Annotated in this window: 52 protein-coding genes, 4 pseudogenes and 1 riboswitch (1 of these 57 running past the window's edge); of the genes and pseudogenes, 32 read left to right on the top strand and 24 right to left on the bottom strand. The window is 70.7% G+C overall.

The features are described from left to right. Positions 1-1,699, top strand: the 3' portion of a protein-coding gene (locus tag ABTZ94_RS08120) for a glycoside hydrolase family 15 protein (RefSeq protein WP_351198687.1). 101 nt of this gene lie to the left of the window's left edge; 1,699 of the gene's 1,800 nt are visible here — the last part of the coding sequence; its start codon lies off the left edge, out of view; its stop codon occupies positions 1,697-1,699. A 5-nt stretch (positions 1,700-1,704) separates the two neighbouring features. Then, on the top strand, positions 1,705-2,460 hold the full coding sequence (locus ABTZ94_RS08115; RefSeq protein WP_351198685.1) for an SDR family oxidoreductase: 756 nt from the start codon (positions 1,705-1,707) through the stop codon (positions 2,458-2,460). Positions 2,461-2,581: 121 nt separating this feature from the next. On the opposite strand, the gene amaP is transcribed toward ABTZ94_RS08115, so the two are convergent. Genes amaP through ABTZ94_RS08090 form a run of 5 tightly spaced genes read right to left on the bottom strand, consistent with a single transcriptional unit; the run spans position 2,582 to position 4,899 of the window. Beyond that, positions 2,582-3,160 carry an alkaline shock response membrane anchor protein AmaP gene (gene amaP / locus ABTZ94_RS08110; RefSeq protein WP_502967206.1) on the bottom strand — a complete coding sequence of 193 codons (579 nt, stop codon included), beginning with the start codon at positions 3,158-3,160 and terminating at the stop codon, positions 2,582-2,584. Between the two features lie 5 nt (positions 3,161-3,165). Continuing rightward, positions 3,166-3,852 carry a DUF6286 domain-containing protein gene (locus ABTZ94_RS08105; RefSeq protein WP_351198681.1) on the bottom strand — a complete coding sequence of 229 codons (687 nt, stop codon included), beginning with the start codon at positions 3,850-3,852 and terminating at the stop codon, positions 3,166-3,168. Further along, positions 3,849-4,202, bottom strand: coding sequence for an Asp23/Gls24 family envelope stress response protein (locus tag ABTZ94_RS08100; protein WP_351198709.1), 354 nt, complete (start codon positions 4,200-4,202; stop codon positions 3,849-3,851). The genes ABTZ94_RS08105 and ABTZ94_RS08100 overlap by 4 nt, the downstream gene beginning before the upstream one ends. Before the next feature lie 5 nt (positions 4,203-4,207). Beyond that, positions 4,208-4,399 carry a hypothetical protein gene (locus ABTZ94_RS08095; protein ID WP_351198679.1) on the bottom strand — a complete coding sequence of 64 codons (192 nt, stop codon included), beginning with the start codon at positions 4,397-4,399 and terminating at the stop codon, positions 4,208-4,210. 32 nt (positions 4,400-4,431) lie between these two features. Continuing rightward, positions 4,432-4,899 (bottom strand): Asp23/Gls24 family envelope stress response protein, encoded by a 468-nt coding sequence (locus tag ABTZ94_RS08090; RefSeq protein WP_351198677.1) that lies wholly within the window; start codon positions 4,897-4,899, stop codon positions 4,432-4,434. Positions 4,900-4,991: 92 nt separating this feature from the next. Here ABTZ94_RS08090 and ABTZ94_RS08085 point away from each other — a divergent pair, with 92 nt between their 5' ends. Beyond that, entirely contained in the window at positions 4,992-5,693 is a 702-nt protein-coding gene (locus tag ABTZ94_RS08085) for a hypothetical protein (RefSeq protein WP_351198675.1), read from the top strand. A 71-nt stretch (positions 5,694-5,764) separates the two neighbouring features. Here the strand turns inward: ABTZ94_RS08085 and ABTZ94_RS08080 are convergent, their stop codons facing one another. The 3 genes from ABTZ94_RS08080 to ABTZ94_RS08070 form a co-directional block, all read right to left on the bottom strand. After that, positions 5,765-6,556 (bottom strand): enoyl-CoA hydratase/isomerase family protein, encoded by a 792-nt coding sequence (locus ABTZ94_RS08080; protein ID WP_351198674.1) that lies wholly within the window; start codon positions 6,554-6,556, stop codon positions 5,765-5,767. A gap of 151 nt (positions 6,557-6,707) precedes the next feature. Next, complete coding sequence (locus tag ABTZ94_RS08075; RefSeq protein ID WP_018518904.1) at positions 6,708-6,929, bottom strand: helix-turn-helix domain-containing protein; 222 nt, start codon at positions 6,927-6,929, stop codon at positions 6,708-6,710. Positions 6,930-7,270: 341 nt separating this feature from the next. Next, the gene (locus ABTZ94_RS08070; protein ID WP_351198672.1) at positions 7,271-8,869 is read right to left on the bottom strand and encodes an ABC-F family ATP-binding cassette domain-containing protein; all 1,599 of its coding nucleotides are present in this window, start codon (positions 8,867-8,869) and stop codon (positions 7,271-7,273) included. 149 nt (positions 8,870-9,018) lie between these two features. Here ABTZ94_RS08070 and ABTZ94_RS08065 point away from each other — a divergent pair. Together ABTZ94_RS08065 and ABTZ94_RS08060 are read left to right on the top strand one after the other, a co-directional pair. Continuing rightward, a pseudogene (locus ABTZ94_RS08065) lies at positions 9,019-9,484 on the top strand (neutral zinc metallopeptidase); the annotation flags it as partial. A 118-nt stretch (positions 9,485-9,602) separates the two neighbouring features. Then, positions 9,603-10,016, top strand: a complete 414-nt coding sequence (locus ABTZ94_RS08060) for a VOC family protein (protein ID WP_351198670.1) — start codon at positions 9,603-9,605, stop codon at positions 10,014-10,016. A gap of 49 nt (positions 10,017-10,065) precedes the next feature. Here the strand turns inward: ABTZ94_RS08060 and ABTZ94_RS08055 are convergent, their stop codons facing one another. From ABTZ94_RS08055 to ABTZ94_RS08045, 3 genes are all read right to left on the bottom strand, one after another. Continuing rightward, positions 10,066-11,376: a hypothetical protein gene (locus tag ABTZ94_RS08055; RefSeq protein ID WP_351198707.1), complete on the bottom strand. Its 1,311-nt coding sequence runs from the start codon at positions 11,374-11,376 to the stop codon at positions 10,066-10,068. Positions 11,377-11,562: 186 nt separating this feature from the next. After that, entirely contained in the window at positions 11,563-12,690 is a 1,128-nt protein-coding gene (locus tag ABTZ94_RS08050; protein WP_351198668.1) for an alpha/beta hydrolase, read from the bottom strand. A gap of 125 nt (positions 12,691-12,815) precedes the next feature. Further along, complete coding sequence (locus ABTZ94_RS08045) at positions 12,816-13,475, bottom strand: class II aldolase/adducin family protein (protein WP_351198666.1); 660 nt, start codon at positions 13,473-13,475, stop codon at positions 12,816-12,818. Positions 13,476-13,804: 329 nt separating this feature from the next. Here ABTZ94_RS08045 and ABTZ94_RS08040 point away from each other — a divergent pair, with 329 nt between their 5' ends. From ABTZ94_RS08040 to cobI, 9 genes are all read left to right on the top strand, one after another. Further along, the gene (locus tag ABTZ94_RS08040) at positions 13,805-15,073 is read left to right on the top strand and encodes an inorganic phosphate transporter (RefSeq protein WP_351198664.1); all 1,269 of its coding nucleotides are present in this window, start codon (positions 13,805-13,807) and stop codon (positions 15,071-15,073) included. A gap of 35 nt (positions 15,074-15,108) precedes the next feature. Next, entirely contained in the window at positions 15,109-15,339 is a 231-nt protein-coding gene (locus ABTZ94_RS08035) for a hypothetical protein (RefSeq protein ID WP_351198662.1), read from the top strand. Between the two features lie 170 nt (positions 15,340-15,509). Beyond that, a riboswitch (cobalamin riboswitch) is annotated at positions 15,510-15,640 on the top strand. 144 nt (positions 15,641-15,784) lie between these two features. Next, positions 15,785-16,798 (top strand): cobalamin biosynthesis protein, encoded by a 1,014-nt coding sequence (locus ABTZ94_RS08030; RefSeq protein ID WP_351198660.1) that lies wholly within the window; start codon positions 15,785-15,787, stop codon positions 16,796-16,798. Beyond that, positions 16,795-18,354, top strand: coding sequence for a cobyric acid synthase (locus ABTZ94_RS08025; RefSeq protein WP_351198658.1), 1,560 nt, complete (start codon positions 16,795-16,797; stop codon positions 18,352-18,354). The genes ABTZ94_RS08030 and ABTZ94_RS08025 overlap by 4 nt, the downstream gene beginning before the upstream one ends. 8 nt (positions 18,355-18,362) lie before the next feature. Next, the gene (gene cobN / locus ABTZ94_RS08020; RefSeq protein WP_351198705.1) at positions 18,363-22,013 is read left to right on the top strand and encodes a cobaltochelatase subunit CobN; all 3,651 of its coding nucleotides are present in this window, start codon (positions 18,363-18,365) and stop codon (positions 22,011-22,013) included. A 169-nt stretch (positions 22,014-22,182) separates the two neighbouring features. Then, positions 22,183-24,201 carry a putative cobaltochelatase gene (locus tag ABTZ94_RS08015; RefSeq protein WP_351198656.1) on the top strand — a complete coding sequence of 673 codons (2,019 nt, stop codon included), beginning with the start codon at positions 22,183-22,185 and terminating at the stop codon, positions 24,199-24,201. Beyond that, entirely contained in the window at positions 24,201-24,800 is a 600-nt protein-coding gene (gene cobO, locus ABTZ94_RS08010; protein WP_351198654.1) for a cob(I)yrinic acid a,c-diamide adenosyltransferase, read from the top strand. The genes ABTZ94_RS08015 and cobO overlap by 1 nt, the downstream gene beginning before the upstream one ends. Then, positions 24,763-26,202, top strand: coding sequence for a cobyrinic acid a,c-diamide synthase CobB (locus tag ABTZ94_RS08005; protein WP_502967205.1), 1,440 nt, complete (start codon positions 24,763-24,765; stop codon positions 26,200-26,202). The genes cobO and ABTZ94_RS08005 overlap by 38 nt, the downstream gene beginning before the upstream one ends. Continuing rightward, the gene (gene cobI, locus ABTZ94_RS08000) at positions 26,199-26,945 is read left to right on the top strand and encodes a precorrin-2 C(20)-methyltransferase (RefSeq protein WP_351198650.1); all 747 of its coding nucleotides are present in this window, start codon (positions 26,199-26,201) and stop codon (positions 26,943-26,945) included. The genes ABTZ94_RS08005 and cobI overlap by 4 nt, the downstream gene beginning before the upstream one ends. A 49-nt stretch (positions 26,946-26,994) precedes the next feature. On the opposite strand, the pseudogene ABTZ94_RS07995 reads toward cobI, so the two are convergent. Then, a pseudogene (locus ABTZ94_RS07995) lies at positions 26,995-27,214 on the bottom strand (ZIP family metal transporter); the annotation flags it as partial. A 50-nt stretch (positions 27,215-27,264) separates the two neighbouring features. On the opposite strand from ABTZ94_RS07995, the gene cobM reads away from it, so the two are divergent. The 6 genes and pseudogenes from cobM to cobC all read left to right on the top strand — a co-directional run. After that, entirely contained in the window at positions 27,265-28,113 is an 849-nt protein-coding gene (gene cobM / locus ABTZ94_RS07990; RefSeq protein ID WP_351198648.1) for a precorrin-4 C(11)-methyltransferase, read from the top strand. Continuing rightward, positions 28,110-29,366: a precorrin-6y C5,15-methyltransferase (decarboxylating) subunit CbiE gene (gene cbiE, locus ABTZ94_RS07985; RefSeq protein WP_351198646.1), complete on the top strand. Its 1,257-nt coding sequence runs from the start codon at positions 28,110-28,112 to the stop codon at positions 29,364-29,366. The genes cobM and cbiE overlap by 4 nt, the downstream gene beginning before the upstream one ends. Beyond that, entirely contained in the window at positions 29,363-31,105 is a 1,743-nt protein-coding gene (gene cobJ, locus ABTZ94_RS07980; RefSeq protein WP_351198644.1) for a precorrin-3B C(17)-methyltransferase, read from the top strand. The genes cbiE and cobJ overlap by 4 nt, the downstream gene beginning before the upstream one ends. Next, entirely contained in the window at positions 31,102-31,710 is a 609-nt protein-coding gene (locus tag ABTZ94_RS07975) for a precorrin-8X methylmutase (protein WP_351198642.1), read from the top strand. Before cobJ ends, ABTZ94_RS07975 begins: the two co-directional genes overlap by 4 nt. After that, positions 31,707-32,615, top strand: a complete 909-nt coding sequence (locus ABTZ94_RS07970; protein ID WP_351198640.1) for a sirohydrochlorin chelatase — start codon at positions 31,707-31,709, stop codon at positions 32,613-32,615. The genes ABTZ94_RS07975 and ABTZ94_RS07970 overlap by 4 nt, the downstream gene beginning before the upstream one ends. Continuing rightward, positions 32,590-33,693: pseudogene (gene cobC, locus ABTZ94_RS07965) on the top strand (Rv2231c family histidinol phosphate aminotransferase CobC); the annotation flags it as partial. The gene ABTZ94_RS07970 and the pseudogene cobC, both read left to right, overlap by 26 nt. Positions 33,694-33,858: 165 nt before the next feature. Here cobC and ABTZ94_RS07960 read toward each other — a convergent pair. Both ABTZ94_RS07960 and ABTZ94_RS07955 read right to left on the bottom strand, forming a co-directional pair. Continuing rightward, positions 33,859-34,890, bottom strand: a complete 1,032-nt coding sequence (locus ABTZ94_RS07960; protein WP_351198638.1) for an SCO1860 family LAETG-anchored protein — start codon at positions 34,888-34,890, stop codon at positions 33,859-33,861. Positions 34,891-35,224: 334 nt separating this feature from the next. Further along, a complete protein-coding gene (locus ABTZ94_RS07955; RefSeq protein ID WP_351198703.1) occupies positions 35,225-36,301 on the bottom strand; it encodes an amidohydrolase family protein in 1,077 nt (358 codons plus the stop codon). 132 nt (positions 36,302-36,433) lie between these two features. On the opposite strand from ABTZ94_RS07955, the gene ABTZ94_RS07950 reads away from it, so the two are divergent. From ABTZ94_RS07950 to ABTZ94_RS07925, 6 genes are all read left to right on the top strand, one after another. Continuing rightward, the gene (locus ABTZ94_RS07950) at positions 36,434-37,540 is read left to right on the top strand and encodes a pyridoxal-phosphate-dependent aminotransferase family protein (protein ID WP_351198636.1); all 1,107 of its coding nucleotides are present in this window, start codon (positions 36,434-36,436) and stop codon (positions 37,538-37,540) included. A 329-nt stretch (positions 37,541-37,869) separates the two neighbouring features. Then, entirely contained in the window at positions 37,870-38,400 is a 531-nt protein-coding gene (ectA, locus tag ABTZ94_RS07945) for a diaminobutyrate acetyltransferase (RefSeq protein WP_351198634.1), read from the top strand. A 69-nt stretch (positions 38,401-38,469) separates the two neighbouring features. Continuing rightward, positions 38,470-39,738 carry a diaminobutyrate--2-oxoglutarate transaminase gene (gene ectB / locus ABTZ94_RS07940; protein WP_351198632.1) on the top strand — a complete coding sequence of 423 codons (1,269 nt, stop codon included), beginning with the start codon at positions 38,470-38,472 and terminating at the stop codon, positions 39,736-39,738. A 75-nt stretch (positions 39,739-39,813) separates the two neighbouring features. Beyond that, positions 39,814-40,212 (top strand): ectoine synthase, encoded by a 399-nt coding sequence (locus ABTZ94_RS07935; RefSeq protein WP_093539722.1) that lies wholly within the window; start codon positions 39,814-39,816, stop codon positions 40,210-40,212. Between the two features lie 3 nt (positions 40,213-40,215). After that, entirely contained in the window at positions 40,216-41,109 is an 894-nt protein-coding gene (thpD, locus tag ABTZ94_RS07930) for an ectoine hydroxylase (protein WP_351198630.1), read from the top strand. Positions 41,110-41,215: 106 nt separating this feature from the next. Beyond that, positions 41,216-42,241 carry a VOC family protein gene (locus tag ABTZ94_RS07925; protein ID WP_351198628.1) on the top strand — a complete coding sequence of 342 codons (1,026 nt, stop codon included), beginning with the start codon at positions 41,216-41,218 and terminating at the stop codon, positions 42,239-42,241. Between the two features lie 109 nt (positions 42,242-42,350). Here ABTZ94_RS07925 and ABTZ94_RS07920 read toward each other — a convergent pair whose 3' ends face one another. The 4 genes from ABTZ94_RS07920 to ABTZ94_RS07905 all read right to left on the bottom strand — a co-directional run bounded on the left by ABTZ94_RS07920 (position 42,351) and on the right by ABTZ94_RS07905 (position 46,201). Beyond that, positions 42,351-43,412 carry an aminotransferase class V-fold PLP-dependent enzyme gene (locus tag ABTZ94_RS07920; RefSeq protein WP_351198626.1) on the bottom strand — a complete coding sequence of 354 codons (1,062 nt, stop codon included), beginning with the start codon at positions 43,410-43,412 and terminating at the stop codon, positions 42,351-42,353. A 110-nt stretch (positions 43,413-43,522) separates the two neighbouring features. Beyond that, on the bottom strand, positions 43,523-44,242 hold the full coding sequence (locus ABTZ94_RS07915; protein ID WP_351198624.1) for a DsbA family oxidoreductase: 720 nt from the start codon (positions 44,240-44,242) through the stop codon (positions 43,523-43,525). 35 nt (positions 44,243-44,277) lie between these two features. Next, the gene (locus tag ABTZ94_RS07910) at positions 44,278-44,550 is read right to left on the bottom strand and encodes a hypothetical protein (protein WP_351198623.1); all 273 of its coding nucleotides are present in this window, start codon (positions 44,548-44,550) and stop codon (positions 44,278-44,280) included. A 61-nt stretch (positions 44,551-44,611) separates the two neighbouring features. Beyond that, positions 44,612-46,201 (bottom strand): ABC transporter substrate-binding protein, encoded by a 1,590-nt coding sequence (locus ABTZ94_RS07905; RefSeq protein WP_502967204.1) that lies wholly within the window; start codon positions 46,199-46,201, stop codon positions 44,612-44,614. Positions 46,202-46,630: 429 nt separating this feature from the next. On the opposite strand from ABTZ94_RS07905, the gene ABTZ94_RS07900 reads away from it, so the two are divergent. Together ABTZ94_RS07900 and ABTZ94_RS07890 are read left to right on the top strand one after the other, a co-directional pair. After that, the gene (locus tag ABTZ94_RS07900) at positions 46,631-46,792 is read left to right on the top strand and encodes a hypothetical protein (protein WP_351198619.1); all 162 of its coding nucleotides are present in this window, start codon (positions 46,631-46,633) and stop codon (positions 46,790-46,792) included. 1,013 nt (positions 46,793-47,805) lie between these two features. Then, complete coding sequence (locus ABTZ94_RS07890; protein WP_351198617.1) at positions 47,806-48,150, top strand: hypothetical protein; 345 nt, start codon at positions 47,806-47,808, stop codon at positions 48,148-48,150. Positions 48,151-48,324: 174 nt separating this feature from the next. On the opposite strand, the pseudogene ABTZ94_RS07885 reads toward ABTZ94_RS07890, so the two are convergent. The 3 genes and pseudogenes from ABTZ94_RS07885 to ABTZ94_RS07875 all read right to left on the bottom strand — a co-directional run. After that, positions 48,325-48,765, bottom strand: a pseudogene (locus tag ABTZ94_RS07885) (zinc ribbon domain-containing protein); the annotation flags it as partial. A gap of 30 nt (positions 48,766-48,795) precedes the next feature. Beyond that, positions 48,796-49,173 (bottom strand): hypothetical protein, encoded by a 378-nt coding sequence (locus ABTZ94_RS07880; RefSeq protein ID WP_351198615.1) that lies wholly within the window; start codon positions 49,171-49,173, stop codon positions 48,796-48,798. Between the two features lie 336 nt (positions 49,174-49,509). Next, complete coding sequence (locus ABTZ94_RS07875) at positions 49,510-49,965, bottom strand: ATP-binding protein (RefSeq protein ID WP_351198613.1); 456 nt, start codon at positions 49,963-49,965, stop codon at positions 49,510-49,512. Between the two features lie 155 nt (positions 49,966-50,120). Here ABTZ94_RS07875 and ABTZ94_RS07870 point away from each other — a divergent pair, with 155 nt between their 5' ends. Further along, positions 50,121-50,978, top strand: coding sequence for a helix-turn-helix domain-containing protein (locus ABTZ94_RS07870; protein WP_351198611.1), 858 nt, complete (start codon positions 50,121-50,123; stop codon positions 50,976-50,978). Then, entirely contained in the window at positions 50,975-51,175 is a 201-nt protein-coding gene (locus ABTZ94_RS07865; RefSeq protein ID WP_351198609.1) for a DUF397 domain-containing protein, read from the top strand. Before ABTZ94_RS07870 ends, ABTZ94_RS07865 begins: the two co-directional genes overlap by 4 nt. Before the next feature lie 18 nt (positions 51,176-51,193). Here the strand turns inward: ABTZ94_RS07865 and ABTZ94_RS07860 are convergent, their stop codons facing one another. From ABTZ94_RS07860 to ABTZ94_RS07850, 3 genes are all read right to left on the bottom strand, one after another. Beyond that, positions 51,194-51,394 (bottom strand): hypothetical protein, encoded by a 201-nt coding sequence (locus tag ABTZ94_RS07860; protein WP_351198607.1) that lies wholly within the window; start codon positions 51,392-51,394, stop codon positions 51,194-51,196. A 494-nt stretch (positions 51,395-51,888) separates the two neighbouring features. After that, positions 51,889-52,500 (bottom strand): DUF1349 domain-containing protein, encoded by a 612-nt coding sequence (locus tag ABTZ94_RS07855; RefSeq protein WP_351198605.1) that lies wholly within the window; start codon positions 52,498-52,500, stop codon positions 51,889-51,891. Next, positions 52,497-54,017, bottom strand: a complete 1,521-nt coding sequence (locus ABTZ94_RS07850; RefSeq protein WP_351198603.1) for an aldehyde dehydrogenase (NADP(+)) — start codon at positions 54,015-54,017, stop codon at positions 52,497-52,499. Before ABTZ94_RS07850 ends, ABTZ94_RS07855 begins: the two co-directional genes overlap by 4 nt. 154 nt (positions 54,018-54,171) lie before the next feature. Between ABTZ94_RS07850 and ABTZ94_RS07845 the strand changes: the two genes are divergently transcribed. Both ABTZ94_RS07845 and ABTZ94_RS07840 read left to right on the top strand, forming a co-directional pair. Further along, entirely contained in the window at positions 54,172-54,942 is a 771-nt protein-coding gene (locus ABTZ94_RS07845; RefSeq protein WP_351198601.1) for an IclR family transcriptional regulator, read from the top strand. 2 nt (positions 54,943-54,944) lie between these two features. Next, a complete protein-coding gene (locus ABTZ94_RS07840) occupies positions 54,945-55,418 on the top strand; it encodes a GNAT family N-acetyltransferase (protein ID WP_351198599.1) in 474 nt (157 codons plus the stop codon). The last annotated feature ends 285 nt before the right edge of the window (positions 55,419-55,703 follow it).

Below are 55,703 nucleotides of genomic sequence, written 5' to 3'. Positions count from 1 at the left end.
CGACTCGGGCGCCTGCTTCGCGGCCCTGCTCGGCGACGAGGACAACGGCCACTGGCGGATCGCCCCGAAGGGCGCGGACGTCTGCACCCGGCGCGGCTATGCGGGTGACTCCCTCGTCCTGGAGACGTTCTGGGAGACCCGTACCGGCACGGTCAAGGTCATCGACTTCATGCCGCAGCGCGACCAGGAACCCGATGTCATGCGGATCATCGAGGGTGTCAGCGGCACCGTCGAGATGAGCTCCGTGATCCGGCTGCGGTTCGACTTCGGCTCGGTCGTGCCGTGGGTGCGCCGCTCGCAGGGGCACCGGGTGGCGGTCGCGGGACCGGACTCGGCCTGGCTGCGCAGCGAGCCGCCGGTCAAGACATGGGGCCAGCAGTTCTCCACCCGCTCGTCGTTCACCGTCTCCGCGGGCGAGCAGGTGGCGTTCGTCCTGACCTGGCACCCCTCGCACTCGCCCCGCCCCGATCTCGTCGAGCCGTTCGAGGCGCTGGAGAACACCCTGTCCGACTGGGCCGAGTGGTCCGCGCGGTGCAAGTACCGGGGCCCGTACCGGGAGGCGGTGATCCGCTCACTGATCACGCTGAAGGCACTCACCTTCGGCCCGACCGGCGGCATCGTGGCGGCTCCCACCACCTCGCTGCCCGAGGAGATCGGCGGCGTACGGAACTGGGACTACCGCTTCTGTTGGCTGCGGGACTCCACCCTCACCCTCGACGCCCTCATCTCGGCCGGATACCTGGAGGAGGCCGCCGCCTGGCGGGACTGGCTGCTGCGGGCCGTCGCCGGCGACCCGGCCGACCTGCAGATCATGTACGGCCTGGCGGGCGAACGCAGACTGCCCGAGTCGGAGCTGCCGTGGCTGCGCGGATACGAGAACTCCAGCCCGGTCCGGATCGGCAACGCCGCGGTCCGCCAGCGTCAGCTCGATGTGTACGGGGAGGTCATCGACTCGCTGCGGCTCGCGCGCGAGGCGGGCCTGGGCGACAAGCCGCACGCCTGGAATCTGCAGCTCAGCCTGCTCGGCTTCCTGGAGTCCACCTGGCGCGAGCCGGACGAGGGGCTGTGGGAGATCCGCGGCCAGCGCCGCCACTTCGTGCACTCCAAGGTGATGGCCTGGGTCGCCGCCGACCGCGCCGTACGCACCCTGGAGCAGAACCCCTCACTGGCCGGCGACGCCGACCGGTGGCGGGCGATGCGCAGCGCCGTGCACCGGGAGGTGTGCGAAAAGGGGTTCGACCCGGTACGGAACACCTTCACACAGTCCTACGGCTCCCGGAATCTGGATGCCGCGACGCTGCTGATCGCCCGGACCGGTTTCCTGCCGCCGGACGATCCCCGGCTGGTCGGGACGGTCGACGCGGTCCGGGACGAGCTGGGCAGCGGCTGCCTGGTCCGCCGCTACAGCACGGACGGCGCCTCGATCGACGGGCTGCCCGGCAGCGAAGGGGCCTTCCTGGCGTGCTCGTTCTGGCTGGCCGACGCCCTGCGCCTGACCGGGCGCACCGATGAGGCCAGGAATCTCTTCGAGCAGCTGCTGGCACTCCGTAATGATGTGGGGCTGCTCTCCGAGGAGTACGACATCGTCGGGCGGCGGCAGGTCGGCAACTTCCCGCAGGCGTTCAGCCATATCGGACTGGTGGGCACCGCCATGGCGCTGGCCGGGGAGGACACGCTGGAACCCGACGCGGCAGGATAGGGCCCATGGATCTTGGACTGAAGGACCGTGTGTATATCGTCACCGGAGCGAGCCGGGGGCTGGGCAGCGCCACGGCTCGGGCGCTGGCCGAGGACGGCGCGAGGGTGATCATCACCGGCCGGGACGAGAAGCGCGTCGAGGCGGCCGCTGCCGAACTGGGGCCGGACGCCGTCGGCCTCGCCGCCGACAACGCCGACCCCGCCTCCGCGCAGCGTCTGGTGGACAGCGCGCACGAGCGGTTCGGGCGGCTCGACGGCATACTCATCAGCGTCGGTGGACCGGCGCCCGGCTTCGTCGCCGACAACACCGACGAGCAGTGGCAGTCGGCCTTCGAGTCGGTGTTCCTGGGGGCGGTTCGGCTTGCCAGGGCCGCGGCGGCCACGCTCGGCGTGGGCGGTGTCATCGGCTTCGTGCTCTCCGGCTCCGTGCACGAGCCGATCGCCGGGCTCACGATCTCCAACGGTCTGCGGCCGGGCCTTGCCGGTTTCGCCAAGTCCCTGGCCGATGAGCTCGGCCCCCGCGGCATCCGCGTGGTGGGCGTGCTGCCGGCCCGGATCGATACGGACCGGGTGCGTGAGCTGGATGCGCTCTCGGGCGATGCGGAAGCCTCTCGTGCGGCCAATGAGGCACGTATTCCGCTGCGGCGCTACGGCACGCCGGAGGAGTTCGGCCGGACCGCGGCGTTCCTGCTCTCGCCCGCGGCGTCGTATCTGACGGGCATCATGCTGCCGGTCGACGGCGGCTCCCGGCACGGCTTCTGAACCGGCCCGCTCTGTCCTCGATCGCCGGACGGGTTCGCTTCCTCAAGCCCGTCCGGCGATCGAGAGGACCATGGCAATCGCCGTAAGACCGACCAGCAAATGGGGGCGGCCCGGGGGCGGCCTAACTCACCCTTTCCGCACGGTGCCTGACCGCCCTCAACCGCACCTCGGCCGGCAGCTCCGCCAGCCCCGCCGAATCCCGGGCATGGGCCAGCGCCTCGTCGGTGAGACGGCCGAGCGCCTCGTCCGGCGCCGCGTGCGGCTCCATCAGCAGGCGGATCCTGGCGCGCGGCGTACTGCGCCGGCCAGTCAGCACGACCTGGGCGCGGGCCACCCCGTCCAGGGTCCCCGCCTCATCGGCGAGCACCCCCTCCAGGGCCCGGCCCCGCAGCAGCGCGCCCTCGCCGTCGCCGCTGTCCACCAGCACCTCGGCGAGGCGGGCGCGGCGCAGCTGGGCCAGCAGCCACCACAGGGCGAGCACGACCACGACGGCGAGGACCGCGATCACCGCCGGCCACCACCAGCCCTCGCCGCGCCAGCGGTCCCGTTCTGCCTCGCTGAGGAGCACATCACCCTTGCCGTACCAGGGCCACCAGGACGGTACGGAGAGGCTGAGACCGGCCGCGAGCACCGCACCGCCGCCGCAGATCAGCACCAGCCCGGCGAGGCCCAGCAGTACCCGGTTGACGATCCTGAGCAACGGGCTCACCCCTTCTTGGCCGGACGGCGGACTTGTACGGACAGGCTCGGCGGCCTGGCCAGGCCCAGTTCCTTGATGCCGGTCCCGAGCGCGGTGTCCAGATCGGCCCGTACGTCGTCGAGTTCACGGAAGTGCGACACCGCGCGAACCCCGACCTTGCCCCGGCCCATCCGGACCCGTACCGACTGCACACCGGACACCTCGATGGCCCGGTCCCGCAGGACCAGGGCGGCCGCGGCCCGGTCGAGGCCGGCCCGTACGCCGGGGTGGTCGGGGCGCATCGGCAGCAGGCCGCGGAGTCCGGGGGTGACGGCGAGCACGAGCAGCCACAGGCCGATCGCCACGGCGGCCGCGGCGCCGGCCAGCACCCAGACGTTGTCCAGCGGCCGGTCGGCGAGTTCGTCGGCCAGTGTGCGGCGCCACCGCATCGCCGGGTGGCCGGCCCGTACGGCTGCCACGTCGTAGAGCAGCAGACCGGCGCCGCCGAGGACCACCAGGGCGAGGACCGCCGCGGGAATGCGGCGCGCGGACCAGAAACGGCCCGCCCTGCCGCCGCTCTCCTGCTGCGCGGGCCCCGGGTCGTAGGCGGCGGACGACGCGGACTGGTCGGGTTCGCGCACGGCCCCCTGTTCGACGGGTCGGGTGATGGGCAGCCGTTGCGTACGATGTTCCGGGTCGTGGGGCTCGGTCATCGGATCCTCCTCTGTGCCGCGATGCTCGCTCCCGTCGGATGCAGGCGCTCGACCTGTACGGCGACTTCGGGCACTTCCATCCCCGCCAACGCCTTTACCCGCTCGGCGACATGCCGACGCACCCCGCCGCACTGGCGGCCGATGTCGCTGGGGTATCCGAGCTCCAGGCTCACCCGGACCCGGGCAGTGTCGCGGTGCACGGTGACCGTGGCGCGCGGCGAGGCGCCTTCCTTCGGCGGCTCGTCGATCGCCTCCTTCGCCGCCTGTGCGGCGATCTTCGCGACCACCCGGTCGGCGATCCGGGTCTCCCCGCGCTCACCGGCCGCGACCCGGCCGCTCACCCCCGACAATGCCGTCACCGCCGTCGGTCGCCGCGCTCGCGACTCCGGAAGAAGTCGCCGGGCTCCAGGTCACCCTCCAGGAAGCGACCGACGATGAAGCCGATCGCCCCCAATGCGGCCACCAGCAGAAAGGCCCCGAATCCGCCGAAGTACCCGGCGAATCCGAGCGCCATGCCGGCCACCATGCCGACCACACCCATGTTCATCCTGTGCTCCTCAACTGCCTCGGTCGGAAGGCCTACTGGAGACGTGGCTCGGGCCCTTCTTCTTCCTCGTCGGGCAGCTTCACATCGCTGACCGCGATATTGACCTCGACGACTTCCAGGCCGGTCATCCGCTCGACCGCCGCGATGACGTTCTCCCGCACGTCACGGGCGACATCGATGATCGACACGCCGTAGTCGACGACGATCTCCAGGTCGAGAGCGGTCTGTGATTCGCCGACCTCCGCCTTGACCCCCCGGGTGACGGACTTCCCGCCCCCGGGCACCCGTTCGCGCACCGCTCCGAACGTACGCGCGAGGCCACTGCCCATCGCATGGACACCAACCACGTCACGTGCCGCCATTCCCGCGATCTTCTCGACCACGCCGTCGGCGATGGTCGTACGGCCGCGGGTGGCGGGGTCTCCCCCACCGCGCTTGGTGAGCGGGCTCGATTCCTTGTCGGGGCTCTCGGGACGGTTCCGCTGTGGGGTGTCGGTCATCGCCACTCTTCCCTTCGGGGCAGGTTGAACCTCGTTGCCCACATTAAGCGTGCTTGCCCCGTTTCGCGCCGTGGATGCGGCAGGCTGGGGAAATGACGACGGCTGACAGCCCGCACAGGGCCGACGGATGGGCGGCAGCGGTTCGGCAACGGCTCAGCCTCGGCCGGCTGCTTCCGCTGGGCGGTCCGGCGGACGGGGCCTGGATCTCGGAGCGGGCCGTGGCCTGGGTGCTGCGCGACGCGGTGGGCGGGCCGGGACCGGGACCGGTGCTGGGAGAGCTCAGAATCTCCGTGGCTGATCCGGACCGGGCCCCGGACGCGGAGGTGGAACCGCCGCCGAGTGCGCTGCCGCCGGGGCCGCTGCGGATCGAGGCGACCATGTCGGCGATGTCGGGCCGACCGCTGCCCGCCGAGGCCGCGACTCTGCGCTCGGCGCTGCTGACGGCGGCCGGGCACCGGCTGGGCCTGGTGGTCGCCGAGGTGGATCTCCGGGTGACGGAGCTGCTGGACACGCCACCCGAACGGCGTGCGCCCGCACCGGCCGAGGTGCACCCGGCGAGACCGGAGGGGGTGGCGGGGGTGGCCGCCGCGGGTGTTCCCGGTGTCGTGACGCTGACCCGGGTAATGGGCAACGCGGTGCACATGGGCCCGGATCATGTACGGGTCGAACTGGCGACGGACTCCGGCCGCCGGGCGCTCGATGTGGCGTGTGCGGTGCGGGGCGCGGTGGCGGATGCGGTGGAGGGGCGTCCCTCGGTCGCGGTCCTGGTCACGGCGGTGGTGGAGCGGGACTGACCACCGGACGGAGCTGACCGTCGGGCGGCCCTGAGGAGCGAGCCCACCCGACGGTCGAGGGCCCAGCCCTCTCAGTCGGTGATGCCCGCCAGGTCGCGCAGACGGCGGCCCTGCGCGGCGCGCTCGGCAACGCGCTGCTCCTCGTAACCACGGGAGACGGCACCGCTCAGCAGCGCCTTGGTCTCCACGACCGCATCGCGCGGGGCGGCCAGCAGTGCGCCGGCCAGGTCGCGGGCTGCGGCGTCCAGCTCGTCGGCGGGGACCACGAGGTTGGCCAGGCCGGTGCGCTCGGCCTCCTCGGCGTGCACGAAGCGGCCTGTGGCGCAGATCTCGAGTGCGCGGGCGTACCCCACCAGGTGGACCAGGGGGTGTGTGCCGGTGAGGTCGGGGACCAGACCGAGGCTGGTCTCGCGCATGGCGAACTGCACGTCCTCGGCGACGATCCGCAGATCGCAGGCGAGGGCGAGCTGGAAGCCGGCACCGATCGCATGCCCCTGGACGGCCGCGATCGACACGATGTCGTTGCGGCGCCACCAGGTGAACGCCTCCTGGTACTCGGCGATGGTCGCGTCGAGCTCGGCCTCCGGGCCGCGCGCCATGTCGAGGAAGGACGGCTCACCGTCGAACCCCTCAGGGGTGAACGCCTGCCGGTCGAGGCCCGCGGAGAAGGACTTGCCCTCGCCGCGGAGCACAACGACCCGCACATTGCCGGGCAGTGCCCGTCCGGCCTCCGTCAACGCCCGCCACAGAGCGGGGGACTGAGCGTTGCGCTTGGCCGGATTGGTGAGGGTCACCGTGGCAACTGCGTCATCGACGGTGAGTCGTACGCCATCCTTGTCGAGCACAGAGTCGAGCGAGGTCATGGGGCGCCTCCGGATCGGGTCAGTCAGCACTTCGAGCTAAGTGACTGAACAGTAACCACCCGATCGACATCACGATCGACCGGGTGGCCACCGCCGAAACCGGTGAGCCCCGGGACGGGCCGGACGGCCTGCCCCGATCCGCCGAAGGCCGTCAGGCCGTGGCGGCCTTCTTGCCTCGTGTCGCTCCGCCGCGTCCACGCAGCGTGACTCCGGACTCACTGAGCATCCGGTGGACGAATCCGTAGGAGCGGCCGGTCTCTTCGGCCAACGCCCGGATGCTCGCACCGGAGTCGTACTTCTTCTTCAGGTCTGCCGCGAGCTTGTCGCGCGCGGCGCCGGTAACCCGGCTGCCCTTCTTCAGAGTCTCGGCCACCCGTGCCTCCTCATGGGAAGTGCGCTCTGGACTCTCATGATCACCCCTCGGAGGCTTCCTGGCCACCCATTCGGCAAGGTCCGTGCAAGCGGATTCCCGCCCCGGGAACGGGCCCACACGACCGGAATCCCGCATTCCATGGGGCTGTGGAGTCGGGTGGGGACAGGCTCGGGATGAACCGCCAGGTCAGGGCCACACGGGGATAGCGGCCCCAAATGGGTGCGCCCGGCAGGTACCTGCCGGGCGCCGCGCCGAGGTACGAGACGTACTCACGCAGATGATGGATCACGCGTAGGCCGAATGATCCAGACGAAGTGGATCAGACGGTGACCGGGCCGGGATCAGGCCAGCGCGACGAGGTCCTGGTAGTCCGCGCCCCACAGGTCCTCGACACCGTCCGGCAGCAGGATGATGCGCTCCGGCTGAAGCGCCTCGACCGCTCCCTCGTCGTGCGTGACGAGGACGACGGCGCCCTTGTACGTACGCAGCGCGCCGAGGATCTCCTCACGGCTGGCCGGGTCGAGGTTGTTCGTCGGCTCGTCCAGGAGCAGCACATTGGCGGAGGAGACCACCAGGGTCGCCAGCGCGAGACGGGTCTTCTCACCGCCGGAAAGGACGCCGGCGGGCTTGTCGACGTCGTCGCCGGAGAAGAGGAACGAGCCCAGCGTCTTGCGGACGTCGACGAGATCGAGGTCGGGTGCCGCGGAGCGCATGTTCTCCAGGACGGAGCGCTCCGGGTCGAGGGTCTCGTGCTCCTGGGCGTAGTAGCCGAGCTTGAGCCCGTGGCCCTCGATGACCTCGCCGGTGTCGGGCTTCTCGGCACCGCCGAGGAGCCGGAGCAGCGTGGTCTTGCCCGCACCGTTGAGGCCCAGGATGACGACCCGGGAGCCCTTGTCGATGGCGAGGTCCACATCGGTGAAGATTTCGAGAGAGCCGTACGACTTGGACAGGCCCTCCGCCATCAGGGGGGTCCTGCCGCACGGCGCGGGCTCGGGGAAGCGCAGCTTGGCGACCTTGTCGGAGACCCGGACGGCCTCCAGACCGGAGAGCAGCCGCTCGGCGCGCTTGGCCATGTTCTGCGCGGCGACGGTCTTGGTGGCCTTCGCGCGCATCTTGTCGGCCTGCGAGTTGAGGGCCGCGGCCTTCTTCTCGGCGTTCTGCCGCTCGCGCTTGCGGCGCTTCTCGTCGGCTTCGCGCTGCTGCTGGTAGAGCTTCCAGCCCATGTTGTAGATGTCGATCTGCGAGCGGTTGGCGTCGAGGTAGAAGACCTTGTTGACGACCGTCTCCACGAGCTCGACATCGTGGGAGATCACGATGAAGCCGCCGCGGTAGGTCTTGAGGTAGTCGCGAAGCCAGACGATCGAGTCGGCGTCGAGGTGGTTCGTCGGCTCGTCGAGCAGCAGGATGTCGGCGTCCGAGAACAGGATGCGGGCCAGCTCGACGCGGCGGCGCTGACCGCCGGAGAGCGTATGGAGCGGCTGTCCGAGCACCCGGTCGGGCAGGCTGAGCGCGGCGGCGATGGTGGCAGCCTCGGCCTCGGCGGCGTAACCGCCCTTGGTGAGGAACTCCGTCTCCAGGCGCTCGTACTTCTTCATCGCCTTCTCGCGGGTGGCGCCCTTGCCGTTCGCCATCCGCTCCTCGTTCTCACGCATCTTGCGCAGGATCTCGTCGAGACCACGGGCGGAGAGGATGCGGTCACGGGCGAGTACGTCGAGGTCGCCGGTGCGCGGGTCCTGCGGGAGGTAGCCGACCTCGCCGGAGCGGGTGATGGCGCCACCGGCGGGGTTGCCCTCGCCTGCGAGGCACTTGGTGAGAGTGGTCTTGCCCGCTCCGTTGCGGCCGACGAGGCCGATGCGGTCGCCCTTGGCGATACGGAAGGAGGCGGACTCGATGAGGATGCGGGCGCCGGCGCGCAGCTCGATGCCGGAAGCGGTGATCACGGTAAAACTCCAGGGCGGGTGTGGACGGCGGACGGGGCGGCTACGGACTCACGACTCGGCGCCGTTACTCACGCACAAGGAGAATTGCCATACGGGTCATTCTACTGGCGGTGTGCAACCGCATTTCCGCATGCGCTCACGGCACGAAGGCGACCGCGTCCTCGGCGGCACAGGTGCAGCAGTCCTGCCGGACCGGGCAGGACGCGAACACCAGGGACGACTGCCGGACCGTCGCGCTGGTCAACAGCGTGCAGGACTACTGGACCTGGGTTTCTTCGACGAACTGCGGACGAAGTTCGGCTCCAGCGGCGGCCCGTTCGCCCAGGCGTACGTCGTCGCCCATGAGTACGGGCACCATGTGCACGACCTCATGGGGACGCCGAGCCGCTCGCAGGACAGGCGCACCGGTGCGAACAGCGATGCGGTCAAGGTGGAGCTGCGGGCGGACTGTTACGCCGGGGTCCGGGCGCATCATGCGACGACCGGATCCAGGGGAAGTTCCAGGGCCGGGTCACGCCGGAGTCCTGGACGCACGGCTCGGCCGCGCAGCGGCAGCAGTGGTTCACCACCGGCTTCCGCAGCGGAGACATGGCCGGCTGCAACACCTTCCGCTGAGCCGGGCCGTTTGCGGCCGGGCCTCTTGAGCCGAGTCGGGCCGTTGTCACCGACCGATGAAAGACTGAGACGTAGATCACAGAAATGGGTCACGGGAGTACGAGAAGGGGTGAGCGCAATGGCAGGCGCACCGGCCAGCGTTCCGACGATCTATCCGACGATTCTGTACGACGACGCGAAGGCCGCGATCAGGACGCTGACGGAGGGCCTCGGCTTCACCCAGGAAGCGGTGTACGAGGGCGAGAACGGCACGGTGCTCCACGCGGAGCTGTCCTGCGGCAACGGCAGGGTGATGCTGGGCTCCAAGGGCCGCGGGGGTGTCTTCGCCAAGGCGATGCAGGGCGCGGGCCCGGCCGGTGTCTACGTCGTGGTGGACGAGGTCGATGCGCACCACGCCCGGGCCGTGGAGCACGGGGTGGAGATCCTGATGCCGCCCACGGACCAGGACTACGGCTCGCGCGACTACACGGCGCGGGACGGGGAGGGCAATGTGTGGAGCTTCGGGACGTACGCACCGGGGTCGGCGGACTGACGGCCGGACGGGCTTGGGGCCAAGCCCGTCCGGCGCGGACTCACCCGCGCTACGCGCCGCCCGTGTGCACCTGGAACGCGGCCCGGCGCACCGCTTTGGCCAGTGCGGGGTCCGGGTGCGCGGCGGCCAGGGCCACCAGGACCTGCACGGTGCGCGGGTGGCCGACTGCCCGTACCTCGTCCAGCAGCGCCGGCACCGTGCCCTGGACGGCCGAGTCGAGATGGCGGACCAGCAGCCCGGTCTCGCCGTGGTCGGAGACGGCCGCCGCGGTGTCGACCCAGAGCCAGGTGGCTTCCTCCCGGCTGAGGACGTCCTGAGCGTCCTCGGGGTCCGTTCCGTCGTACTCGGCCAGCCACAGCAGTGCGTAGGGGCGCAGCGAAGGGTCGCCCACGACGGAGCGCACCTCGGGCTCGGCGGGGGCGCCGACGACCCGGAGCGCCTCGAAGGCGAGCCCGCGCAGCAGCGCGTCCTCCCCGCGTGCGACGCCGAGGAGTTCGGCGACGGCGCTGCCGACGGGGCGGGCGGCGAGCCAGGCGCGGTATTCGGCGCGGGCCGGGCCGGGGGTGAGCCGGGCGCAGCCGAGCAGCATGTCGGCGGCGGACTGCTCGATGTTCCCGGCCGGGCTCTGGGCCGCGACGCAGATCTGTTCCAGCTTGACCCAGACCGCCCAGTTACCGAGCGGGGTGAGGGTGGCGTGTCCGGCGCCGAGGGTGAGCGCGCCTACGGCGGCCAGTCCCTCAAGGGCCCAGTCGAGAAGAAGGGCGACCAGGGTGGCAGGGTGCGCCGCGGGGGCGGATCCGGCCGGTGCGGGCAGCGCCTGCGGCCCGTACGGCACCTCGCAGCGCTCCTCGTGGAGTTCCGCGACTCGCTGGCCGAGAAGGTCCAGGAGGGCGGGCACGGTGACCGGACCCGCCGAGAGCTGGAGGAGGGAGAGCACCTGCGGCACGGCCTCGACGGCCTCTGCGACCGCGGTGGACTCGATGCCCTCGGGCGCGGGGTGGACGAGCGACCACGCGTCGAAGAGCGCCACCCATCCGCGGAGCACGGCGGAGTCGTCGCGGTCCCAGGCGCGCAGCCGCCAGCCGGGGCGTGCGGTGTCGCCGTGCAGTTCGACCAGACCGGCGAGCCGGGCCCGGTCCCAGCCGGAGCGCACCTGGGCCGGGGACAACTCCAGGGCTGTCGCGGCCCGTTCGAGAGCCTGGGTGGCCAGTGGCGGCGCGCCGGGGATCGCGCCCTCGGCTGCCCAGCGGGCGATCCGTACGGCGTCGGCGAGGACCGTCCTGGCCTGGCGGGCCAGTTCCGCCCTGGGCGGGGTGCCCTCCGGGGGGCGGGGAGCCGGCCTGGTGCGCCGGGTGGTCACGGCCTTGCGAGCGGTGACAAGGGGTCGCGGGCGGACAAGTCGCAGCCTGGAGTCGCGCGGGGTACGGGACGTCACGGGGAGCAGTCTTGCCCCTGACGGCCCGAAAGCCCAAACGGAACCCGAATTCGCGGTGGAAGGGGGTGGCGGGCGGGGTCCGGCACCAATCGGCCGATCCCTCGCATCGGGTCACATCAGAGGCGTGAGGAAGCGGCGCAGGGCCTCTTCGTAGTGGACCGGGTCGGCATTCCACATCGCCGCATGCGGAGCCTGCGGTACGGCGCGCAGGGCGACCAGGTCCGGGCGGCGGGCTGCGAGATCGCGGGACGGCTGCCAGGGGGCCAGGGTGTCGTCCGGGCCGTGGAAGATCAGGGTCGGGACATGCAGTGCCGGTGCGAAGGAGCTGTCCAGGAGCCCGGCGCCGCGCAGCCCGGTCTGTCCCTGGGCGGCGCGGACGGCGAGCGGCAGCAATGCGGTCGGGACACCGCGGGCGAGGGCCAGGGCGCGCAGCGTGGTGACCCAGTCCAGGACCGGGGAGTCGAGGACGAGACCGCAGATCCGGCCGCGGAGCGCGGAGTTGACGGCCGCGTGCAGCGCCATCGAGGCACCGGTGGACCAGCCGTGCAGGACGAGCTGCTCGGCTCCGTACCGCACGGCGAAGCGGATCGCCGCGTCCAGGTCGCGCCATTCGGATTCGCCGAGGTGGGTGAGGCCGTCCGGAGAACGCGGCGCTCCGGCATCGCCGCGGTAGGCCAGGTCGAGCACGGGCAGGCGCAGATCGTGCAGGAACTCCATGACGTTCATGGGGTGTTCCCAGGTGGTGCCGAGGCCGTGCACGGTGATCACCCAGGTGTCACGGGCGCCGGGCAGGAACCAGGCGGGCAGGGTGCCGAGTTCGCCGGGGATCTCGACTTCCCTGTGCTCGAGGCCGAGGGCCGAGGAGGGGTCGCCGCTGTGCAGCTGTGGGGTGATCCGGACCTTGGCGCCGGTTTCCAGGCTGCCGCGGTTGACGCGTTCCAGTCTGCGGACGACGGTGTCGGGGGCGTGGTGGGCGTGTTCCATCACCGGGCCGACGACGGCGTGGACGTCGTCTGCCACCAGTCCGTATGTACCGGGCCGCAGGGCGGCGAAGGAGCGGGTCAGGGTGACCTGCCCGGCCGCCGTGGCGTGCACGGTGATCCCGCGGTCGGTGGGGAGTGGTCGTCCGGACGGCGCTCCGAGGGCGGCGTCGCTGGCGTACCGGCCGGCCGCGACCGCTGCCGCACCGACGCCGAGGATCGTGGTGACGGCTGCTGCCGTGACTGTTGCCGGGCGCACTGCTCCAGTGTCGTGGGGTCCGCCACACCCGGCCAGCCGACGGGGGCCGTCCGGTGTGCCCCGGCGGGGGCGGGACGGGCAGATGGGACGGGACAGCCGGACAGCGGGGACAGGCAGGGGTCGGGTCAACCCGGTTGTCCGTATCCCTTCAGTGCCTCCTGTACGTCGCGCAGCTGGGCCGGGGAGAGCAGGTTCGGGGTGTGTCCGGGGACGGAGCTCGCGGCGAGCCAGAGCCGGCAGAGCCATTCCAGCTGGGCGGTCCTGTCGTACGCCTCGTCCAGGGTCGCTCCGTAGGTCACGGTTCCGTGGTTCTGGAGCAGGCAGCCCGTACGGCCCCTCAGGGCGGCGAGCATGTTCTCGGCCAGCTCCTCGGTCCCGTAGCGGGCATAGGCCGCGACCCGGACGGGGCCCCCGAGCATGGCGGCGGCGTAGTGGACCGAAGGGACCTCGGGAACCAGGGTGGAGACGGCCGTGGCGTGCACCGCGTGGGTGTGCACGACGGCGGCAGCGTCGCTGTTCCGGTAGACCGCGAGATGGAGCGGGAGTTCGCTGGTCGGGGCCAGTTCGCCGAGAACGCGGTTGCCTTCCAGATCGACGCCGACGGCGTCCTCGGGGCGAAGCCGGTCGTACGGCACTCCGCTCGGCGTGACCAGGACCGTCCCGCCGACCCGTGCCGACACATTTCCCGAGGTCCCGACGACGAGGCCGTCCGCCGCCGTCCTGCGGGCGGTGGCGACGACACCGCCCCACGCACGTTCGATCGCGTCCCGCTGCTGATCGCTCATACGGAGATCCTGCCAGCCCGGGTGGCGAACAGACATGCGATCGGCCGGATAAGACCGGCCGGCGAATGGGGGGTAGAAGAAGGAGTGGGGCCGGGTGCGTGTGGCGGAGCCATGGTGATTGACGACACGCGGCAGAGGTGCGTGCCCAGCCCCGCGACACCGCCCCCACCCGAATCGGCCATGCGCCCGGCCCACACCGCCCCACGAAGGGCAAACGGAACGGCCCGACTCCGGTTGGAGTCACCACAGCGCCCCGCTCAGTTCACCTTCCGTTCATCCAGGTTGCCTACGGTCCACATGCCAATGACGTCGAACGATTGCCTGGGTAAATGGAACACATCACGCTGCTGCTCGCGATTGTGATCGTGACAGCTCTAGTGTTCGATTTCACGAACGGTTTCCACGACACCGCCAACGCGATGGCGACCACCATCTCGACCGGCGCACTCAAACCGAAGACAGCGGTGGCCATGTCCGCCGTTCTCAACCTCGTCGGCGCGTTCCTGTCGGTGGAGGTCGCCAAGACGATCTCCGGCGGGATCATCAACGAGAACGGGCTGCGGACAGAAGTCATCTTCGCGGCACTCGTCGGCGCCATCCTGTGGAATCTGCTGACCTGGCTGGTCGGACTGCCGTCCAGCTCCTCGCACGCCCTGTTCGGCGGCCTGATCGGCGCCGCCGTGATGTCGGCCGGCTGGTCGTCGGTCAACGGCGGCACCGTCGTCACCAAGGTGCTGCTCCCCGCGGTCGCCGCCCCGATCGTCGCCGGTCTGGCCGCGCTGCTGGCCACCAGGCTGACGTACCGGATCGGCGGGAAGATCCGCAACGACGCACAGGAGAAGGCCACCGCCAAGGGCTACCGCGCCGGTCAGATCGCCTCGGCCGGACTGGTCTCCCTCGCCCACGGCACCAACGACGCGCAGAAGACCATGGGCATCATCACCCTGGCCCTGGTCACCGGTGGCGTCCTGCACCCCGGCTCCAACCCGCCGGTCTGGGTCATCGTCTGTGCCGGTACGGCCATCGCACTCGGCACCTACCTGGGCGGCTGGCGCATCATCCGCACCATGGGCAGCGGCCTCACCGACCTCAAGCCGCCGCAGGGCTTCGCCGCCCAGACCAGTGCGGCCACGGTCATCCTGGCCTCCTCGCACCTCGGCTTCTCCCTCTCCACCACCCAGTCCTGCTCCGGCGCTGTGATGGGCGCGGGCCTCGGCCGCCAGGGCGGCGTGGTCCGCTGGTCCACCGCCACCCGGATGTTCGTCGCCTGGGGACTGACCCTGCCGGCCGCGGGCCTGGTGGGCGCGGGCGCGGAACTCCTCACCAAGCAGGGCACCTGGGGTGTCGTTGTCGTCGCGGCGCTGCTGGTCGTGGGCTCCGGGGCGATCTGGCTGGTGTCGCGCCGCAAGCCGGTCGGCCACAGCGATGTCGCGCCGACGCCCGAGCCCGCAGGCGTCGTCACCACGGCCATCGCCGCCGTCAGCCCGCCGCTCACCGCGGCCCAGGCAGCGGCCCAGGCAGCGGCCCAGGAACTCAAGACCACCATTCCGGCCCCGGCCGGAACCACCCAGGAGCCGGCGCGACCCGCCACCGTCTAGGTCAGCCGCCTAGGCCGGCCGTCTAAGGATTCAGCATGAAAATCGACTGGGCAGCCCTCGGCTCCGTCTTCGGCGTCTCCCTCGTCGTCACCGTCGCGCTGGTGGGTCTCTTCACCCTGGGCATCGTCGGTCTCTCCAAGCAGCCCGAACCGGCGGCGCAGGGCGGCTCCGGCGGCTCGCTGCTGCTGGCCCGCGCCGGTGCGTACGTCTGTTTCGCGCTGTGCGCTGCGGCGGTCGCGTACGGGATCTATCTGATCGTCGCCTGAGCCCTCCTCCGCGCACTCCCGCAACGGGCCGGACACCTCGCGTGTCCGGCCCGTTGTGGCGTGCCCGGCCCGATGTGGGGCTCAGCACACTGCCCCGTCGCAGGTCAACGGCAGGTTGACGGGCGTTCGCGGAGCGTGGTGGACTGCCGGAGCCAATTACGGCGACAGCAGAGGAAGCCGGTGCGAATCCGGCGCGGTCCCGCCACTGTCACCGGGGAGCAGTCCCCCACACCGGAAGTCACGGCACGCGCGAGCGGGTTGGAAGGCCGGGGGAACTGCGGATCCGGGAGCCAGGAGACTCTCGTCGCCGGTCACGTCGAACCAGGGCGCGGACCCTGAGTGAGGACATATCGCCATGCCTGGCTGCCGTGCGTCCATTGCTGTGGCGCTCTCGACGAGAGCCGCCTGTACGAAGATCCTTCGAGGCGTAACGGCCGGTTGAGCCGTGCGTGCCGACCGCGTTTTCGCGTACGGCGCCACGGCCGGTCTGATCGGCGATCTGCTGCTCGGTGACCCCCGCAGGGGACATCCGGTCGCCGCCTTCGGGCGGGCCGCAGCAGGCGTCGAGCGCCGTCTCTGGCGCGACCACCGAGGGTGGGGCGCGCTGCACACGCTCGTCTGCGCCGGAGGCGCCGCGGGTGGTGCCGCGCTGATCACCCGTGCCGTACGCAGCCACCCCGCCGTCTCCGTCGCACTGACCGCGGCCACCACCTGGTCCGTCGTCGGCGGTACGTCCCTGGGGCGTGAGGCCCGGACCATCGGCGCCGCCCTGGCAGCCGGAGACATCGATTCGGCCCGCGAGCGGCTGCCGCATCTGTGCGGGCGCGACCCGCAGTCCCTCGACGGACCGCAGATCGCCCGCGCCGTGGTGGAGTCCGTGGCCGAGAACACCTCGGACGCCGTGGTCGGCGCCCTGGTGTGGGGCGCGCTGGCCGGCGTGCCCGGGCTCGTCGCCTTCCGGGCCGCGAACACCCTCGACGCCATGGTCGGCCACAAGTCGCCCCGCCACCGGCGCTACGGCTGGGCCTCGGCCCGCCTCGACGACCTCGCGGGCTGGCCGGGTGCCCGGCTCACAGCCCTGCTCGCCGTGGCCGCCGGGGGGCGGCCACTTGGAGCGGTACGGGCGTGGCGGGCCGACGCGGCCAAGCACCCGAGCCCCAACGCGGGCCCGGTGGAGGCCTCGTTCGCGGGTGCGCTCGGCGTACGGCTCGGCGGGACCCTCGCGTACGGCGGCCGGGTCGAACACCGCCCCGTCCTCAACGGGGAGACGGGCCGGGCGGTGGAGACCGAGGACATCGAACGCGCGGTACGGCTCTCGCGCCGGGTGAGTGCGCTGGCTCTCGGCATGTGTGTGGCGGGACGCCTGGGTGCGGGCCTCGTCGCACGACGGATCGCAGGACGTCGGTCCGCAGGACTGCAGGTCGCAGGAGATCGGATCGCAGGACGGAGAAGCACATGAGCGGCGGGCTGCTGGTCGCCGGAACCACCTCGGACGCGGGCAAGAGCGTCGTCACGGCAGGCATCTGCCGCTGGCTCGTGCGCCGGGGCGTGAAGGTGGCGCCCTTCAAGGCGCAGAACATGTCGCTGAACTCGTTCGTCACCCGCGAGGGCGCCGAGATCGGGCGCGCCCAGGCCATGCAGGCCCAGGCCGCCCGGGTGGAGCCGACCGCGCTGATGAACCCGGTCCTGCTCAAACCCGGCAGCGACCGCTCCAGCCAGGTCGTCCTGATGGGCAGACCGGTGGGCGAGATGAGCGCGCGCGGCTACCACGGAGGCAGGCAGGAGGCGCTTCTCGGCACGGTCGTGGACTGCCTGGAGCGGCTTCGGGACACGTATGACGCAGTGATCTGCGAGGGGGCGGGCAGTCCGGCCGAGATCAATCTGCGGCGCACGGACATCGTGAACATGGGCATCGCACGGGCGGCACGCTTCCCGGTGGTGGTCGTCGGCGACATCGACCGCGGTGGCGTCTTCGCCTCGTTCTTCGGTACGACGGCACTGCTCGACGCCGAGGACCAGTCGCTGATCGCCGGCTACCTCGTCAACAAGTTCCGCGGCGATGTGTCGCTGCTGGAGCCGGGTCTGGAGATGCTGCGCGGGATCACCGGGCGGCAGACGTACGGGGTGCTCCCCTTCGCCCACGGCCTCGGGATCGACGAGGAGGACGGTCTGAGGCCCGCTTTCAAGAACAGCACAGCGCTGCGCGGAGCCGTGCGCGAATCGGTCCTCGCGCCACCGCACGGCGACGACGTGATGCGCGTCGCGGTGTGCGCCGTACCCCTGATGTCGAACTTCACCGATATGGACGCACTGGCCGCCGAACCGGGCGTCGTCGTCCGCTTCGTGGACCGCGCCGAGGAACTGGCCGACGCCGACCTCGTCATCGTGCCGGGCACCCGCGGCACCGTGAAGGCACTGGCCTGGATGCGCGAGCGCGGCCTCGCCGACGCCCTGGTACGGCGCGCCGCCGAGGGCCGGCCGGTCCTCGGCATCTGTGGCGGCTTCCAGATCCTCGGCGAACACATCGAGGACGAGGTCGAGTCGAGGGCCGGGCACGTCGACGGCCTCGGCCTGCTGCCCGTACGCATCCGCTTCGACCACGAGAAGACCCTCGCCCGCCCCGTCGGCGAGGCGCTCGGCGCCGCTGTCGAGGGGTACGAGATCCATCACGGCGTCGCAGACGTACGCGGCGGGGAAGGGTTCATCTCCGACGGCCGAGGGCGCAGCCTGGACGGCTGCCGGGTCGGCGCCGTGTGGGGCACCCACTGGCACGGCTCGCTGGAGAGCGACGAATTCCGCCGCCGTTTCCTGGCCGAGGTCGCGCGGGCGGCCGGCCGGCGTTTCGTCCCCGCTCCCGACACCGACTTCGCCGCGCTGCGCGAGGAACAGCTCGACCGCCTCGGCGACCTCATCGAAGAACACGCGGACACCGACGCACTGCTGCGGCTCATCGAGTCGGGCGCACCGTCAGGACTTCCCTTCATCGCCCCCGGAGCACCTGGAGCACGCGCATGAACGCCCCTATGAGCACTGTGCTGTTGCTGTCGACCGCCGACACGGACCTCCTCGCCGCGCGCGCCTCCGGCGCGCCGTACCGGATCGGCAACCCCACCCGCGTCGACGCCCACGAGGAACTCCCCGCGCTGATCGAGGGCTCCTGCGTCGCCGTCGTCCGTCTCCTCGGCGGCAAGCGGGCCTGGGAGGACGGGCTGGCCGTCCTCAAGGCGTCCGGCATCCCGACCGTGCTGCTGGGCGGCGAGGCCGTGCCGGACGCGGAGCTGATGGCCGAGTCGTCCGTGCCCGCCGGTGTTGTCGCCGAGGCGCTGCGCTACCTCGTGGAGGGCGGCCCCGGAAACCTCGTCGAACTGGCCCGCTTCCTCTCCGACACCGTCCTGCTGACCGGCCACGGCTTCGCCGAGCCGCAGAAGATGCCCGAGTGGGGTCTGCACGGCAGCCGCGAGTTCGTCGAGGGCCGCCCGACCGTCGGCGTGCTCTTCTACAGGGCGCACCAGCTGTCCGGGAACAGCTCGTTCGTGGACGTACTCTGCGACGCCGTCGAGGCCCGTGGCGCCAACGCGCTGCCCGTGTACTGCGGTTCGCTGCGCGGCGCGGACGCCGGTCTCTACGAACTGCTCGGCAGGGCCGACACCCTGGTCGCCACCGTACTCGCGGCAGGCGGCACCCGTGCGTCGGACGCCTCCGCCGGCGGCGACGACGAGGCCTGGGACATCGGCGCGCTCGCCGATCTGAACGTCCCTGTGCTGCAGGGCCTGTGCCTGACCTCCGCGCGCGCGGCGTGGGACGCGTCGGACGCCGCGCTCTCCCCCATGGATGCCGCGATGCAGGTCGCGATTCCCGAGTTCGACGGCCGCCTGATCACCGTCCCGTTCTCCTTCAAGGAGCAGGGCCCCGACGACGTACCGGTGTACCGCGCCGACCCCGAACGGGCCGCACGCGTCGCCGGAATCGCGGTGCGCCACGCCGCTCTCAAGCACAAGACGAACGCCGAGAAGAAGCTCGCCCTCGTCTTCACCGCCTACCCGACCAAGCACTCGCGCGTCGGCAACGCCGTCGGCCTGGACACGCCCGCATCCGCGGTACGGGTCCTGGACGCCCTGCGCGACGCCGGCTACGGAGTCGACGGGCACCCCGACAACGGTGACGAGCTCATCCACCGTCTCATCAACGCCGGTGGCCACGACGTGGAGTGGCTGACCGAGGAGCAGCTCGCGGCAGCCCCCGCGCGTGTGCCGCTCGCCGATTACCGGGCCTGGTTCGACAAGCTGGAGCCGGGACTGCGCGACTCGATGCTGGAGCACTGGGGCGAGCCGCCGGGTTCGCTGTACGTGGACGGGGACGAAATCGTCCTCGCCTCGCTCCGGTTCGGCAATGTGGTGGTGCTGATCCAGCCGCCGCGCGGCTTCGGCGAGAACCCGATCGCGATCTACCACGACCCGGACATGCCGCCGTCCCACCACTACATGGCGACGTACCGCTGGCTGGAGAACTCTTTCGGCGCGGATGCCGTCGTCCACATGGGCAAGCACGGCACGATGGAGTGGCTGCCGGGCAAGGGCCTCGGCCTCTCCGCCGGTTGCGGCCCCGATGCCGTTCTCGGCGAACTGCCGCTGATCTACCCGTTCATCGTCAACGACCCGGGCGAGGGCACCCAGGCCAAGCGACGTGGGCACGCCACGGTGGTGGACCATCTGGTGCCGCCGATGGCGCGCGCCGACACCTACGGCGACCTGGCCAAGCTGGAGCAGCTGCTCGACGAGTACGCGCTGGTCAGCGATCTCGACCCGACGAAGGCTCCGTCGGTGCGGGCGCAGATCTGGACGCTGGTGAAGGCCGCCGAGCTGCATCACGACCTCCATGTCGACGAACAGCCCGGCGACGACGACTTCGATTCGTTCGTCATGCACATCGACGGCTACCTCTGCGAGATCAAGGACGTCCAGATCCGGGACGGCCTGCACATCCTGGGCGGCGGTCCGGTCGACGAGGCACGGGTCAATCTGGTGCTGGCCGTGCTGCGCGCCTCCCAGGTGTGGGGCGGAACAGCGAACGCGCTCCCGGGGCTGCGTGCGTCGATCGCCGAGCACTTCGGGCTCAGCGAGAAGGAGCTGCTGGCCGAGCCGGGCGCCGCGGTGAAGGTTCCGGTCGAGCTGACCGAACTGGTCGACGGCCCGGCGCGCACCGGTGCGGACGCGATCGACCTGCTGGAGCGGCTGTGCCGCCGCCTCGCGGAGGGCATGGAGGAGCGCGGCTGGGACATCGCGGCTGCGGCGGGGCTGGTCCAGGACGTGCTGGGCTTCGAACTCCCGGATGCGGTGGCCGTGCTGGGCTTCGCGTGCGAGGAGGTCGTGCCGCGCCTTGCCCGGACGACGGACGAGATCGATCACATTCTGCGGGCGCTGGACGGCGGTTTCGTGCCGGCCGGCCCGTCGGGCTCGCCCACGCGCGGGCTCGTCAATGTGCTGCCGACCGGGCGCAACTTCTACTCGGTGGACCCGAAGGCGATTCCGTCCCGGCTGTCGTGGGAGGTCGGGCAGTCGCTCGCCGACTCCCTGATCGCCCGGTATCTCGCCGACACGGGCGACTACCCGAAGTCGGTCGGCCTGACCGTGTGGGGCACCTCCGCCATGCGCACCCAGGGCGACGACATCGCGGAGATCCTGGCGCTGCTCGGCTGCCGGCCGGTGTGGGACGACGCGTCGCGGCGGGTGACCGGGTTCGAGATCGTGCCGCTGAGCGAGTTGGGGCGGCCACGGATCGACGTGACGGTCAGGATTTCCGGATTCTTCCGGGACGCGTTCCCGCATGTGGTGGGGCTGATCGACGACGCGGTACGGACGGTCGCGGAGCTGGACGAGCCCGCCGACGCCAACTACGTACGGGCGCACGCCGATGAGGACACCGCCGAGCACGGCGACCGTCGTCGGGCCACGGCACGCATCTTCGGGTCCAAGCCGGGGGCGTACGGTGCGGGACTGCTGCCGCTGATCGACGCGCGGAACTGGCGGTCGGACGCGGATCTGGCCGAGGTGTACGCGGTCTGGGGCGGTTACGCGTACGGGCGCGGGCTCGACGGGCGGGCGGCGCGCGGGGACATGGAGACGGCGTTCCGGCGGATCGCGGTGGCGGCGAAGAACGTCGACACCAGGGAACACGATCTGGTCGACGCCGACGACTACTTCCAGTACCACGGCGGCATGGTCGCCATGGTGCGCCATCTGACCGGCGAGTCGCCCGAGGCGTACGTCGGCGACAGCGCCACGCCGGACCAGGTGAAGACGCGGACGCTGGGCGAGGAGACGCACCGGGTGTTCCGGGCGCGGGTGGTGAATCCGCGGTGGATGGCTGCCATGCGGCGCCACGGGTACAAGGGCGCCTTCGAGATGGCCGCGACCGTGGACTACCTCTTCGGCTACGACGCCACGGCGGGGGTCGTCGACGACTGGATGTACGAGCGGCTTGCATCGGAGTACGTGTTCTCGCCGGAGAACCGGGACTTTATGACGCGGTCCAATCCGTGGGCGCTGAGGGGCGTCACCGAGCGGCTGCTGGAAGCGGCGGACCGCGGGCTGTGGGCGGAGCCGGACCAGGAGACTCTGGACCGGCTCCGGGCGACCTACCTCGAACTTGAGGGAGATCTGGAGGGGGACGCGTGAGCGCATCGGAAATCCCCGCGTGCGCGGGGAGCAAGCAGGCGTCGTCCACGACTGGATGTACGAGAACGGGCCATCCCCGCGCACGCGGGGAGCACACCTCGGCCATGGCCTGGCTTCGGCCAGAGTGTGCCCCGCTCTGCGCCACCTCACCCGAAGGAGTGATCACTGCATGAGCACGCCTTACCCTTTCACCGCCATCGTCGGGCAGGACGATCTCCGGCTCGGACTGCTGCTCAACGCCGTCTCGCCCGCCGTCGGCGGCGTGCTGGTACGCGGCGAGAAGGGCACCGCCAAGTCCACCGCCGTGCGTGCGCTCGCCGCGCTCATGCCGGAGGTTCCCGTCGTAGCCGGGTGCCGGTTCTCGTGCGACCCGGCGTTGCCCGATCCGGCGTGTCCCGATGGCCCGCACGAGGCTGGGACCGGCGTGTCGCGGGATGCGCGGATGGTGGAGCTGCCCGTCGGTGCGTCCGAGGACCGGCTCGTCGGGGCGCTCGACATCGAGCGGGCGCTCGCCGAGGGCGTGAAGGCCTTCGAACCTGGGCTGCTCGCCGATGCGCATCGCGGGATTCTGTACGTCGACGAGGTCAACCTGCTCCACGACCACCTCGTGGACCTGCTACTGGACGCGGCTGCCATGGGTGCGTCGTACGTGGAGCGCGAAGGCGTCTCCGTACGGCATGCCGCGCGCTTCCTGCTCGTGGGGACGATGAACCCCGAAGAGGGGGAACTGCGACCGCAGTTGCTCGACCGATTCGGGCTGACCGTCGAGGTCGCCGCGTCCCGCGAGACCGATCAGCGGGTCGAGGTCGTGCGGCGACGCCTCGCGTACGACGACGATCCGGCGGGGTTCGCCGCCACGTGGGCCGGTGAGGAAGGCGCGTTGCGCGCCCGGATCGTCGCCGCGCGGGCCCTGCTCCCCGAAGTGCGCCTCGGAGACGGGGCGTTGCGGCAGATCGCGGCGACCTGCGCCGCGTTCGAGGTCGACGGGATGCGTGCCGACATCGTGATGGCGCGGACGGCCACCGCGCTGGCCGCCTGGGCGGGCCGTACGGATGTACTGGCCGAGGACGTGCGGCAGGCCGCCCTGCTCGCGCTCCCCCACCGGCGTCGGCGCAACCCCTTCGACGCGCCGGGCCTGGACGAGGACAAGCTCGACGACACGCTGGAGCAGAACAGCGGCGAGGACGACGACCCGGACCCGGACGGCCCCGGTGGCGGCGGCCGTCCCCCGCGGGGCGACGGACCCGACACGCCGCCGCGGCCCGAGGACGAGGCCGGCGACACGCCCGCGCAGTCCGTTCCCGAGCAGGGACAGGAGCAGGGACAGGGGCGGTCCTCCGGGGCCGGTGAACAGCAGCCCGTGCGCGCCACCGAGCCGTTCCGCACGAAGATGCTGAGCGTGCCCGGTCTGGGCGAGGGCGCGGCGGGGCGGCGGTCCCGGGCGCGTACCGAGCACGGGCGTACGACCGGTGCGCGGCGCCCGCAGGGCGCCCTGACCAAGCTGCACCTGGCCGCGACCGTGCAGGCCGCCGCGCCGCATCAGCGGGCGCGGGGCCGGTCGGGGCGGGGGCTGGTGGTCCGGCGGGACGATCTGCGGCAGGCCACGCGGGAGGGGCGCGAGGGAAACCTCGTTCTCTTCGTGGTGGATGCCTCCGGATCGATGGCTGCCCAACAGCGGATGAGTGCCGTGAAGGGTGCGGTCCTTTCGCTGCTGCTGGACGCGTATCAGCGGCGGGACAAGGTCGGGCTGATCACCTTCCGGGGCAAGGATGCCGAGGTGGTGCTGCCCCCGACGTCGTCGGTGGACGCCGCGGCGGCGCGGCTGGAGATGTTGCCGACCGGTGGGCGTACCCCCGTCGCGGCCGGGCTGTTGAAGGCCCATGAGGTGCTGCGGGTGGAGCGGCTGCGTGATCCGTCGCGGCGGCCGTTGCTGGTCCTGGTGACCGACGGACGGGCGACCGGGGGGCCCGAGCCGGTGGCGCTGGCGTCGCGGGCGGCGCGGCTGCACGAGGTCGAAGGCACCGCGTCCGTCGTCGTGGACTGCGAGTCGGGGCCCGTACGGCTCGGACTTGCGGGAAGCCTCGCGCGCGATCTCGGGGGCAGTGCCGTCACGCTCGACGAACTGCGGGCCGACTCGATCGCCGGGCTCGTCAAGGACGTTCAGGCAAGCAGCAGGAGGGCCGCGTAATGCCGCAGGGACAGCCGACCACCGTGCCGGACGACGGGCTCACCACCCGCCAGCGCCGCAACCGCCCCCTGCTGGTGGTGCACACCGGCATCGGAAAGGGAAAGTCGACGGCGGCCTTCGGGCTCGCGCTGCGCGCCTGGAATCAGGGGTGGCCGATCGGGGTCTTCCAGTTCGTCAAGTCGGCGAAGTGGAAGGTCGGCGAGGAGAACGCGCTGAAGGTCCTCGGGGCGAGCGGTGAGGGCGGGTCCGTCGCCTGGCACAAGATGGGCGAGGGCTGGTCGTGGGTGCAGCGCGACAAGCAGCTGAACAACGAGGAGGCGGCGCGCGAGGGCTGGGAACAGGTCAAGCGCGACCTGGCTGCCGAGACGTACCGGCTGTACGTCCTCGACGAGTTCGCGTACCCGATGCACTGGGGCTGGGTCGACACCGACGAGGTGATCGAGGTGCTGCGCAGTCGTCCCGGTACGCAGCATGTGGTCATCACGGGGCGCAACGCGCCCGAGAAGCTGGTGGAGGCCGCCGATCTGGTGACCGACATGTCGAAGGTCAAGCACCCGATGGATGCCGGTCAGAAGGGTCAGCGGGGCATCGAATGGTGAGGGGCCTGCGGTGTACGTTCCGCGTCTGGTGATTGCCGCGCCCTCGTCGGGCAGCGGCAAGACCACCGTTGCCACGGGGCTGATGGCGGCCTTCGCGGGGCGGGGTCTCACCGTGTCCGCGCACAAGGTCGGGCCCGACTACATCGATCCCGGCTATCACACGCTGGCCACGGGGCGGCCGGGGCGCAATCTCGACGCGTACATGTGCGGCCTGGAGCTGGTCGCTCCGCTGTTCGCGCACGGTGCGCTCGGCTGCGATCTGGCGGTCGTCGAGGGTGTGATGGGGCTGTACGACGGGGCGTCGGGACAGGGGGAGCTGGCGTCGACCGCGCAGGTCGCGAAGGCGCTGCGGGCGCCCGTGGTGCTGGTCGTCGACGCGTCGTCGCAGTCACGGTCCGTGGCCGCGCTGGTGCACGGCTTCGCCTCGTGGGATCCACAGGTGCGGATCGGCGGAGTGATCCTGAACAAGGTCGGCTCGCAGCGGCACGAGGTGCTGTTGCGGGAGGCGTTGGACGAGTCGGGTGTGCCGGTGCTGGGGGTGTTGCGGCGGGCCGAGCAGGTGGCTGTGCCGTCGCGGCATCTGGGACTGGTGCCGGTGGCCGAGCGGCGGGGCGACGCGGTGGACGCTGTCGCGGCGATGGCGGACCAGGTGCGGGCGGGGTGTGACCTGGACGCGCTCATGGCGTTGGCGCGGTCGGCGCCCGCGGTGCCGGGTGAGGTGTGGGATGCGGTGGGGGCGGTGGTCGGCGCCCGCGGTGGGTCGGTTCCGCTGCCCGCCCCAGGAGTGAGAGCGCAGGCGGGGCTGAAGAGGGTCGCCGTTGCGGCCGGGGCCGCGTTCACCTTTTCCTACGCCGAGCACACCGAACTGCTTGCCGCCGCCGGGGCCGAAGTCGTGCCGTTCGATCCGTTGCGGGACGAGGCGTTGCCCGAGGGGACGCGGGGGCTGGTCATCGGTGGGGGCTTTCCGGAGGTGTACGCCTGCGAGCTGTCCGCCAACGCGGCGCTGCGCAGGGCCGTCGTCGAACTGGTGGAGTCCGGGGCTCCGGTGGCTGCCGAGTGTGCGGGGCTGCTGTATCTGGCGCGTTCGCTCGACGGGCTGCCGATGTGCGGGGTCCTCGATGCCGAGGGGCAGATGTCCGGGCAGCTGACGCTCGGATACCGGGAGGCAGTGGCGGTCTCCGACAGTGTGCTGGCGGCGCCCGGGACTCGGGTGCGCGGGCACGAGTTCCACCGGACCGTGCTGCGGCCCGGCGCCGGGGCCGAACCGGCGTGGGGCCTGCACCAGCCGGAGCGGCGCGTGGAGGGGTTCGTACAGCGGGGCGTGCACGCGAGTTATCTGCATACGCACTGGGCTTCGGCGCCCGGTATGGCCCGCCGATTCGTTGAGAGGTGCAAGGGATGAACCACGGTCACGGTACGAGCAGGCTGGTCGGCGTCGGTGTCGGGCCCGGTGACCCGGAGCTGGTGACCGTCAAGGGCGTGAACGCGCTGCGTGATGCCGCGGTCGTCGTCGTGCCGGTGATGGACACCGGTGAGCGGGGGCGGGCCGAGGCGACCGTGCTGCACTACGTGGCGGCCGACAAGGTCGTACGTGTGGTGTTCGCGCTGAACGAGCGGACGGACCGGGCGCGTCGGGAGGCGGCGTGGGACGCCGCGGGTGAGCGGGTCGCGGAGCTGCTGCGTGCGCATGGTTCGGTGGCGTTCGCGACGATCGGCGACCCCAATGTGTACTCGACGTTCACGTATCTCGCGCACACGATAGGTGAGCTGCTGCCGGGTACGGCCGTGAAGACCGTGCCGGGGATCACGGCGATGCAGGATCTGGCCGCGCGCAGCGGTGCGGTGCTGACGGAGGGCACGGAGCCGTTGACGCTGGTGCCGGTGACCGCCGGGGCCGCGGTACTCAAGGAGGCCCTGGAAGGTCCCGGCACGGTCGTCGCGTACAAGTTCGGGCGGCTGGCCGCGGAGGTGGCCACGGCGCTGCGTGAGACGGGGCGCACCGAGGACGCGGTGTGGGGTTCGGCACTCGGGCTGCCCGAGGAGTCGATCCGGCCGGCGGCGGAGCTGGCCGAGGGGCCGTTGCCGTATCTGTCGACGCTGATCGCGCCCGCACCGCGCGACGGCGGGCGGGGCGGGAAGTTGTGAGGCGCCCGGGTGCGGCGCGGTGGTCGGTCCGCGACGCCCACCACCAGCCGTCCGCGATGCCCACCACCAGCCGGATGAAGCCCACCCCGGCCGCCGTGCGCAGCAGCGCGGAGCGTGCCGGGTGTGCGTGGAGTGCCTCGGGGAGGATCTCGGCGGCGGCCGGTTGGAGCAGTGCGCCGCCGAAGAAGCCGAGGTAGCAGCCGAGGAGTTCCTCCGGAAGGGGTGAACAGCAGCGTCGTCGCCGCGCCCACGAGCGGCGCCAGGGCGTCCACCTCACCCCTCTGTCCTGTTTTCCCCCTTTTCGAAAGGACCCTGTCCCATGTCCGAAGCAGTCGACGCAGCCGGCGCGGTCGCCGCGCCCACCCACGGCCGAGTGACGTTCGTCGGTGCCGGCCCGGGCGCCGCCGATCTGCTGACCTTCCGGGCGGCGCGGGCCATCGCGGATGCCGACATCGTTATCTGGGCGGCGAGCCTGGTGCAGCCGGAGATCCTGGAGCATGCCCGGGAGGGCGCGGAGATCCTCGACTCGGCGCAGATGTCGCTGGAGCAGGTCGTCGGCGTGTACGAACGTGCGGCAGCCGAGGGGTTGAAGGTGGCCCGTATCCACTCCGGCGACCCGGCACTGTGGGGCGGCACGCAGGAGCAGGTCGACCGGTGTGCCGGGCTGGGGGTCGCGGTCGAGATCGTGCCGGGGGTGTCGTCGTTCTCGGCCGTCGCCGCGATCGCACAGCGGGAGCTGACGATTCCGGAGGTCGCACAGTCCGTGATCCTGACGCGTCTGGGTGGCGGCAAGACGCCGATGCCGCCGGGCGAGGAGGTACGGGAATTCGCGCGTCACGGCACGACGATGGCGCTGTTCCTCTCGGCGGCCCGGTCCGGGCAGCTCACCCAGGAGCTGCTGGAGGGCGGCTATCCGACATCGACGCCGGTCGTGATCGCGTACCAGGCGACCTGGCCGCAGGAGCTGATCCTGCACTGCACGATCGAGACCCTGGAGGAGACGGTCAAGGAGCACAAGCTCTGGAAGCACACCCTCTTCCTGGTCGGCCCGGCGCTTTCGGCTTCGGGGACGCGTTCGCACCTCTACCACCCGGGGCACTTCCACGGTTTCCGCAAGGCCGACAAGGCGGCGCGGGCCGAGCTGCGCGCCCAGCGGTCCGGCTCATGATCCGAGTCTTCGGTACGGGGACGGGCGCGCCGCTCGGTCCCGATGCCCAGGACGCGCTGGCCGTGGCCACGTTGGTGGTCGGCGCCCGGCGTCATCTGGAGGCCGCGAGGCTGCCGGAGCAGGTCGAGCGCATCGTGCTCGGTCCTCTGGCGCCCGCACTCGACCGGATCGCGGAGCATGCGCACGGCGTCGGGGCGCGGGTGGTCGTGCTGGCCTCCGGCGATCCCGGATTCTTCGGGATCGTACGGGTGCTGGCTGAGCGTTTCGGGGCGAGTGCGCTCGATGTGCGGCCGGGTTCGCCGTCCGTCGCGGTCGCGTTCGCCCGGCTCGGGCTGGCGTGGGACGACGCGGTCGTGGTCAGTGCGCACGGCCGCGACCCGCGGACCGCGGTGAACGTATGTCTGGCGCACCCGAAAGTGGCCGTCCTGACCGGGCCCGGCGCCGGGCCCGGTCAGCTGGCGGCCGGGCTGGTGCACGGAGCCGGGGGGCGCACCCTGGTCGTGGCGACGGCTCTCGGCGATCCGGAGCGGGAGCACGTCGAGCGGCTGACTCCGGCCGATGCGGCGGCCCGCGACTGGCCGGATCCGGTGAGTGTGGTGCTGTGTCTGGACGAGTCCCGGGTGCTCTCCCCGGTACGCACCGTCGCGGGAGCGCCCGCCGGGCCCGGCCGGTGGGCGCTGGACGAGGCGGAGTTCGAGCACCGCGATTCGATGATCACCAAGTTCGAGGTGCGAGCGCTTGCGCTGGCCCGGCTGGGGCCGCGCACCGGTGACCTGGTGTGGGACATCGGTGCGGGTTCGGGTTCGGTCGCGGTGGAGTGCGCGCGGCTCGGCGCGGCCGTCGTCGCCGTGGAGAAGACCTCGGACGGGGTCGAGCGGATCAGGGCGAACGCGGTCGCGCACGCGGTGTGCGTCCGTGCGGTGCACGGCTGCGCACCCGCTGTGCTCGACGGACTGGGCGACCCGGACGCGGTGTTCATCGGGGGCGGCGGGCGTGAGCTGCCCGCCATCGTGACGGCGTGCGCCCGGCGGGCGCGGCGCTCGGTGGTGGTGGCGCTGGCCGCGCTGGACCGGGTGCCGGAGGTCCGCGCGGCGCTGGCCGGTGCCGGACTCGTGCCGGAGGGCGTACTGCTGCAGTCCTCCCGGCTGGCGCCGCTGCCCGGTGAGGTGACGCGGCTCGCCGCGACCAACCCGGTCTTTCTGCTGTGGGGCACCCGCCCCGCGGTCCGTGCAAGTGAAGGAGCAACCCAGTGATCGGCCTGATCTCCGCCACGGCGGCGGGCACCGTCGCCCGCGACCGGCTGGCCGCGGCCTGGCCAGGCCGCACCGTGGTCTACGAGGGACCGGTGCGTGAGGCCGTGCAGCGGGCGTTCGCCGAGTGCGAGCAGCTGGTGTGTTTCCTGGCGACGGGGGCCGTGGTGCGGCTGCTCGCGCCGCTGCTTTCGGGCAAGTCCTCGGACCCGGGTGTGGTCTGTGTCGACGAGGCGGGGCGCCATGCGGTGGCGCTGCTCGGCGGGCACGGCGGCGGGGCGAACGCCCTGGCCGGGGCGGTCGGTGACGTGCTGGGCGCGACGCCGGTCGTGACGACGGCGACGGACGCGGCGGGAGTACCGGGGCTGGACATGCTGGGCCTCCCCGTGGAGGGCGACGTGGCGGGGGTGTCGCGCGCGATGCTCGACGGGGCGCGGGTGGAGCTGCGGGCGGATGCGGTGTGGCCGTTGCCCCCGTTGCCGCCGAATGTGTCCCCCGGTGCCGAGGGCCTGGCTGTGCTGCATGTCGGCGACCGGATCATCGAACTCGGGGCGCGGGCGGCCGTGTTGCGACCCGCGTCGCTCGCTGTCGGGGTCGGCGCGTCCAAGGGCGCGCCGGTCGAGGAGATCGTCGGGCTGATCCAGGACACCCTGCGCGAGGCCGGGCTGTCGCCGCTGAGCATCGCGGAGTTGGTGACGGTCGACGCCAAGGCGGACGAGCCGGGAATCGTCGCCGCGGCCTCGCAGCTCGGCGTACGGCTGCGGACGTACGCCGCCGACGAGTTGGCCCGTATCGAGGTGCCCAATCCGTCGGGCGCGCCGCTCGCCGCCGTCGGAACGCCCTCCGTCGCGGAGGCCGCCGCGCTCGCCGAGGGGGGCGAACTCCTTGTGCCGAAGCGGAAGTCGAGGGGGTGGCCCCCCTCCGGCCCCGAGGGGCGGGCCGCGATGGCCACGTGTGCGGTGGTGCGCCGCAGCCCGCGTGGGCGCCTGGCCGTCGTCGGTCTCGGCCCGGGTGCGCGCGATCTGCTGACCCCGCGCGCCCGCGAGGAGCTGCGGCGGGCCTCGGTGCTGGTCGGGCTCGATCAGTACGTCGACCAGATCAGGGACCTGCTGCGGCCCGGCACCACAATCCTGGAGTCGGGGCTCGGCGCCGAGGAGGCGCGGGCTCGTACGGCGGTCGCCGAGGCGCGCAAGGGGCATGCGGTGGCGCTGATCGGCAGCGGTGACGCGGGCGTGTACGCGATGGCGTCGCCCGCGCTCGCCGAGGCCGGCGCCGATATCGATGTGGTGGGTGTGCCGGGTGTGACGGCCGCGCTGGCGGCTGCCGCGATCCTGGGCGCCCCGCTGGGCCACGACCATGTGTCGATCAGCCTCTCCGATCTGCACACGCCGTGGGAGATCATCGAGCGTCGGGTACGGGCCGCGGCCGAGGCCGACATCATCGTGACGTTCTACAACCCGCGCAGCCGGGGCCGCGACTGGCAGCTCCCGAAGGCCCTCTCGATCCTGTCCGAGCACCGGGAGGCGGCGACACCGGTCGGTGTCGTACGCAATGCCTCGCGCCCGGACGAGAGCAGCCGGGTGACCTCGCTCGCCGGTCTGGACCCGGCGACGGTGGACATGATGACGGTCGTGACGGTCGGCAACACGGCCACCAGGGAGATCGCGGGCCGCATGGTGACACCGCGCGGCTACCGCTGGCAGTCGGCCACCACGGCCCCTGCGCGGGAGGGAGCCGAATGAACCGGCCCTGGGAGAGAACCGTTCACCCCATCGAGCAGGAGTCGTTCCGGCGGCTGCGCACCCGCCTGGACACCTCGCGCTTCGCACCGCTGACCCGGGCCGTCGTGGAGCGGGTCATTCACTCGGCGGCGGACCTGGAGTACGCGACGGACCTGGTCTGCGACGAGGAGTCGCTCGTCGTCGCGCATGCGGCGCTGCACGCCGGTGTGCCGGTCGTCACCGATGTGGAGATGGTCGCGGCGGGCATCACCCGTCGCGAGACCGTGTGCCGTCTGAAGGAGGCCAGGTCCGGCCTGGGGCTGACCCGTTCTGCACATGCGATCCGGCTCGCGTACGAGCAGGTCGGGCCCGGTGCGATCTGGGTGATCGGCAATGCGCCGACCGCGCTGGAGGAACTGCTCGTCCTCGATGCCGCGCCCGTGCTCGTCATCGGGCTGCCGGTCGGTTTCGTCGGCGCGACCGAGTCGAAGGCGGCGCTGCGCGAGAGCGGTCTGCCCGCCGTGAGCAATGTGTCCGAGAAGGGCGGCTCGGCCGTCGCCGCCGCGGCTCTCAATGCCCTGCTGTACCACCCCGTACCCACCACGAACACCGAGGAGAACCTGTGACCACCCCGTCCACCCAGCCCGCACTGCTCATCGCCGGCCACGGCACCAGGGACGAGGGCGGGGCCGCGGCGTTCCGTGACTTCGTGACCGAGCTGGGCAGGCGCCACTCCGAACTGCCCGTCGCGGGCGGCTTCATCGAGCTGTCCCCGCCGCCGCTCGGCGACGCCGTGACCGAGCTGGTGGAGCGCGGCGTCGAGCGCTTCGCCGCCGTGCCGCTGATGCTGGTGTCGGCCGGGCATGCCAAGGGGGACATTCCGGCGGCGCTGGCCCGTGAGAAGGAGCGCCACCCCGGCATCTCGTACACCTATGGCCGTCCGCTCGGCCCGCACCCGGCGCTGCTGAAGGTGCTGGAGCGCCGGGTCGACGCGGTGCTGGGCGACACCGACCGGTCCGAGGTGACGGTGCTACTGGTCGGGCGCGGTTCGACCGACCCGGACGCCAACGCCGAGGTGTACAAGGCGGCGCGGCTGTTCTGGGAGGGCCGTGGTTACGCGGGGGTGGAGACGGCGTTCGTCTCGCTCGCGGCGCCGAACGTACCGTCCGGTCTCGACCGTTGCGTGAAGCTGGGTGCCGGGCGCATAGTCGTTCTGCCGTACTTCCTCTTCACCGGCATCCTGCCGGACCGGGTGCGTCATCAGACCGAGGAGTGGGCCGCCGCCCACCCGGAGCTCGATGTCCGCTCGGCCGAGGTCATCGGTGCGGCCGAGGAACTGTACGACCTGGTCATGGAGCGCTACCGGGAGGCCGTCAAGGGCGATCTGCGGATGAACTGCGACTCATGCGTGTACCGGATCTCGCTGCCGGGCTTCGAGGACAAGGTGGGGCTGCCACAGCAGCCGCACTTCCACCCGGACGACGACGGCCATCACCACCACCCCCATGGCGGTCATGCACACTCCCACTGAAAGACCCGCTGCGACAGGCGCGGGCACGCACGATCTGCGGCACCACGGTGACGCGGAAGTACGGGGACGGGGCCGGGATCTGACCGATCTCGCCGTCAACGTACGGGCCGATACGCCCCCGGCCTGGCTGAAGGCGCGGATAGCCGCGTCGCTGGGCATGCTCGCCGCCTACCCGGACGGCCGTCCGGCGCGGGCGGCGGTCGCGGTCCGGCACGGGCTGCCGGTGGAGCGCGTGCTGCTGACGGCGGGTGCGGCGGAGGCGTTCGTGCTGATCGCACGGGCGCTGCCGGCCTGCCGTCCGGTCGTGATCCATCCGCAGTTCACCGAGCCCGAGTCGGCGCTCCGTGCGGCCGGGCACGAGGTGCGCAGGGTGCTGCTGTCGGCCGAGGACGGTTTCCGGCTGGACCCGGCGGCCGTGCCCGAGGACGCGGATCTGGTGGTGGTCGGCAATCCGACCAACCCCACGTCGGTCCTGCATCCGGTGGCCGCGCTGGAGAAACTGGCGCGCCCCGGGCGGACATTGGTGGTCGACGAGGCGTTCATGGACGCGGTGCCGGGCGAGCGCGAGGCGCTGTGCGGGCGTACGGACATCCCGGGGCTCGTCGTGCTGCGCAGCCTCACCAAGACCTGGGGGCTCGCGGGGCTGCGGATCGGTTACGTACTGGCCGCCCCGGAGACGATCCGCGCGCTGGAGGAGGCGCAGCCACTGTGGCCGGTGTCGTCCCCGGCGCTGGCGGCGGCCGAGGCGTGCATGGAGCCGCGGGCCCTGGCGGAGGCGGCTGCCGCGGCGGAGCGGATCGCGGTGGACCGGGCCCATCTGGTCGCGGGGCTCAGGGAGTTCACCGAAGTGCGGGTGGCGGAACCGGCCGAGGGATCGTTCGTCCTGGTGCGACTGGAGGGGGCCATCGAGGTACGGGAGCGGTTGCGGGTTCTGGGGTTCGCGGTGCGGCGTGGAGATACGTTTCCGGGGCTCGGTCCGCAGTGGCTGCGGCTGGCGGTACGCGACCGTGCGACGACCAACCGCTTCCTGCAGGCGCTCGATCAGGCGCTGCAGACGCTGACCGCGGTCACACGCTGACGGGACGGCCGCGCTCCGTCCCACGCGGACGGAGGGCGGCGTTCCTCACGCTCACGGGAACGGCGTTCCGTCACGCGGATGGGGAGCGGCGTTCCCTCACGCGAACACCGCTCCCCGCTCCCCTCCTGGCCTACGGCCTACCCCCCCTCGGGCCTTGGGAGGGGGTCAGGCCTGGGCGCGGCGCCTGGCCACGACCATCGCCCCGGCGCCCACCGCCAGCAGCAAGGCCGCGCCGCCCGCGATGTACGGCGTCGTGGAGCTGCCGCCCGTTTCCGCGAGGTTGGAGTCGACGGACGGGGCGTGGCCGGTGCCGGTCTGGGGCTTCACATTGCCGCCGTCACCGCCGGCCGTGCTGCCGGACGTGCTGCCGCCGTCGCTGGAGCCACCGCTGCCGGAGGTGCCTCCGCCACTCGTTCCGCCGTTGCCGGAACCGCCGTCGCTGGAACCGCCGTTGCCGGAACCGCCGTTGTCGCCGCCTCCAGTCGCCTTCGGCGTCTCGCAGGTCGCCTCGGCGAGCGTGACCTCACCCTGCACATCGGCGACATTCAGCTTGAGCGGGTTGACCGAGACCTTCAGCTGAAGCGCGGCCGCCGCTGCGGTGCGCGAGGTGGTGTGCGTCTTCGACAGGTCGAGGGTCACCTCTCCGACGCCCGGCACCCGCACCTGTGTGGTGCCGCCCGCGGTGAGGGTGATCCGCTTGCCGAGGACCGACACATGCCCCAGCACGTTCGACTCGGCGACCGGCTTCCTGCCCACCTCGCAGACCGCCTTCGAGGTGACCTTCTCGACCTCGATCAGCGAGAGCAGCGGCAGTCCGGGCACATGGAGCCGGGCCTTCGCGAGATTGCTGTAACCCTCGGCCCTGTGCTTGCCGACGGTCGCCCTGGCGGTGGCCACATCGGCGCTCAGCACGCTGAACGGCCGTCCGTCGTCCACCCCGTCGAGCCGCACGCTCAGCGCGGTCTTGTCGGCGCTGGCGGGTGCCTGCACTTCATTGAGCGTGGCCTTGAGCGGCACATTGATCGTCTTGTTCAGGAGCGAGACGTCGAGTGCGGTACGGAGCACGACCGCGCTCGCCTTCCCGTCGCCCGTGGTCGTGGTGGTCGCGGTGGCGGCCTGCGCCGGGACGGCGACCAGCAGGGCGACGGGAGCTGCGGCGACCGCCAGCGCGGCCAGGCGGAAGGTGTTGCTGTTCAAGATGGTGGAACCCCCACAAGAGACATGGAGCCACCGGCGCCGTCCAATGGGGGACATCGCGGGCGCCGGTGACCTCGACCTCGAAAGCTTTACGCACGGAGGGTGAACTGGCAGACACCTGACGTGAGTTCACTCCAAAGGGGGGTTTCCGCGTCTGTATTCGATTATCTCGGTACGTTCGTTCCTCGGAGTCACCCGATCCATTGAGCGCGGACGGCGCGGAGACCGACTGCGCCGGGATGCGCGCAAGCGTGTTTCAACGACACCGCAGGGATTCGGCAACTGCCTGTCAACACGGCACACCCGGTCGGGACGCGGCTCCGTGAGCCGTCCCTCAGCCGATCACCCGCCCGTTCAGCACCACGCGTCGCGGCGCCGCCAGCACCCGTACGTCCGCCCGCGGGTCCTCGTCGTACACCACCAGGTCCGCCGGTGCGCCCTCCTCCAGCACCGGCCGCCCGAGCCACTGACGCGCACCCCAGGTCGTCGCGGACAGTGCGTCCAGGGCCGGGATGCCCGCCTTCACCAGCTCGGCGACCTCGTCCGCCACCAGCCCGTGGGCGAGCACCCCGCCCGCGTCGGTGCCGACGAAGACCGGAACCCCGGCGTCGCACGCGGCGCGCACGGTGTCGTAACGCCGCTCGTGCAGCCGCCGCATATGGGCCGACCAGCGGGGGAACTTGGCGTCGCCGCCCGCCGCGAGCGAGGGGAACGTGGCGATGTTGACCAGCGTGGGGACGATCGCGACACCGCGCTCGGCGAAGAGCGGAATGGTCTCCTCGGTCAGCCCGGTGGCGTGCTCGATGCAGTCGATCCCGGCCTCGACGAGATCGCGCAGCGAGTCCTCGGCGAAGCAGTGCGCGGTGACCCGGGCGCCGAGCCGGTGCGCCTCGGCGATGGCCGCCCGGGCCGCCTCGCGCGGCCAGCAGGCGGCCAGATCGCCCACCTCCCGGTCGATCCAGTCGCCGACCAGCTTCACCCAGCCGTCGCCGCGGCGCGCCTCCTGCGCGACGTACGCGACCAGCTCGTCCGGCTCGATCTCGTGGGCGTAGTTCCGGGTGTACCGGCGGGGCCTGGCGATGTGGCGTCCGGCTCTGATGATCTTCGGCAGGTCCTCGCGGTCGTCGATCCACCGGGTGTCGGACGGAGAACCCGCGTCCCGCAGCAGCAGCGCACCCGCCTCCCGGTCGGCGATGGCCTGCTTCTCGCTGGTCGCCGCGTCGACGGCACCGTGGTGGTCGAGCCCGACGTGACAGTGGGCGTCGACCAGCCCCGGCAGCGCCCAGCCGGTGACGGTCACCGCCTCGTCCGCGCCGGCCGGCCGCCCGTACGAGATCCGTCCGTCGACGACCCAGAGCTCGTCCCGGACGTCCTCGGGTCCGACGAGCACCCGCCCCTTCACGTGCAGCACCTGCGGTGCCCTGTGATCACTCATGAGCAGCACTGTACGAGGCGCCGCTCGGCGCCCTGGGTACGCTTCGACGGAAGCACTGTCCGTACGCAGCACCGCAGCGCACCGACCCGATCCGAAGAGAGCACCACCGTGACGCACCCCTTCCTCGACCTCGCCCCGCTCACCGCCGCGCATTTCGCGGCCATCGAGAAGCAGGTCGCCGGCCTCCTCGCCACCGAGCAGGACGTCGTCATCATGCAGGGCGAGGCGCTGCTCCCCCTCGAAGGCTGCATCCGGGGCGGTGCCCGGCCCGGCTCGACCGCCCTGAACGTCGTCACCGGGCCGTACGGACAGACCTTCGGTAACTGGCTGCGGGACTGCGGAGCCAACGTCGTCGACCTGGCGGTTCCGTTCCACACGGCGGTCACCGCCGACCAGGTCGCGCGGGCTCTGGCCGAGCACCCGGAGATCGATTTCGTCTCCCTGGTCCACGCCGAGGCGGCGACCGGCAACACCAATCCGGTCGCCGAGATCGGCGAGGTGGTCCGTTCGCACGGGGCACTGTTCATGCTGGACGCCGTCGCGTCGGTGGGCGCCGAGCCGCTGCTGCCGGACGTGTGGGGCGTCGACCTCTGTGTGATCGGCGCGCAGAAGGCGATGGGCGGCCCGGCCGGGGTGTCGGCGGTGTCTGTGAGCGAGCGGGCCTGGGAGCGGATCGCCGCCAACCCCCAGGCTCCGCGCCGCTCCTATCTCTCCCTCCTGGACTGGAAGGAGCGCTGGATCGACGGCGGCCGCAAGGCGCTGCTGCACGCCCCCGCCCAGCTGGAGATGCTGGCTCTGGCGGCGTGCGTGGAGCGGATCGAGGCCGAGGGTCTGGATGCGCTGATGGCCCGGCACGCCGCAGCTGCCGCGGCAACGCGCGCGGGCGCGGTGGCACTCGGCGGCGGTCTGTCGCCGTATGTGCACGAGGCGAAGGACGCCGCGCCGGTCGCGACGACGCTGCGCGCCCCGGCGGGCGTCGACGCCTCCGAGCTGGTCGCGCGGGCACTCGCGGCCGACCCGTCGCTGCCGCTGATCGCGGGCGGGGGTGCGTTGTCCAAGGAGATGATCCGGGTCAATCACTACGGTGTGGATGCGACGCGGGGCGCGGTGCAGTCCTCGCTCGCGGCTCTGGGGGCGGCGCTGGCCGATGCCGGCCGGCAGGTCGACTTCGAAACTGCCCGCAAAGCCGTTTCGGAAACCTGGCCGAGCGAGTAAATCCGCACCGCCGACGTCGATATTCCATAAATGCGGGGAGCTGCTTTATTCAGAGCAGCTCCCCGCATTCTTCTGCCCGCTTTCCCGGACCCTAAACACTCAAGTTTTCAGGAGTTCTATCCACGCAATTTCGTTGCGCCACCAGAGAGTTACGACCTTGTGACCGACTCCACATCGCGACTGTTATGCCGGATAAATAGCACCCAAAATGGAAGAAAGCGCGACCGGATCGCGCCGGTGCACGCGCCCGCCTGATAACACAAAGGACCACCCCACCCAACCCCTTGCGTCGATGCAATTTCAGAATTTGCTGGGTAAATTAAATTCGCATGACCGCCGCACCAGCAGACTTTGCAAGTGCCCGAAGCGAATTCCTCACCATCGACACCCCACGAGTGGAGGACGGGGCCGCGATCTGGCGCATCGCCCGCGACTCCGAGGTCCTGGACCTCAACTCCTCGTACAGCTACCTGCTGTGGTGCCGTGACTTCGCGGCCACCTCCGTGATCGCCCGCGACGAGAGCGGTGGACCCGTCGCCTTCGTGACGGGATACCTCCGGCCGGACCGCCCCGGGACACTCGTCGTCTGGCAGGTGGCCGTCGACCACGGGCACCGCGGTACCGGACTGGCGGGAAAGCTGCTGGACGCGCTGACCTCGCGGGTCGCGGCCTCGCAGGGCCTGGCCTCGGTCGAGACCACCGTGACCCCGGACAACACCGCGTCGGACCGGCTGTTCACCTCCTACGCGCAGCGCCATGACGTGGCCCTGGAGCGTGAAGTGCTCTTCGACGGCGAGCTGTTCCCCGAGGGAACGCATCTGCCGGAAGTGCTGTACCGCATCGGCCCGTTCCACGCCTGACCGCACCGGCCCGTTCCGCACCTGAGCACACCGCCGCCCGTCACACCCCCCTCAAGCAGGAGATTCCCTGTGACCATCACCCCGCCCGCGCTGAGTGTCTTCGAAACCCTGGAGTCGGAGGTACGGAGCTACTGCCGCAGTTGGCCCGCAGTGTTCGACCGTGCGCAGGGCGCCCGTCTGACCGACGAGGACGGCCACACCTACCTCGACTTCTTCGCCGGCGCAGGATCTCTCAACTACGGCCACAACAACCCGGTACTGAAGCGTGCGCTGATCGACTACATCGAACACGACGGCATCACCCACGGCCTCGACATGGCCACCACCGCGAAACGCGCCTTCCTGGAGTCCTTCCAGAACAACGTGCTGCGCCCGCGTGACCTCCCGTACAAGGTGATGTTCCCCGGCCCGACCGGCACCAACGCGGTCGAGGCGGCGCTGAAGCTGGCCCGCAAGGTGAAGGAGCGCGAGTCCATCGTCTCGTTCACCAACGCCTTCCACGGCATGTCGCTGGGCTCGCTCGCCGTCACCGGCAACGCCTTCAAGCGGGCCGGGGCCGGTATCCCGCTGGTGCACGGCACCCCGATGCCGTTCGACAACTACCTCGACGGCCGGGTTCCCGACTTCCTCTGGTTCGAGCGGCTCCTGGAGGACCAGGGCTCCGGTCTCAACAAGCCCGCCGCCGTGATCGTCGAGACAGTGCAGGGCGAGGGCGGCATCAATGTGGCGCGCCCCGAGTGGCTGCGGTCGCTGTCCGATCTGTGCCACCGCCGCGACATGCTCCTGATCGTCGACGACATCCAGATGGGCTGCGGGCGTACGGGGGCGTTCTTCTCGTTCGAGGAGGCCGGCATCACCCCCGACATCGTGACCGTGTCCAAGTCCATCAGCGGCTACGGACTGCCCATGTCGCTCTGCCTGTTCAAGCCGGAGCTGGACATCTGGGGGCCGGGCGAGCACAACGGCACCTTCCGCGGCAACAACCCGGCGTTCGTCACGGCCGCCGCCGCCCTGGACGCCTACTGGGCGGACGGTCAGATGGAGAAGCAGACCCTGGCCAGGGGCGAGCAGATCGAGCAGGCGCTCCTCGCGATCTGCGACGAACACGCCCGGTTCGGTGCGCAGTTCCGGGGCCGCGGCCTGGTCTGGGGCATGGAGTTCACCGACAAGTCGCGCGCCGTCGCGGTCTGCGCCCGCGCCTTCGAGCTGGGCCTTTTGGTCGAGACCTCCGGTCCGCAGAGCGAGGTCGTGAAGCTGCTGCCGCCGCTGACCGTCACCCCCGAGGAGCTGGACGAGGGCCTGCGGACGCTGGCCCGCGCGGTCCGCGAGACCTCCTGACCCACTGCCCGGGTTCCCCGTCCCGGGCGGACACGAACAGAAGCGCCACCGCAGAGAGAAAGGCACTGACCCACCATGATCGTCCGATCGTTCAGTGACATCGAGAACACCGACAGGCATGTGAAGGCCGCTTCCGGAACCTGGGAGAGCAAGCGCATCGTGCTCGCGCAGGAGAAGGTGGGTTTCTCGCTCCACGAGACCACGATGTACGCGGGTACCGAGACGTCGATGTGGTACGCGAACCACATCGAGGCCGTCCTGTGTGTCGAGGGCGAGGCCGAGCTCACCAATGACGAGACCGGCGAGAAGCACTGGATCACCCCCGGCACGATGTACCTGCTGAACGGCCATGAACACCACACCATGCGGCCGAAGACCGACTTCCGCTGTGTCTGCGTCTTCAACCCGCCGGTCACCGGACGGGAGGAGCACGACGAGAACGGTGTCTACCCTCTGCTGACCGAGGAGGGCTGAACCATGACCACCGATGTACGCCCCGACCTGTACCCCACACGCGGCGCAGCCGAGATGATCACGCCCCGTCAGGACCCGGTCATCTGGTCCGCGCCCGGCGCCCCGGGGCCGGTCGCCGTGCAGGATCTGCAGGGCTTCGAGCGTGATGGCTTCCTCACCGTCGACCAGCTGATCACACCGGCCGAGGTCGCCGTCCACCGCGCCGAACTGGACCGGCTGATCGCCGATCCGGCGGTGCGGGCCGACGAGCGCTCGATCGTGGAGCCGAAGTCGCAGAAGGTACGGTCGGTCTTCGAGGTTCACCGGATCAGTGAGGTCTTCGCCCGGCTGGTCAGCGACGAGCGCGTGGTGGGCCGGGCCCGTCAGATCCTCGGTTCGGACGTGTACGTCCATCAGTCCCGGATCAACGTCAAGCCGGGCTTCGGCGCCTCGGGGTTCTACTGGCACTCGGACTTCGAGACCTGGCACGCCGAGGACGGTCTGCCGAACATGCGGGCGGTGTCCGTGTCGATCGCGCTGACCGGGAACCGCGACACCAACGGCGGGCTGATGATCATGCCCGGTTCACACAAGTCGTTCCTCGGCTGTGCGGGCGAGACGCCGAAGGACAACTACAAGAAGTCCCTGAAGATGCAGGACGCCGGCACCCCGTCCGACGAGGCGCTGACGAAGCTGGCGGACCGGCACGGCATCAAGCTCTTCACGGGCAGGGCAGGTTCGGCGACCTGGTTCGACTGCAACTGCATGCACGGCTCGGGGGACAACATCACCCCGTACCCGCGCAGCAATGTCTTCATCGTCTTCAACAGCGTGGAGAACGCCGCCGAGGAGCCGTTCGCAGCGCCGGCGCGGCGTCCGGAGTTCATCGGGGCGCGGGACTTCACCCCGGTGAGGTGACGTGCCGACGAGCTGAACCGAGCAGGGGGCCGGGCGACGGACATCGCCCGGCCCCCTCTCCAAAGTTGGTGGACCGCGGCGGCCGTGAGCGGCGACAGTGGGGCCCATGACTTCACTCGTACGTCACATCACGATCGACTGCGCCGACGCCTACGAGCTCGCCGGTTTCTGGTCCGGGGTGCTCGGCGCCCCGCTCTGCGACGAAGACGCGCCCGGCGATCCCGAGGCACTCGTCGAGGCTCCCGGTGCCGCGCTGCTGTTCATCTCGGTGCCGGAGCCGAAGAGCACCAAGAACCGTCTGCACCTGGACATTCAGCCGCAGGGCCGCACCCGGGACGAGGAGGTCGAGCGGCTGCTCGCCCTGGGTGCCACCCTCGTGGCCGACCACCGCAAGCCGAACGGGCGGGGCTGGGCGACGCTCGCCGATCCGGAGGGCAATGAGTTCTGTGTCGAGTGCAGTGCGGCGGAACGGGCCGCACTGACCGGGACCCGGCTCCCGGTCACGGCGGACGACGTGACCACCGCGGTCCGTCTCGCGGTCGCCGCGCTCCGGAGGTCCCCGGTGGACAACTGGCTGGTCCCGGCCGGGTCGCTGGAGTGGAACTGCTGGGAGACCGCGGAGCACCTGAGCGACGATCTCTTCTCCTACGCGGCCCAACTGGGCCCGCAGCAGCCGCCGCTGGACGCCTACGTCCCGTACCGCTGGGGCGCCGGTCGCGAGGGCGGCCCGTTGAACGCGATCTTCGCGGACCGGGCGGCCGGACCCGCCGGACTGCTCCAGACGCTGGAGGCGAGCGGCGCGCTGCTCGCGGCGATGGTACGGACGGTCTCGCCCGAGGTCCGCTCGTACCACTCCTACGGGGTGTCCGACCCGGAGGGCTTCGCCGCCATGGGCATCGTGGAGACCCTGGTGCACGTGCATGACCTCGCCGCGAGCCTGGATGTCCCCTGGGCTCCGCCCGCCGAACTCTGCGACCGGGTACTGGCCCGGCTGTTCCCGGACGCCCCCAAGGACGCCGACCGATGGGCCGTCCTGCTCTGGTCGACCGGCCGCGCCGAGTTGCCCGGCCATCCGCGGGTCACCTTGTGGAAGTGGCACAGTGCGCCGCTGGACGAGCCGGGCCGGGATTAGCAGGAGGCCGCGCGGGCCACCCTTCCTGGACACCGCCGGAATCGGTGCTGAACAGCATGAGACCGAGGACTGTCCCGAGCGCCGCTGCTCCCCCGGAGTCCGGGTGGGTTCAACCGGAGAGCACGTCCAGGGCCCGGTCCACATCGGCCTCCGTGTTGTACAGATGGAAGGCCGCGCGCAGACTCCCCGCCCGGTTCGAGACCATCACCCCGGCCCGCGCCAGCTCCGGCTCCCGCCCGCCGAGTCCGGGCACGGCCACGATCGCCGACTCCCCCGGCACCGCCTCGTGCCCCAGCCCGGCCAGCCCGGCCCGCATGCGGGCCGCGAGCCCGGTGGCGTGGGCGTGGACGGCGTCGATGCAGACCTCGCCCAGCAGCGCGAGGGAGTGCTCGGCGCCGTGGTACGAGAGGAACGCCGGCGGTTCGTCGTAGCGACGCGCGGTCGGGGAGAGCCGCCCGACCGGGCCGTACGTACTGTTCCAGGGGTCATCGGCGGCGACCCACGCGGCGAAGACGGTCGGCAGGGTGCGCTGCGCCTCCTCGGTGACGGTGAGGAACGACGCACCCCGCGGGCAGAGCAGGAATTTGAAGCCGCCGGTGACGGTGTAGTCGTATGCCCCGGCGTCCAGCGGCAGCCAGCCCGCCGACTGGGTGGCGTCGAGCAACGTCCGGGCCCCGTGGGCGGCTGCCGCCGCGCGTACCGCGTCCAGATCGGCGATCCGGCCGTCGGCCGACTGCACGGAGGAGAAGGCAACGAGCGCGGTACCGGGCCGTACCGCATCGGCCAGCCCGTCCAGCGGGACATAGCGCACCTTGAGATCGCCACGGACCGCGAACGGACTGACGACGGAGCTGAACTCCCCCTCGGGCGCCAGGATTTCGGCCCCCGCCGGCAGCGACGCCGCGATCAGCCCGACGTGCACGGAGACCGAGCTGCCGGTGGCAACCCGGTCGGCGTCGACACCGGCGAGGCGGGCGAAGCCGGCCCGGGCCGCGTCCACCGCCTCGAAGTCGCCGGAGCCGGCCCTGCGGCCCGTGGCGATCGCCTCGGCCAGCGCTTTCACCGCGTCCACCGTGCGCCGGGGCAGCAGCCCACAGGTGGAGGTGTTGAGGTAGGTGGTCTCCGGCGCGAACTCGCCGTCCACCGCTCGGCTGAGCGAAGTAGTCTCCATGAGCCCAGCCTGAAGCCCCCTTGACTCATCGTCAATTACCAAGAGTTGGACCGACCGGTCTTGAGGGGTGAACCCGAGCAACGCTTTTGTACCCGGCTGGGAGCGGGGCGTCAGGCGTTACTGCCGGTCGGCGGGACCTCGCACGCACCGTCGGCGTCGCAAGCCGCGGCGTCCCCGCCGATCGCGGTCAGCGGCCGGTCCTTCCACGCCTGTTCGAGTGCCTGGGCGAAGACCTCGGCCGGCTGGCCGCCGGAGATCCCGTACCGCCGGTCGAATACGAAGAACGGCACCGCGTTGGCCCCCAGCTCGGACGCCTCACGCTCATCGGCCCGCACCTCGGCGGCGTACGCCTCCGGGTCGGCGAGGACGGCGCGCGCCTCGTCGGCGTCGAGCCCGGCGTCGACGGCCAGCTCGACCAGCACGTCACCGTCGAAGACGGAACGCTCCTCGGCGAAGTTCGCCCGGTAGGCGAGGCCCAGCAGCTCGTCCTGGCGGCCTCGGGCCTTGGCCAGGTGGAGCAGCCGGTGGGTGTCGAAGGTGTTGCCGTGGTCGCGGCCCTCGGTGAGGTAGCCGAGCCCCTCGGCCTGCGCGTTGGCCGCGACATTCGCCTCCATGGCCTTCGCCTCTTCGCGGGTGCGCCCGTACTTCTGCGCCAGCATGTCGATCACCTGCACGGTGTCGCCCTTGGCGTGCGTGGGGTCGAGCTCGAAGGACCGGTGCACGACCTCGACCTCGTCGCGGTGGGCGAACCCCGCCAGGCCCTTCTCGAAGCGGGCCTTCCCGATGTAGCACCAGGGGCAGGCGATGTCGCTCCAGATCTCGACGCGCATGTCTCTTCTTCTCTCCGTGTTCTCGTATGTACAGCTCAGGCGGCGCGGAGCCACCCTCCGCTCCCCTGCACAACGCAGGACCGGACGCCCTGATTCCCCGGTTGCGCGGGGCCGTTCGCCCCGCCGGTCCGGACGGTCACAGCGCGGCCCGGTCCATCGGCGTGGATCCGCCGCCACGTCGACACCGCTCCCGAGCCGCCCACCGGAAGGATCTCGGCAAGCTGGTCCAGGGTGAGCTTCCATCGCCGGGTCAGCGCCTCGGCCGACTCCTTCCGGTGCCCCCAGAAGCCCCGCACCACACGTCGCATGTCCTGCCCCTCCGCCGCCCGACGCCCGAACCCGCCCCGGGCACCCCAACAAGTGCACCCTCTAATACGCGGTGCTGAGTTCCCAGAACCGGAAGACGGTCGACGTATCCAGGCAGTTCTGCAGGCCCCGGACGTTCTCGTGGGCGACCGCGTACTGCTTGCCCTGCCAGAGCGGCAGGAGCGGCAGCTCGCGCGCCACGATGTCCTGCAGCTTGATGAACTTCTGCCGGGTGTCCGCGCGGTCCGTCATGGACGAGGTCTGCGGGATGATCCGGCCGGTTATCTCGCTGCTCTCGTAATTGTTCGACAGGACATTGCCCTTGCCGAAGAACGGCTGGGTGAAGTTGTCGGGGTCGGGGTAGTCCGGCACCCAGCCCTTGACATAGACGCCGTACTTGCCGTCGGCGATGTCCTTCTCGTACTGATCGAAGGGGACCGACTTCATCCTGGCGTCAAAGAGTCCGCTCCGGTTCAACTGATCGGCTATGGCCCGCAGTTCGTCGTCGGTAGCGGGTCCGTAACGGCTCGGGGTGGACCAGAGCGTGAGTTTCACCTTGTCGGTGATACCGGAGTCCCGCAGGGCCTTTCTCGCCTTGTGCGGCTGCGGGCTGTCGCCGTAGGTGTCGAAGAAGGAGGTGCCGTGGCCGGTGATCCCTACCGGGACGACCGAGTACAGCGGTGCCGCCGTGGACTGGTAGACCTCGCTGATCAGGGAGTAGCGGTCGACGAGATAGGCGATTGCCTTGCGCACGGCGAGCTTGCCGACCACGGGGTCGGCCACGTTGAAGACCATGTGCTGGACTTCGGCGCTGCTCCCCTGGACGACCTCGAGGCCGTCCTTCTCCGCGGTGGGCGTGGTGTCCAGGGCGGCTATCGCCTTGGCGGTGAGGCCACGGTACGCAATGTCGACCTCGCCCTTCTTCAGGGACGATTCAAGGCGCTGCTGATTGCCTTGGAAGAGTTCCAGCGTCACGCCGGAGTTCTTCACCTCGGCGGTTCCGTGGTAGCCGGAGCGGACCGAGAAGTCGGCCTTCGACTTGTCGATGGAGTCCAGCACGTAGGGACCGGAACCAACTGTTTTGCCCCTCTTCAGCAAACGGTCCTTGGGATAGACATGACGGTCCACGATGGAACCGGCACCCGATGCGATCTTGCTGGGAAATGTCGCATCGGGCACCTTGAGGCGGAAAACGACCATCTTCTCGTCCGGGGTACTGATCGACGCGATGGTGGAGAGCAGCGGCGCCGGGCCCGCCGGGTCGTTGATTTCGATCGCCCGGTCGAAGGAGTATTTGACGTCCGCCGATGTAAGGCTGTTTCCGTTGCTGAACTTCAACCCATCACGCAGAGTGCAGGTGTAAGTCTTGCCGCCGTCCGAGAAACCGCACTCCTTGGCGGCCTCCGGCACAGGAGTGGAACCCCCGGGCGGGAAGCTCAATAAGGACTGGAAGACGTTGTTGAACAGCAGCCAGGATCCCGGGTCGTACCCTGCGGCCGGATCCGTCGCAAGGATGTCGTCGGACATGCCGACGACCATCCTTTCCTCGGTCTCGAAGGGCCAGATCTCATCCTGGGCGCCGCAGCCCGTCAGCAGCACTGCTGCCATTCCCCCGGCGATCAGGCTGCTCGACCGCCTCGCACGAACCTTCACAGAAAGTGCCTCATACTCTCGGCCGGCCGCATTGGGGTGTACCCGGACAACCGGATCAGGTCAGGAAATACTGCGAACGGCGCGCCCGTCCGTGACATTCTCGGCCCGGCTGGGCGCGGTGGCGCGGACCGACTATTCTGCCTGGACTCGGTGTTCATGGGAAATTCCAGGCATGGTGACCAACTTTCACATTTCCAACTGGCGAACGGAACGGGGCAGGTCATGGTCGGTCTCGTGGTGCCGTCGGCCAATCTAGTAGTTGGCCGCATTCCGCGATGGAACATCGTGCGCCAATTAATTCCCGTAGCCCGTCGGTGATGTTGGCCTGGTTTGCCTGATATCACATCGTGGTGGTCGAGCCGACCAGCCCGGTCGCCACCCCGCCCCGGCCGATCGGCGAACAGGCCCCGGGGGCGGTACACGGGCCACGTGGCCGCGTTGCAGGCCGCCCTGCTGAAAACCGTGGCGGCCCACGAGCCCCGGATCGCCCTCACGTTCCACCACCACACCATCGAGGCCGAAAATCGCCGGATCACCACGGAACACGCGAGCTTCTGTCGCCTGTCGGCAGGCCATAGGTGCCGGGGTTGATACAGGTGGACTCGCGTATTCAACTGTCGCCAGTTCTCGGGGGAAGCGAGGGCGACGCGGACCGTGTGTTGCGAGAGCGGCTAACGCGCCGCCAGTGTGCCGGCGCGGGCGGCGCGTGACCGCGAGTCTGCCGCAGGGAGCCACCTGCCCTCGCCGCTATCGATCTCGCAGAAGTACGCTCAGGTGCCGGGCGGCAGCAGGCCCCTGGTGAGAGAGAAGGCCGACCCGGCAGTCACGAGGAGCGCGTTGATCCGGTTCAGGATTCGCTCTGTTCTATCCGGATTACCCGCCTGGACCGCCTCCCCCAAGTCCTGGGGCGAACGTTGCCTGATGCGGCACTTCCGAGGTGGGTCAGGCCGGAGTGCCGCCACTCATGCAGATCCCAGCCCGTGCCCAGCTCGCCGCCCAGGGCCGTGTGCTCGTCCAGAAGCTTCCGGCCCTGCCCGCAGTTTTCAGCGCCGGCTTCCCGGTCACCTTGCCGACATCGACGCCCCTGAACACGCCAAGACGATCAGGCTCTTCGCGTCCTGGCACGTCCTCCCCGGGCTGCGGGCCGCCGCCCGCGGCGCCGCCATCCGCCAGCAACTCCTCGAACTGCCCGCACCCTTCGTCGCGGACGCGCTCGGCTACCACGACAAGACGACCAGCCGCCTCCGCAACGAGACCGGCGGAACCTGGAGCCGATACGCCCCAGGAGATCACGCAAGGTCACCAGCGGGCTGGGTACCTCGGGGAACCAGCGACAGCTGAATACGAGAGCCCACCAGTACGAGGCCGGGGTACCGGTGCGGCGGGTGGGCGTCCTTGCAGTCGAAGGTCAGGTCGATTCTGGCTGCCGTGCCGGGACCATACTGTGCGCCTGTCAAGACTGCGCCGCCGGTCTTTAAGGCCGCGAGTTCCGGCCATTGGGCCTGTCCCTGCGACTGTACGCCAGCAAGCTGGGTGGGCCGGTGAATCCACCGGACGATCTGACGAAGGGACTGATTTCCATGCGACAAAAAAGGTGGGCTTCGATGACCGGCGCTGTGCTCTTCGCGGTTACGGCACTGAGCGGCTCGGCGACAGCGGCACCGGCAGGCGCGCCTTCCACGGCCTCCGTGTGCGGTGATGCGTTCTATTCGAGCTTTAGCGAGGGGCACGCCTGGATCCGGTACTGCGACAACAAGACGTGGGCGCGGGCCGACGTGACGGATGACAAGGCGGACGGCAGGTGTCCGAGGCTGACGGCCCAGCTGATGTCCGGCGGGCACGTGCACTCCCCGGGAGTGGGCCCGAAGGACTCGACCCAGTACCGGGAGGTCAGGGCTTCTGCCAGCAACCCGATCTACGTGGCGGGGCTCACCTGGGTCAGCTGCTGATTCCCTGAGCACGTCTTCAGCACCGCACCGGCTTGAACCAGGAGCATTCGAAAATGGTGGGCGAGGCCGTTCACCGTGCGCCTCCAGGGCGTACGGACCTCGTGGTGTCCTCCGTCTTCCGTCGAGTACGCGAGCTTGACATCCTCCCCTCCCCGAAGGGAGGGGATTCCTGACTCAGGCTGCCGCCCGGAGCAGCGCCCCAGGCGGGCTTACGCCCTCAACATCAGCCGGGTTGAGACCAGCCCGGACCAGCATCACGCGTGCGGAGTTCTTGTCGCTCGGGGACATGGCTCCGCACGCGGTGCAGGTGTACGTTCGTTCCGACAGCGGAAGTGCCTGCTTGGCTCTCGCACCGCACTGCGCGCAATCCATCGTGGTGTGCTTGGGGTTCACGAGACGGACATCCCGCCGGTGCTTACGGCCCATCTCCACCAGGGCCGCCTTCGTGGCACCGATCGCAGCATCCGCAGCCTTGCGTGCCATCGTCGACTTCGCGACAACCTTCTTCGCCCACTTGCGGGCCGTGTCCTGACGCTGACGGGCAACCTTCTTGTGGAGCTTCGCGACCTGCCGCTACGCCGCCCTGTGCCCCCTCGATCCGGCCTGGCCGCGCTTGAGAGGCTGCGGTGCCCTTCCCCCAGGCGCTCATGCTGCGGCTTCGCCGGGGTCCTCGTCCTCATCGTCGTCATCCGAGGAGCCGCCCCGCTCGTAGCCCGCAACGGGAACAACGCGCCCGTCAGCAAGGGTCCTCGTGTGCCCGACTACCGGGTGCTTGACGGGGGTTTTCCGTCGCTCGTCCTCGGCCGCAGGGTCGGCGACCGACCCGGTGTCCTCGGTGTCCTCGGTGTCCTCGGTGGCGTTCTGTTCCATGGCCTGCCTGGCGACCACGATAACGACGGCCAGGGCCACGCCGCCCAGGGCGGTGCCGGCGGCGAGGATCTTCCCCTTGTGCTTCCCGCACAGGTTCTTCGTTTTCTCGACGAAGGAGGTGGGCTCGCCACCCTCGGGCGTGGAGTCATTCACGCACACACATCTACCGGACCCATCCCTCACCTGTCAGGCAATCACCCGACATCGCCCGATCAAGTTCTGTAGCTACAGAGAGTGAGGTTCACCTCTGTCCAGTGGAGGACTGGCGACAGTTGAATACGCGAGCCCACCAGTATCAACCCCTGTGCCCTCGCGGCCCTCTCCGCCGACGCCGGCCGGGTACTCGCCCCGGCCTGCGGCAGCGGCACCCTGCCGGCCGCCGCCCGCCATGGCGCGACAGCCCTTGCGAGCAGGACTCGCCGGGGCGCTGGAGCCGCCGCTGGAGGAGCCGGGAGCGGGCGCCGACCAACGGCTGCGCTGACGGCTGCGCTATCGGCTGCCCGGGCGCGTCGCGGAGACCTCGGCCCAGACCGTCTTCGCGGACGGCGGATACGTATCCACGCCCCACTGCACGGCGAGGGCATCGACGATGATCAGCCCCCGGCCTCCTTCAACGGCTTCCGGGGACGCGGTGGGGCGGCGTTCGCCGCGCGGGTCCGTGACCTCGATCCGCAGCCGTCCGCTCGGGAGGAGGGCAAGCCCGAGCCGGAATCCCCTCCCATCCAGCCGCCCGTGCAGGACCGCGTTGGCCGTCAGCTCGGCAACAACGAGCGCGGCCGCGTCGATGCGCTCGCTGTCACGCGGCCAGCCCCATGCCACCAACTGCTCCACAGCGAGCAACCGGGCGAGGCGAGCGCCTCGGCGCGTGGCGCTGAACAGCTGTGTGAACTGTGGTGCAGAAGTTGCCGGTTGCGGAATTTCGATCTCTACGGATTCACTCGTCACGCCACTCAGCGTGGCCAAGTGACCGTACGCTGACCAGCAACGACAGCGGTACGTAGCGTGCACGTACCGGTACGCACGGCGACCGGTACCGGTCGTCCGCCGTAACGGTGGTACGACGCGCACGGCCGGCCCTCAGGAACGGGAGCGGGGCAGAGATGGAGCTGGACGGGGCGATCGGTGACAACGACGACTCGGAGGAGGCCGCGGACCTGTTCCACGTGATCGGCCGCCAGGTCCGGCTGTTACGGGAGCGGGCCGGCCTCACCCAGCGGGAGGTGGGCGACCGCCTCGGGTACAGCGAGGACCTGATCCGGTCGCTGGAACGAGGACGCAGGACACCGCAGCCGGAGTTCCTGGACGCTGCGGACGACCTGCTGGAGGCGGGCGGGCTGCTCCGGACGGCGACGGAGGACGTGGCGCGGGCGAGAGCGCGGGCGCGGGTGAAACATCCGGCGTGGTTCAAGGACTACGCGAAGTTGGAACACCAGGCCGTCGAGATCAACTTCTTCAGCACGCTCACCGTTCCGGGCCTTCTGCAGACGGAGGCGTACGCGAGGACAACTTTTATGTCGCGTCAGCCACCGCTTGATGAAACCACGATCGAGCAGCGGATCACGGCCCGGCTCGCAAGACAGGAAATCCTCACCACCTGGCCGTCTCCCATGGTCAGCGCGGTCATTGACGAATCTGTTCTCCGCAGGGCAGTGGGCGGGCGCGACGTACGCCAAGGTCAGCTGAAGCACTTGCAGCACCTCTCGCGGCTACGCAGCACAACAATCCAGGTGCTCCCGATGGCCTGCGAAGACCACACTGCACTGGAGGGGCCGTTCATCCTGCTCACGCCCAAAGGCCGACAGCAGCTTGGTTACGTCGAGGTCCAGAGCGTGAACCGACTGATCACCGACGCAGAAGAGGTACGTATCCTGGCCGCACGATACGGAAGTGTTCGCGGCCAGGCTCTCAGTCCCCACAAGTCCCTGGCGCTGATCGAGGAGTTGCTGGGAGAGCTATGAGCATCGAACGCACCACGATCAATGGGCTCAACTGGTTCAAGAGCACCTACAGCGCCGGCGACGGTGGCGAGTGCGTCGAGGTCGCCACCTCCGACCAGGCGATCCTCGTCCGCGACTCCAAGGACACGTCCCTCCCTCACCTGACACTCACCCGCACCGGCTGGACACAGTTCGTGCGGTACGCGGCCGGAGCCTGAACGAAGGACCGCCCGGCGCTACCCGCACGACGCCGGGCGCTTGTCCGCCGGGACGATACGGAGCTTGCTCATCGGCACCTTGAGCGCCTGCTCCTTGCCCGCGTCCCACAGCACGACCGTGCCACCCGCGTCGCCCACCTTGAGATACGGCCGGGTGGGCACGAACTCGCCGCCGTCGACCGGGATCGCCTCCACCTTGCCGATGGGGTGAGCGCACACCCACTCGGGGGCGATCCCGAAGTATGGCTCTGGAGTGCGCCCGGATTTTGCCGTGGCGACGGCATCGCGGCCCGCCGTGCCGGCTGGTTCCAGTCCGGGGCCCCATGCCCCTTCAAGGAGAAGAACGGCTGAGAGAACGAGCAAGAACGCGTATCCCATTCATCGTTCTCGCACAAGCCAGTGCAGGTGCAGCATGTATCCGAGCCCGGCCAGTGCGATGAGCCACAGGTTCATCACGGCCGTGAACTTGACCGAGGCGACGAACTGCCAGAGATGCGGGACATCGACATCCTCGACATTGAGATCAAAGGCATCCAGGGATGTTGCGGTCCGTGCGTTCGGTGTCGGCCGCGCAAGCCTCAGCGGGGGCCTGAGTGGTGTTCATGCGGCTCATCCAACCCTCCGGCGGCAGCCGGAGGGTTGGGGGCCGGTACTCGGTTCCGATGAGTATTCGGGCTCATCCGTTCGACGGTACGACGTATGTGCAGAACGGTTCAGCTGCCGTCGCGCAGGTCGTCAAGTCCCGTCGTACGGAAAGCGATCCGGTCGAACATCGCCTCGCAGCCCTCGCCCGTCGGGGACTGGACCAGGAAGCCGACCGATGCCTCGGCCGCCTGCTCGGGCTCGCCGAGGGCGAAGACGCGGACGAAGGTCCACTTCTCGCCGTCGGCCGAGGCGTGGAAGGCGAACGCGTTGCCCGTGCGGCTGAGGCGCAGCCAGCAGCTGTCGCCGTCCACGACGAAGGAGTTGACGTCGTCGGAGTGGCCCCGGGTGACGACCGTGCAGACGGTGGGGTGGTGCGGGGAGAGTTCCAGGCAGATCTTGGCCCACTCCCGTTCCCCGACGTGGAGGTAGAGCACTCCGGCGTCGAAGGCAGCGGCGAAGCCGACCCGCACCCGGGCGAGCAGTTGGAAGTCGCCCCGGGGTGCGGGGCCGAGGAGGCGGGGTGCGTCGCTCACGGAGTCGAGAGCGTCGCCGCCCGGCGGTACGAACCGGTCCTGGCGGGCGCCCGCCCGGCCGGTCAGTACGCCGTTCTCGTACGTCCAGTCGGCCTCGGGACCGAACGGACGCAGTTCAAAGGGGAGTTCGGGAAGGTGCGGGGTCATGCGCGGTGGCCGTCCACTCGGCGGGGCAGGTTCAGGGGGTTGTCCTCGCGGAGCTCCGGCGGGAGCAGGGCCTCGGGGGTCGTCTGGTAGGTGATGGGGCGCAGCCAGCGTTCGATCGCGGTGGCGCCGACCGAGGTGGAGGTGGAGGTGGTGGCCGGGTAGGGGCCGCCGTGGTGCTGCGCGGGGGCGACGGCGACGCCGGTCGGCCAGCCGTTGACGAGGACCCGGCCGGCCAGCGGGGTGAGGGCGGCGAGGAGTCGGGGGGCGTTGGCGTCGGCGCCGTCCGTGGCGGTCTGGAGGGTTGCGGTGAGGTTGCCTTGGAGCCGGGAGAGGACGGCGGTGATCTCGTCCTCGGAGGCGTAGCGGGCGACGACGGTGACGGGGCCGAAGCACTCGTCCAGGAGCGCTTCGTGCGGGCCCTCGGTGGTGAGGAGGTGCGCCGGTACGGTCAGGAAGCCGGCCGCGACGGTGTGGTCGCCGCCCGCGCCGGGGGTGACCGGGGCCTCGACGCCGGGGAGTTCGGCCCGTTCGCGTATGCCCGCGAGGAAGGCGTCGCGCATCCGGTGGTCGAGCATGACTCCGGCCTCGGTGTCGCTGACCGCGTCGGTCAGGGACTTCAGCAGCCGGTCGCCGGTCTCGCCGGCCGGGGCCAGGACGAAGCCGGGCTTGGTGCAGAACTGGCCCACGCCCGTGGTCATCGAGCCCCCGAGCCCGGCGCCGATCTGCTCGCCGCGCTCGGCGGCGGCCGCCTCGGTGACGACGACGGGGTTGAGGGAGCCAAGCTCGCCGTGGAAGGGGATGGGTACGGCTCGGGCACCCGCCGCGTCGAACAGGGCGCGGCCACCGCGTACCGAGCCGGTGAAGCCGGCAGCGGCGACGAGCGGGTGCTTGATCAGTTCGATGCCCGCGTCGAAGCCGTGCACCAGGATCAGCACGTCTTCGGGCAGGCCGACCTGCGCCGCCGCCCGGCGCAGTACGGAGGCGCACAGTTCGGAGGTGGCGGGGTGGTCGGGGTGTGCCTTGACGACGACCGGGCAGCCGGCCGCCAGTGCGCTCGCTGTGTCGCCGCCGGGGACGGAGAAGGCGAGCGGGAAGTTGCTGGCCGCGTACACGGCGACGACCCCGAGCGGGATCTTGTAGCGGCGCAGGTCGGGCCAGGGCGGGATCCTGGTGGCGTCCTCGTGGTCGATGTGGATGTCGAGGAAGGCGCCCTCGTCGACGACGTCCGCGAAGGCCCGCAACTGGGCTGCGGTCCGGGCGAGTTCGCCGGTGAGCCGGGCCGGGCCGAGTGCGGTCTCCGCGTCGGCGGCCTCGATGACGTGCTCCCCGGCCTCGGTGAGCAGATCGGCCGCGGTGCGCAGGAACGCGGCGCGTACGGTGCGGTCGGCGAGCGAGTCGCGTACCGCATGGGCGGCCCGGACCGCGCGGTCGACCTCCTCCGCTGTAGCCTCCACCGCAACCTGCTCACGCGGGTTCCCGGTGCGGGGATCGACGCTCCAGACTGGTGCTGCTGCCACCGTGATTCCTTCCGCTCCACTGCCACACATCAGAGTTGTTCGGTATTCTGAACAGAGTTCCTGATCGTGAATATAAAGCGACTCTATTTCCGGGCGTTCAGTGTTGGCAAGAAGTCGCAGGGTCTCGTAGGTGGGCTGGAAGGGGCGCAGGGCGATGGCGGTTGCCGAGTCTGGTGGAGCACAGGTCAAGTCCGCGGTGCGGACGGTGGAACTCCTCGAATACTTCGCCGGGCGGCCCGGTATGCACTCGCTCGCCGCAGTGCAGGAGGCCGTCGGCTATCCCAAGTCCAGCCTCTACATGCTGCTGCGCACCCTGGTGGAGCTGGGCTGGGTGGAGACCGACGCGACGGGCACGCGGTACGGGATCGGCGTACGGGCCCTGCTGGTCGGCACCTCGTACATCGACGGTGACGAGGTCGTCGCAGCCGCCCGCCCGACCCTGGACCGGCTCTCCGAGGACACGACGGAGACCATCCGCCTGGCCCGCCTCGACGGAACGAACGTGGTGTACCTCGCCACCCGGCAGTCCCAGCACTATCTGCGCCCCTTCACCCGCGTCGGCCGCCGGCTGCCCGCCCACTCCACCTCGCTCGGCAAGGCGCTGCTGGCCACCCACAGCGACGAGCAGGTCCGCAAGATGCTCCCCGAGACGCTGCCCGCGCTGACCGAGCACACCATCACCGACCGCGAAAAGCTCATCGAGGAGCTGCACCTGATCCGCGAGCAGGGGTACGCGGTGGACCGCGAGGAGAACACCCTCGGGCTGCGCTGCTTCGGCGTCGCCATCCCGTACCGCACCCCTGCCCGCGATGCCATCAGCTGCTCCGTTCCGGTCGCCCGGCTCACGCCCGCGCACGAGCAGATGGTGAAGGACGCGCTGTTCGACGCGCGGGACCGGCTGACGCTCGCCACCCGGAGGCTCTGATCATGCGGGTTTCCCTGCGCGAGGTGCGCGAGAGTGATCTGTCGTTGTTCTTCGCGTTCATGTCCGACCCGGAGTCGGTCAGAACAGCCGCCTTCACCAGCGAGGACCCCACCGACCGGCACGCGTTCGACGACCATTGGCGACGGATCCTGGCCAACGGCTCCGTCGTGATGCGGACAGTGGTCGTGGACGACGCGGTGGTCGGCAACGCCGGGGCGTACGGGCCGCCGGACGAACGCGAGGTCACCTACTGGATCGACCGGGCGCACTGGGGCCGCGGACTCGCGACGGCCGCGCTGCGGGCGCTGCTCGACGTCGTCCCGGAACGCCCGCTGCACGCACGGGCCGCGGCAGACAACACCGGTTCGCGCCGGGTGCTGGAGAAGTGCGGGTTCACCGTCACCGGCCAGGACCACGGCTTCTCGCGCGCCCGCGGTGAGGAGACCGACGAGCTGCTGTTCACCCTGCCGGGGTGACCGGGCGTTGATCCCTCGCCGTGCCGGGACGACCGGACGGTGATGTGGTCACATCGACGGGACGAACGGACGTTGATCCGCTTCCCTCGCTGGGACAACCGGCTGGTGATCCGCCCACACCGTCGGGGGAACGGCTGGTGATCCGCCCACACCGTCGGGGGAACGGATGTTGATCCGCTCACACCGTCGGGACGACCGGGGGTCCATTCACACCGTCGGGACGACCAGTAGGTGGTCCGCCTCCGCCGTGGGGGGGGGGGGGATCGTGGTACGGCACGCCGTTCG

This window comes from Streptomyces sp. NPDC002785 (assembly GCF_040295565.1).
Classification (GTDB): domain Bacteria; phylum Actinomycetota; class Actinomycetes; order Streptomycetales; family Streptomycetaceae; genus Streptomyces.
This window is presented reverse-complemented; position numbering and strand designations above follow the sequence as displayed.

What these genes read in the sequence shown, in the direction of transcription:
- ABTZ94_RS08060 (WP_351198670.1), top strand. Translation starts at nt 9,603, where the DNA reads ATGGCAGGCGCACCGGCCAGCGTTCCGACGATCTATCCGACGATTCTG.
- ectA (WP_351198634.1), top strand. Translation starts at nt 37,870, where the DNA reads ATGACCGCCGCACCAGCAGACTTTGCAAGTGCCCGAAGCGAATTCCTC.
- thpD (WP_351198630.1), top strand. Translation starts at nt 40,216, where the DNA reads ATGACCACCGATGTACGCCCCGACCTGTACCCCACACGCGGCGCAGCC.
- ABTZ94_RS08005 (WP_502967205.1), top strand. Translation starts at nt 24,763, where the DNA reads ATGCCGGTCAGAAGGGTCAGCGGGGCATCGAATGGTGAGGGGCCTGCG.
- ABTZ94_RS07845 (WP_351198601.1), top strand. Translation starts at nt 54,172, where the DNA reads ATGGCGGTTGCCGAGTCTGGTGGAGCACAGGTCAAGTCCGCGGTGCGG.
- ABTZ94_RS07910 (WP_351198623.1), bottom strand. Translation starts at nt 44,550, where the DNA reads ATGCGACGTGTGGTGCGGGGCTTCTGGGGGCACCGGAAGGAGTCGGCC.
- ABTZ94_RS08040 (WP_351198664.1), top strand. Translation starts at nt 13,805, where the DNA reads ATGGAACACATCACGCTGCTGCTCGCGATTGTGATCGTGACAGCTCTA.
- ABTZ94_RS08090 (WP_351198677.1), bottom strand. Translation starts at nt 4,899, where the DNA reads ATGACCGACACCCCACAGCGGAACCGTCCCGAGAGCCCCGACAAGGAA.
- ABTZ94_RS08105 (WP_351198681.1), bottom strand. Translation starts at nt 3,852, where the DNA reads ATGACCGAGCCCCACGACCCGGAACATCGTACGCAACGGCTGCCCATC.
- cbiE (WP_351198646.1), top strand. Translation starts at nt 28,110, where the DNA reads ATGATCCGAGTCTTCGGTACGGGGACGGGCGCGCCGCTCGGTCCCGAT.
- ABTZ94_RS08015 (WP_351198656.1), top strand. Translation starts at nt 22,183, where the DNA reads ATGAGCACGCCTTACCCTTTCACCGCCATCGTCGGGCAGGACGATCTC.
- cobN (WP_351198705.1), top strand. Translation starts at nt 18,363, where the DNA reads ATGAGCACTGTGCTGTTGCTGTCGACCGCCGACACGGACCTCCTCGCC.
- cobM (WP_351198648.1), top strand. Translation starts at nt 27,265, where the DNA reads ATGTCCGAAGCAGTCGACGCAGCCGGCGCGGTCGCCGCGCCCACCCAC.
- ABTZ94_RS07920 (WP_351198626.1), bottom strand. Translation starts at nt 43,412, where the DNA reads ATGGAGACTACTTCGCTCAGCCGAGCGGTGGACGGCGAGTTCGCGCCG.
- ABTZ94_RS08115 (WP_351198685.1), top strand. Translation starts at nt 1,705, where the DNA reads ATGGATCTTGGACTGAAGGACCGTGTGTATATCGTCACCGGAGCGAGC.
- ABTZ94_RS08080 (WP_351198674.1), bottom strand. Translation starts at nt 6,556, where the DNA reads ATGACCTCGCTCGACTCTGTGCTCGACAAGGATGGCGTACGACTCACC.
- ABTZ94_RS07935 (WP_093539722.1), top strand. Translation starts at nt 39,814, where the DNA reads ATGATCGTCCGATCGTTCAGTGACATCGAGAACACCGACAGGCATGTG.
- ABTZ94_RS07840 (WP_351198599.1), top strand. Translation starts at nt 54,945, where the DNA reads ATGCGGGTTTCCCTGCGCGAGGTGCGCGAGAGTGATCTGTCGTTGTTC.
- ABTZ94_RS07890 (WP_351198617.1), top strand. Translation starts at nt 47,806, where the DNA reads ATGACCGGCGCTGTGCTCTTCGCGGTTACGGCACTGAGCGGCTCGGCG.
- ABTZ94_RS08045 (WP_351198666.1), bottom strand. Translation starts at nt 13,475, where the DNA reads ATGAGCGATCAGCAGCGGGACGCGATCGAACGTGCGTGGGGCGGTGTC.
- ABTZ94_RS08025 (WP_351198658.1), top strand. Translation starts at nt 16,795, where the DNA reads ATGAGCGGCGGGCTGCTGGTCGCCGGAACCACCTCGGACGCGGGCAAG.
- ABTZ94_RS07925 (WP_351198628.1), top strand. Translation starts at nt 41,216, where the DNA reads ATGACTTCACTCGTACGTCACATCACGATCGACTGCGCCGACGCCTAC.
- ABTZ94_RS08095 (WP_351198679.1), bottom strand. Translation starts at nt 4,399, where the DNA reads ATGAACATGGGTGTGGTCGGCATGGTGGCCGGCATGGCGCTCGGATTC.
- ABTZ94_RS08085 (WP_351198675.1), top strand. Translation starts at nt 4,992, where the DNA reads ATGACGACGGCTGACAGCCCGCACAGGGCCGACGGATGGGCGGCAGCG.
- cobI (WP_351198650.1), top strand. Translation starts at nt 26,199, where the DNA reads ATGAACCACGGTCACGGTACGAGCAGGCTGGTCGGCGTCGGTGTCGGG.
- cobO (WP_351198654.1), top strand. Translation starts at nt 24,201, where the DNA reads ATGCCGCAGGGACAGCCGACCACCGTGCCGGACGACGGGCTCACCACC.
- ABTZ94_RS08035 (WP_351198662.1), top strand. Translation starts at nt 15,109, where the DNA reads ATGAAAATCGACTGGGCAGCCCTCGGCTCCGTCTTCGGCGTCTCCCTC.
- ABTZ94_RS07915 (WP_351198624.1), bottom strand. Translation starts at nt 44,242, where the DNA reads ATGCGCGTCGAGATCTGGAGCGACATCGCCTGCCCCTGGTGCTACATC.
- ABTZ94_RS07870 (WP_351198611.1), top strand. Translation starts at nt 50,121, where the DNA reads ATGGAGCTGGACGGGGCGATCGGTGACAACGACGACTCGGAGGAGGCC.
- ABTZ94_RS07855 (WP_351198605.1), bottom strand. Translation starts at nt 52,500, where the DNA reads ATGACCCCGCACCTTCCCGAACTCCCCTTTGAACTGCGTCCGTTCGGT.
- ABTZ94_RS07975 (WP_351198642.1), top strand. Translation starts at nt 31,102, where the DNA reads ATGAACCGGCCCTGGGAGAGAACCGTTCACCCCATCGAGCAGGAGTCG.
- ABTZ94_RS07865 (WP_351198609.1), top strand. Translation starts at nt 50,975, where the DNA reads ATGAGCATCGAACGCACCACGATCAATGGGCTCAACTGGTTCAAGAGC.